The sequence below is a fragment of the Pantoea sp. S-LA4 genome, assembly GCF_054482835.1.
Genome location: NZ_JBTLRC010000003.1, coordinates 57,672 through 115,342, shown reverse-complemented (window position 1 = coordinate 115,342; position 57,671 = coordinate 57,672). Strand labels below are relative to the sequence as shown.

Genomic DNA, 57,671 nt, shown 5'->3' with positions numbered 1-57,671 from the left:
GCGGGAGTCGGTTCTGCGGCAGGCTCATCTGCTCCCGCTGCAGGTGCAGGTGTAGGCTCTGCTGCCGGCGTCTCCGTTGCAGGTTGAGGATCGGATTCCGCATCCGGTACAGGATCTGTGGCCGGCTCAACGGTCGGATCAGGTTGCGTCTGCGCCTGTGGAGAGAGCGCCCAGCTACCGTTACCCTCTGCGATTAAGTAATACTGGTAAGTCCCGACATCAACAACATGACCATTATTAGCCAGAGTAAAGTCCGCATCTCCTCCGCCGGTCTGAATGACCTGCAAAGCGGACGCTGACGCAGGGCTGGTACCGGTATCAGCAATATAGAGGTCGAAATTACCGTCAGCTTCACCGGTGACCGTCAGAAAATTGCCCTTTACGCTGGATAAATCACTGTTCATGTAAAAGGCGCCCGATCCATTCAGGCTATTGAGAGTCAGTGATGAGTATTGTGCTTGTGAGGCTTCGCCTGCAGCAGGATCAAAATAAATGCTGCCGCCGTTCATCGTCACAGCACCTAAGGCAAATGCGTAAGCGCTGGTGCCTGTTGTCCCGTCCGAAAGATGCAGATTCCCGGTACCCGACAACGTGAGATCGGCATCCCGCGTATCAGCACCGCCCACTAACGTTAACTGACCACCGTCATTGACGGCAATGTTACCCTGAAGCGTGGAGGTCGTGTCTGTTCTTGCAGCGTTCGGATTAACGGAGAGGGTGCCATTAATCGTGGCATTCGTTAAAGTGCCAGAGTTGATAATAGCGCTGGCGCCGTTTTGGATTAGCAGGTCAGTTGCTGTAGCGGCCTCAGTGCCGCCGAGAGTATACTGGCCTCCCTGGATCACGGTATTGCTGTCAATACCGCCGGCATTGCTCATCTGGCCGCTATTCAAAACAGTGTTAACAGCATTCCCTTTATTAATCAGTAAATTACCACTATTGAAAATACTGTCACTGATGGTGGATGTATCATCATTAAGCGTGACTGTCGCGCCACTCACCGTCCAGTTATTAGCCTGGCCATTATCATTAATGGCCGATGTCACGCCGTCTTCTAATATGGCATTGTTGGACAGGGCTTGCTGTCCATCCTCCGTGCTACCGGTCAGTGTGAAAGAGGCTCCGGCCTTAACAAGGGTGTTATTATCAATACCCCCGTTGTTTTGCATTTCGCCATAAACAGTCGTGTTGTTGGCCGTTCCATACTGTAATCCCGATTTATCGGTTTCCGTTTTGTTATGAAGGAAATACAGAATCTGTAATGTTCCGCCTTTATTAACGATTGAGTTATTGCTCGTTCCGTGATTATCAACCGTCTGCAGGCCGCCTTCATTGATCACCGTATTATTAGATATCGCGGTATCAATCCAGTCGTTATCCAGATTTGAGCCTGTCTGCAGTATGCCACCTGAATTGACAATCGTGTCCGTGTCGATACCAAAACGGTTTTCCAGGAATGCGCTGCCGCTCAGAACAGTACGATTCATGCTGCCGCCCGTCGCCGAATCCACTGTGCCGTTAAGCCCTGAGTTTATCGATAATATTCCTGCTGTTGCCGTTACGTCGTTCGTGGCGCCGTTGACCAGCAGTGCGCCGCCAGACATGGTAACAACATTAGATTCACCGCCATAAATAATATACTGCGTGCCACCAAGGAGAGTTGTATTATTAGCGACACCGAAAATATACTGGCTACCAGAATTAATGGTAGTATTATTCGCAATGCCGTTAACAACTTGCTGAGCGTTATCACTCCCTGCAATAACTTCATTATTTACCGTCGTCCCGGCATTAACTAACGGCGTATAGGCTGCTGTGGCCTGATTAGTTAACGCAACAATAATCGCTACAGCTAACAATAGCGGCTGGGTGTTAATCTCCATTAATTCACCTGTATTAAATGTCCATTCATAATAAACTCCCTTTGAAGCCAAAACCACAGCACCACCCGGTTTTCATACGGATAGCGGTGTGATCGCAATCATAAAACATTGCGTAATTATTGTCTGGTAAATTTATTAAAAACAAACAACCCGATTACTTCTGTTTAGCACGCTAAAATTTACCAAAGGCGTTTATAAAAGATAAAAATGAAGTTTATTGCTAACCCGGATTCCCATATTGGAAGACAAGATATTTTTGTGTTAACTATATTAACTAATATAATACTCAAGGAACCATTAATCCTGAATTGGCAACAACAATTAAAACTGCTGTTTCTATAAATGAGTATCAGGCGAATCAATTTTTTAAATGGCATTCAGGGCGGCAGTTATTAAAGGAATGCTGAACTAACGACGAGGTCTTCCTTAAGCGGCTTTCGTTCAGATAAAAAGGGCAGTTGTGTGACAGGTAGTGTGCGGGAATAGCGATTATTTAACATAATCTATGTTTTGCGCACTTTGTATCATGCTGATTTGATTTACTTTTTTGAGCGGCACCGGCTGCGGCGAAACCCACAGCCACTCTCGTAGCCTGATAAAGCGCCTGATTAACCCCATCCTCCGCTCTTTACACCATAATCACGCGCATCAAAAAAGCCTGCCGATCGTAAGGCTCTTTATGGCACACAGACATCATTCATATTTTTTGATAAAGCAAAGCAATAAACACGGATTTTCATTGCCAGACCTTCACTCTACTATGCATTCCATCGAGGCAAAACGCCTCAAAATCTAAATCTCAACTTCAGGAACTGACCATGAAAAACTTCAAAAAATTCGTTGTAGTCGCTGTGCTGGCCTTCATCTCTTCAGCAAGTTTCGCGCAGACCGTCACCGCGACCGCCTCCACACTGGATGGCGCAGAAGCACAGATTGCGGCCAGGGCTAAAATGGCCGGCGCGGATTACAGTATTACCGAGGCGTACAGCGGCAATCAGGTCCATATGACCGCACGACTGATTAAATGATCATGGTCGCAAAGGGATTTGCCAGAAAGGGCTGCCGTCAGGTGGCCTTTGCTGGATGACGGATTAACAGAATAAGCGAGGGCTTTACGCTTTCTCGCCTGCACAACACACAGATCCGCTGTGCGGATAAATCATTCTGCCGACCGACCGCTGGCGATTAAATGAGATAATTACCGTGAATATGCTGAAAACCTGCGTGGTGCTGATCGTTGTTGGCCTGTTTTTGTTGATTATGAAGAGATGCGACAGGCCTGCGAGATAATGGCGACTATATACCGACTGACGCAGGCAGACGGACGCGGCCAGTCAGCCTCTCCGCTCGCCCTGCCTTGTGCTGCTCTCAAAACAGCGGAACGGCACTCAGCCAGTCGTCTCTTTTCCTTCTAATGGCAGCGTAAACCAGAACCGGCTCCCGCCTTCCTGACGATTCTCTGCACGTAACTCACCGCCGTGACGCTTAATAATCTCATTACTGATGGTCAGCCCCATGCCCATCCCTTCCGATTTGGTGGTGTAAAACGAATCGAATATTTTTCCGATCACCGCATCGGACAGGCCCGCGCCGTTATCAGCAACTTCAATGCGAATCACCTGACTGGAAGGATGGTAAGAGGCGATGCGCAGATGGCGTACGCCGCTGTTATCTGCCATCGCTTCGATGGCGTTAATCACCAGGTTAAGCAATACCTGCTGTATCTGAACGCTCTCACAGAAAACGTTATCGTTTTCTGCCGCCAGATCCAGCTCCAGCGAGACAAAACGACGTTCCAGCTCCAGACGCGACAGCACAATAATATCCCGGGTAATCAGGTGCATTTTTGCCGGCGCAAACTCAGCAACCTGATTACGCGTCAGCGCCTGCAGTCCGCGAATAATATCGCCCGCCCGCCGGCCTTCCCGGATGATTTCATCCAGACTGCTGCTGGCATTTTCCAGATTTGCCGGGTCACGTCTGAGCCAGCGCTGGCTGGCGCCGGCATTCGCCACGATGGACATCAGCGGCTGATTAATTTCATGGGCGATGGACGAAGTGAGCTGGCCAACGGTGGTTGCCCGCGCGACGCGGGCTAATTCTGCCTGAGCAATACGCACCGCATCCTCCGACTGACGCTGTGCCGTGATATCCGTCAGCGTGCCAAAATATTCGGCCACTTCTGGCCAGTTTTCATTGGGCTCGCCAATGCCTTTGATGTACCGGCATTCTCCGTCATCCCGAATGATGCGAAACTCAGCCTGCATAACCGTTCCTTCCCGCACGCTGGTTTCAATCAGCGCCCTGAGGCAGAGAATATCATCCGGATGAACGCGACTCTGAAATTCAACCATCGAGGTAGTCGCCTGTGACTCTGGCAGCCCCATGATGCGTTTATATTCATCGGAGATGTACTGAATATCGGGCTCAAGATGCCAGTGCCAGGTGCCGGTATGACTGATCTTCTCACCCAGCATCAGCGAGGTCTGGCTGGCACGCAGCTGTTTTTCAATTTTGCGGCGCTGAATATTCTCATCCACCAGCTCGGCGTACAGGCGAGCCGTCTCAAGGGATACCGCCGCCTGCGCACCCAGCATTGATACGATCCGGGAGTGATCGGCGGTAAACACATCCGGCATCAGGCGGTTTTCCAGATAAAGCACGCCTACCATCTGCGCCTGTCTGAACATCGGGACACACATCACCGCTGCGCCCGAGGCAACCAGATAGTTATCCTGACTGAAGGGGCTGAACACCTCGGGCTTACCGGTCCGGATCTCCTGTCCGGTGCGGATCACCGCCGACAGCACCGACAGAGGTAGATCGGTGGCGACCGGTAATTCCCGGACAATCCTCACTTTTACGCCGTCCACGGTGGTCGAGGCTCTTGCCTGAATTTCCGGTACGTTGCCATCGATCAGGCGAATCAGCATACAGTGCTGGGCACCGGCACGTTCCACCAGCATCATCATCAGGATGTGAATCAGCCGGTCCAGATTAATCTCTTCGGTGAGCGCGCGCATCACCGTCACCATGCTCTGCAGATCGCTGATGACCGGACTCTGCTCAAACGAGACGGTACTCAGTGCGGTCTGCGTCGGATGGCTGGCAAGCGCCGGATGCTGCATCTCCAGCTGGCGAACCTTGGCCCCGGCACCCCAGCGGTCCCAGGCGGCGATAGCCCCTTTGATATAAGCATCGCCGGCAAACGTCATGTTACTGGCGTATGCCATGCGCGCAGCCAGTTCACAGGTCAGCCCATTAATGTGATGAAACTGCCCTTCGCGCGACAAATTAATCGCTTTTTCAAACTGCTCAAACGCCTGCGCCGTTTTTCCTTCCAGACGAAGCCACTCCGCCCGCAGCAGGGCTTCTTTATCTGCGAACGTTTTGCTGTTTTCATTTGACCAGGTCACAAGCCTGTTGAGGTGCTGCTCCAGCTGCAGGCGTAACGTATCCGTCATCGCCCCGGTTTTAAGCGGTACGGTCAGCGAAAGCGCACTATACAGATGATAATCGAGCATATGCACATGCCCCGGAATACGTTCGGTGAACGGTTCGGCCTGTTTAAACCAGGCGTCTGCCGCCGCATATTCATTAGCGAAGAAGTGGGCCATCGCTTTATAGAGCCGCGACCAGAACTGCATCAGGTAGATGGGTTCAACAGCCTGTTCGGGCCTGACCACTTCCAGCACCGGCGTCAGAAAGTCATCACCGGTGAAGAGAGGGCTGCGTGGCTTGCGCAGGAAAAGCACATAGTCCAGCTGCATGCCGAGAATCACTTCCACATCACGGTACTGCGCCTTTCTGACAAACTGCATGCCACGCGCAATCGAGGTGTGGACCCCATCAAGATGATCGCCACGGGCAAGGGTATTCATGATGATGTGTCGCAGCGCCAGACAAGCCGACGTCCGATCGCCCGTTTCAACCCCGACGTCGAACGTTGCCTTTGCCCGTTCAATTGCATAGGTCAGCGGCATCGTCCAGATGCTGACCTGATCAAGCGGCAGCAGCGTCCGGGCTTTAAAGCTGACAAAGTCATGCTTATAGACCAGTTCCCGCGCCAGCAGCGTGCTGGCAAAGCCGCGGCTGTACTCATCATATTGATCGCCGCACACCACGCCATACCAGGAGAGCGCAAGCGTGGAGGCACCACTGAGTCCGCGCGCCATCGTCAGGTGAAGCAGCTGGCACAGGATCATAAAGTGCAGCCGCGGGTTGATGAAGGCGGCAAAGGTACTGGCGCTGGCCAGCAGATTCATTACCGCTTCCGTATTTTTACAGTTTACCCGCGACAGCGAGCGAAAGCGGGTGTACGGATTTTTACCCACATCCTCCTTCAGCTTCGTCCGCGCCTCATCACACTCCGCCTGATCCGGATGGCGGTTGAGATGGATGCCAAACACGGCCAGCCAGGCCAGCGCCGTCTCCAGCGCCAGCTTACTGTCTGACTGACGCATATGGATTTCAGCAATCAGACAGGCGGCCCCGGCTTTATCCGCCGCTTCACCCGGTGAAGATTGTACGCGGGTACTCAATGCCAGCGCGGCAGGCAGATCACCGTTCAGAAATTCGCACTCGGCTTCTTCAAGCAGAAATTCACTGCTTTCCGCATACCCTGCGCCGTGGTGAAGCGATCGGGCGGTCTGCAGATAACGCAGCGCGGAAAGGTAATCGCCGCTATTTTTTGCGCGTCTGCTGGCGCTGAGTAATAGCTGACAGAACGGCCGGGTTTCTTGCCTGAGCAGCGTAAGATTTTTAACCGCCAGGATGTGATGAGCGGCCCGGAAAAGCACCGCATGGGTAATATCGTGCTCCGATTGCTGGCGGTAATAGCGTGCTGCAGCGTAATGGAAGGCATCCTTATCTTCATAGCGCAGCAGATTAAGCGCCGCCTCATGCATGCTGTCGTGCATAAAGGCATAGCCTATCTCATTACGGGTGATCAGTCTGGCCGTCACGGCGGGCAACAATGTCTGCTCTATCTCTGCAGCAGAGACCCCGATAATCCGGCTCATGACCTCAAGCTCACCGGTGCTGCCCAGCGAGGCGAGCTGACCCAGCATCCTGCGGGTGGCAAGCGGCAGCGAGGCGAGATGCTGCAACACGCTGGCCGCCACGTTCGCCGTATAGTGACAGTGTTTTATCGCCTCTGAATCGTAGGTCCATCTGAACGGCGCATGATGCGTAATGAATCCCTGCCGGACCGCCTGGCGGAAGAAGTCATGGGTCGCGAGCGGATTACCGCCGGTTTTTTCATGAATGACGCGCGCAAGCTCCGCCGTCGCCGAACTGCGGGTATGAAATCGCCCCGCCAGCCAGCTGGCAATACTCTTCTCCGAGAGCGGTTCTGGCGTCATCTCCATGATGCGTGTGGTCGCAGCGCGCAGCTGATTCAGATTGCCCGCAATGAGCGGACAGGGTAACGAGGTGATATCCCGGTGCGCAATAACCAGCAGCAGCGGGATATCTTCATTCAGACCCAGCAGATGCTGCAGCAGCAGCAGTGAAGCCGGATCGGCCCAGTGGCCGTCATCGATCAGCATTACCAGCGGCTGCCCCTGTGCCGCAAAGGCTTTAACCAGACTGCAGGCCACCAGATTAAACCGGTCTTTGGCATCAAGGGTATTCGAGTGCGGCAAAACAGCGGCTTTCTGATTAAGCAGGATACCCAGTTCAGGCACCAGGTTTACCGCCAGGCCGGTATAGGCTCCCAGCGATCGCGAAATATGCGCTTTCCAGCGGGACATCTCCTCGGCGGGCAGGCCCAGAACATGCAGCGTCAGCGTTCTGAATGCCTCGGTAAAAACGGCATAGGGTAAGATCGGCGAATGCTGATCGACTTTCACCACGCTGAGCATCGTTTTCTTGTTACGCAGCAGTTTAAGCGATGAAGCGATCAGCGAGGACTTCCCCGAACCGGCGGCGCCGCTGAGGGTGACCAGACAATGTTTCCCGCTCTGACTCACCGCCTCAAACGCTGACAGGATATCGATTGCCTGCGGATGATCGGTAGCGAGGGCTTCGGAGGAGAAGTTCGCGGAGGAAGAATCCTGCAGTCCCAGCGTAAAAGACTCGATTGATCCGTCCGGCATCAGGGTTGCAGCACAGCGGCGCAGATCGGCCAGTACCCCATCAGCGGTCTGATAACGATACTCTGGCGATTTGGCCAGCAGTTTCAGAATCAGCGCGGAGAGCATCGCCGGAACGTCTGAACGAATGGTATGAGGCGGCAAGGCTTCCGAGGCAATGTGATGATGCACCCATTCAGCATGGCCGCCTTCAGGGCTGCCATAGGGCAACCTGCCGGTCAGCAACTCATAAAGCACAATACCCAGACTGTAGAGATCACTGATACTACTGACCGGGTGGACAGAGCGGGATGTATGCTCCGGCGACATATAAGCCAGGGTTCCTGCGGCTACCGGCAGCTGAGCCGGTTCAGGCAGATCGCTCTGCACCGACGAGAGCCCGAAGCCTCCCAGCAAGACAGTACCCTCATCGCTAAAGAAGAAGTTGGCCGGCTTGATATCGCCATGTACCAGCCCCTGCTGATGTGCCTGGCTCAGGCTGCTGCAAAGCCGCGCGGCGCAATGAAGACATTCAGCCAGGGTGCCCGCCGGCTGACAGAGAACATCGGCCAGCGTGCGATAACCGAATCCGCGATAAATCAACGCATAGCGACCCTGATAAAGGGTGTGTCCCAGCGGTTTTAGCGCCCAGCTTTCCGCCAGTCTGTCACGCAGTTCATATTCATTTTTTAGCCGTTGCGTGACCTGAAAGAGGGACTCTTCACTGGCGGCGGTCGCCAGTACAAAAGTTTCACCGGTGGCGGCGTGGCGGCACCGGACCCACTCAATATTGCCCTCCTGCGCCAGCGGGCTGAAGACACTCTCGCCTGATAAGGTTAATTCATCGTTTTCTGCTGCGTTCAGTGCCTGTGGATTTGTACTCATTGGCGGGCAGCCCTTGAGGAGAATTCCTGTCGGATATGTTCAAACAACGTATCAATTTCGATAGGTTTTGGCAAAAAGGCAATCGCCCCCAGATTAATGGCATAGCGCAGCATATTCTCATCACCGTTGCCTGAAATGATAATCCCCGGTGGATTTTCAATGCGTTGAGTCAGGTTGATAAACAACTCGAACCCATTCATTCCCTTCAGCTGCACATCAATGATAAAAAGCGCGGCATTCGCCATCGCGGCGTCATCACTCAGCAGAGATTCGGCAGACTCGAAGGCCTCGGTCAGATAGCCCTCAGACCGGAGCAGATTGGTCAAACCACTACGTACAGAACGTTCATCATCAATGACGACAATGCACTGCGACAGCTGCATGCTGTTTTCCTTACATAAAGCTCAGGCCTGTTTCAGGCATTTCCATAACAGGATGATTCACCTGATAGCGGGGTGGTGTCGCCGGTTTTTGAGTGTCCGACCAGCCGTTGCCGTCAGGGACTCCGTCAACGTTGTGAGGCTGCCGAATCTCCCGCTGCGTAACGGGTCGTGCCCATTGTAGGAACCTTTTTTCCTTCAGACTATTATCCTTAGGTATAACCACGACCACGCAGATTTCACCGGCTGCCACTGGTTCTTCCTCTGTAAACGGGCTTTCTGTCCGCCAGCCTTGTTCCCCGGCTGACGCCCTTATCGTCCGCCTTCCGGCGGCTTTGCCGATCGCCCACTTGTCTGCTGCGATAACCGCTGGCTGAAGGCCCGCCTGGTGTATCACGGTGAAACAGGACAACATCAGTTTTTTTGATTTACTTCAGCATATTTCTGGCATTTTCATCGGCTCACGTCCGGCGTAATCTGCATCACATCGAGGCAGACTGCCTTAACAATTCAACTTAACGCTGGAAAACTCACCATGAAAAACATCAAAAAAATCGCTGCAGTTATCGTTCTTTCTCTGGTTTCAACCGTCAGTTTTGCCCAGACGGTAACGGCTACCGCTGCCACGCTGGACGCCGCCGAAGCGAAAATTGCAGCCAGCGCTAAACAGGCGGGAGCCGGTTACCGCATCACTGAAGCCTACAGCGGGAATCAGGTCCATATGACGGCGCGTCTGACCCGATAACGCCTGGTTCTTTCGTGAAAAGGGCGGCCAGCGGGCAGCCCTTTTCGCGTTCAGCGCGGCTGGGGTCATTCATTCATTAAAAGCGGGCATCAGCCGTTTGCCGATGACGCTTTCCACCGCGATAGCGGCCTGGAGAATATCCGCATCCTGTCCCGGCGCCCCGTAGAGCGTAATGCCAAAGGGTAAACCTTCCGCATCTGCGCCTGCGGGTATCGCCACCACCGGCGCGCCCGCTTTTCCGGTACATTTTGCCGCGGCTGACAGGGGCGACAGCAAAACATCGGCCTGTGCGGACGCCAGCGCAGCCAGAATCCCGTTCTCAAGACTTAGCGCTATGTCCTGCTGGCGATCGCCTGCATATTCTGCTGAATGGATATCCGGTGCCGCCTCAGTGGCCTCCAGCAGAGACTGACCATAGGGAATGTGCGCCGGATGGGCGCTGTTCCACGCAATGATGTCGCGTAAAGAGCCGATACCACAGGGTTTTAGCGCCGTCAGCAGGCGGTTGAGGCTGGCGCGAAACTCCGTGCGAAATACGCATGAGCGAACGTGGCTAAGCTGCTCTGCAGAAGGCAGATCGCAAGGGTCGATAATCCCGGCGCCCGCCTGAGCCAGTGATTGCAGCAGATTGTCAAATGCCGCGGTGTGCGCGGGCGTCAGTACACTGTCGGCAATGAAGCGGCGCGGAATACCGATCCGCAGCCCCGCCAGCCGGATATTGCGGCGGGATTCAGAAGGAAAAGTGGCAAGCGTCGCGCTGTCATTGCTGTCCGCGCCGGCGATAGCCTGATAGATCAACAGCGCATCATCGACAGTGCGCGCCAGGGGGCCCGGCGAATCCTGACTGGGAACCAGCGGGATAAAACCGTGACGACTGACGCGACCCACCGTAGGTTTAAAACCGACGATGGCACTGTGGACTGCCGGTGTCTGAAGAGAGTTTTGTGTTTCCGAACCGATGGCAAAACCGCAAAATCCGGCGGCGACAGCAGCGGCTGATCCCACGCTGGAGCCGCCTCCCCGGCCATACCGCAAGCCCAGCGGATGGCGGACAACGCCGCCCGCCCCGCTAAATTCGGCAGGCATTGTCTCTGCAACGAAGTCTGCAAACTCCGTCATATTGGTTTTCCCCAGCAGCACCGCGCCCGCTTCGCGCAGACGTGTGACTAACGTCGCCTCATAAGGTGGAACAAACTCAGCCAGCGCACTGGCACCCGCTGAAGCTACGCTGCCGTCCAGGGTGAAGGCGTTATCTTTGATCAGATAGGGTACGCCATGCAGCGGTCCCCTTATATGTCCGGCAGCACGTTCCGCATCGGCACGCCGCGCCTCTTCCCGCGCAAGGCGGGAAAGGCTTCTGACGCTGTTAATGCCCGCGTCGCCCTGATCGTATCGTTCGATACGATCCAGATACCACTCTGTGGCCTCCAGCGCGCTGATCTCGCCCGCCGCGATAGCTTCACCAATGGCCCGTGCTGAACCTGACGCCAGCAGCGCAACTTTCTCTTTCATGACAGCCTTCCTGAATTGACGCGCGGCAGCGCTTTAAACCGGGTAAAGGCACCGCAGTGCTTTTACCGGCATATTCTTATGAAACGTCTCGCAGATGGCGATCGGTCAGCGGCATCCTGTCATGATTGGCGTCAGCACTTTTCACAAATGGGTTCAGTTGAGCTCACGCGACGCAAACTTCTCCAGCGCCGGGCCATCAAGCCGGTAACGTACCCACTCGCTCAGCGGAAGCGCATCAATGCTGTGATAGAAATCTTTGGCGGATTTATCCCAGTCGAGCACATTCCACTCAATCCGGCTGCATTTCCGGCTGACAGCAAGCTGAGCAATATAGTGAAGTATGGCTTTGCCCGCTCCGCGTCCGCGATAGTCGGGCGTGAAATAGAGATCCTCCATATTCAGGCTACAGCGGCCGATCCAGGTCGAAAAGCTCATTGAAATAACGCAGTAACCCGCAACCACGCCCTCGATTTCACAGATGTAGGCTTCTGCGGTGCTGTCGGGGGCAAACAGGGTGCGTCTGATCTGATCAGCGTCCGGCACCGCCTGTAACGGCGCTTCGCTGTATACGGAGAGGCCATTGACCATGTTACAGATGGCATCCGTATCTTCCGGGCTGGCCTGTCGAATAATAACGCGCATAAATATTCTCTACTCAGTACCCTTTGATGCCCGTAAGGATAATCGCTATTCTTTAATGAATTAAGTGCAATAAAATCAATTACAGGTGAATCTGATGCATCATGTACTGCGACGTCTCGATCTGAATCTTCTGCCTGTTTTTGATGCCGTTTACCGGCACCGTTCGGTCAGGCTGGCGGCTGGTGAGCTGGCCATGAGCACCTCAGCGTTAAGTCATGCGTTAACGCGCCTGCGTGAATTTCTGAAAGATCCGCTGTTCTATCGCGAAGGACACCGGATGTGCCCCAGCGTCTTCGCGCATCAGCTGGCGCCTCATATTGCCGCATCCCTCGCCGTCCTCAATCAGCATCTCAGCCCGGTAAAGCCGTTTGAACCGCTGACCAGCACGCAATCTTTCCGGATTGCCGTTACGGATTACACCGCCTTCTGTATCTTTCCGGAACTGATTAAAGAGGTTGAAAAAAGCGCACCCGGCATAAATTTCGAACTCTGCCATCTGCCGCACAATCCTGCACTGAATGAATTACTGGCCGGTGAAGTGGACCTGGCGTTGAGTTTTAGCGAGCCGGATGATGTCAGACATCAGGATCTGGATGAGGTCGATTTGTTCAGCGATGAATTTGTGGTGATCAGTAACATCCGGCGTGTCAGCCTGACGCTGGAAGAGTATCTGGCGGCGGGTCATCTGGTGGTCACGCCGTGGAATGAAAAGAAAGGCCTGCTGGATACGCACCTTGCGCGACTGGGGCTGACGCGCCGGATCACCCTCAAAACGCCCTCAATGCTGAGCTCTCCGCATATTGTGGCGGAAAGTGAATTGCTGATGGCTATACCGTCTTATGTCGCCGGAAAAATTGCCCGATTAGCGAAGGTGAAAATATTCCCGCTGCCCTTTTTCGCCCCCGCTTTTACGGTGAAAATTTACTCCCACCAGCGTAGCGGCAAAAAATCTTCGGCCGACTGGCTGAAAAAGAATATTTTTCAGAGCATTCAGCGTCAGAATCTGACGCTTAATCACGCCCCTGCTCCTCAAATGCCGATCGGACTGCCTCAATAATCTGCCGGGCTTTTTCCTCCTCTTCAAACTGCGGGAACGCTTTTTTCAGCTTGCCGGACACCTGCCAGCCATTCTCCTTCAGCGACCGGATGATGCGGCTGGCATCCTGATCCGGCATCTCAATCACCTCTTTCAGACGCTGCTGCGCCCGCTGAAAAATCACCAGCACTCGCGCTTCGTCAGCCATTTCCGTTTGTACCGTATGCGCGATCACCCGGGCAGTGTAGAGCACCTGCTCTGTTAAGTCGGGATAGCGCCAGGCGAATCGCGCGTCGTCGTAGTCACTGAAGCTGAAGTTGCTCAGCGTACCGTCCGGATAGGTGATCAGCTCACCGAAACGATAGCTGCCGGCGTAACGCCGCATCAGGCGTTTTGAAAAAACGTCCAGCGTGCGATCGTAGCCTGCACGGAAATCCAGTGAACTGGTGATGGTGGCGGAAACCGGCAGAATGACGCCGTCCGGTACGGCCCGATCGCGAATCAGCGTATCGTTGATTAAAAACCGGTGGATGCGGCCATTGCCGTCGCGCATCGGGTGGATATAGACAAAACCAAAGGCGATAACGCCGGCACGCGCCAGCGGTTCAGCGCCGCGCGTGGCCTGTTCAAAAGCGTTCAGACCCTGCATAAAACGCGGAACGTCGGTGTAGTGCGGCGCAATGTAATGAACGATATCTTCCCGCATCGTTGCCTGTCCGACAAACACCGGCGAGCGGCGCAGTCCCAGCCCCAGCGCGTCGTGGCCCAGAATGCCTTTCTGTAAGGTGTGCAGGCTGGCCTCACTGAGCGGATCGTCAAGCTGGCCGCAATATTGCGCAATCACATGCGCAAAGCGCTGAATGCGATCGGCCTGGCTGGCCTCTTTCTCAATCAGAAAACTGGCGCGTGATTCCTTAAACGTTAGCCAGCTGGCGGTACGCATCAGGGTATCGGCGCCAAATGCGTTATCCAGTTCGGCAAGTGCCTGCCGGAGATCAAATGCCAGCGCCTGTTCTGTCACGGCGGTCCGTCGCACGATGGGGCAGAAATCGACGCTGCCCGGCAGATTGTCATTGATACGCCAGCGTTTCGATCGCTTTATGCCGGTGCGCGTCAGGTAGGCTTTAGCCGAAATCGCATCCACATAGCCGCCGTTGGTCACATCCGGCACCGCCAGCGTCTCGCCGGTCAGCCACTCATAGAAAAAACCGGCACGGCGGGCATATTGGCCGTAAGGTTCACGGCGGCACCAGTTTTCCAGCGGCTCAGGGCCGGTGGTGGCAAACAGACGGGCCAGAAACTCCAGATGGAGCTCTTCATATTTGAGGCCAAAAGCGAAGTGACCGGCAAAATCGTCTTCCGGGCGATAGCTGGGCGGATAGCGGTTCTCTATCTGGCCCTGACTCTCATGGCGGGATCGCACCGTGCCGATGGCCGATTCAACACGCAGCGGTTGCGCCAGCTCGATAGCATAACGTTCTGATAGCGCCTTAAAACCGACCAGCATGGTTAAATCCTTTATCTTACGACTGAAAATAATAATAAAAGAGAGATTTAACACGGAAACGATAACTTCGCCAGTCAGAGAGGTTAACGGCTGCCTGTAAAGGGTAATAAAAAGAGGTCTGGCGGTGAAAATGCTAATAAGGAAGGAGCCATCAGAACCGGGCAGTTTTCACAAAGCCCTGTTTCTGACTAAAAACGCTGCGGAAAAGTGGGAAGTATGAATAAAACATGATGACCAGGATGATGAAACCCTTCCCCGCAGATGACCTGCGGAAAAGGGCTGACTATTCAGCTTAAAACGTTTCCCAGCCCGCTTCACTGGCAGGCTGTAATCGGGCAGTGAAAGCCGGCGGACTGGCTTTCACCGGCTGTGGCCGTTCAGTAGCGTGCTGCCCATCCGCAGCGACGCGGAATACGGCCACGGTCTGCTCAAGCTGGATCGCCTGGTCTTCCAGCGAGCTGGCCGCTGCGGAGGACTCTTCAACCAGCGCGGCGTTCTGCTGAGTCGTGGTATCCATTTCAGACATCGCCTGGGAAATCTGGGAAATGCCCCGGTTCTGCTCATCGGAAGCGGCTGCTATTTCGCCCATGATCTCTTTTACCTGACTCACCGAACGTACGATTTCATCCATCGTGTTACCGGCACGGTTAACCAGCACGGAACCACTGGTCACGCGGTTCACAGAATCACCGATCAGCGTCTCAATCTCTTTGGCCGCCACCGCGCTGCGCTGAGCAAGATTACGCACTTCGCCAGCCACTACCGCGAAGCCACGTCCCTGTTCGCCTGCACGGGCGGCTTCCACCGCGGCGTTCAGCGCCAGGATATTGGTCTGAAACGAGATGCTGTTAATGACCGTAATAATCTCGCCTATTTTGCCTGAACTGCTGCTGATCCCATCCATCGTAGCGATAACATCACGAATAATCTCTCCTCCGCGGCCCGCATTCACCGAGGCTTCGGTGGCCAGCTGGCTGGCATGATGCGCGTTTTCAGCATTCTGTTTCACCGTGGAGGTCAGCTGTTCCATACTCGCCGCGGTTTCGACTACCGCCGCGGACTGCTGTTCGGTGCGTGAAGAGAGATCGGTATTGCCGGCCGAGATTTCCGAAGAGGCGCGGGCCACACTGCTGACGCCGCTTCTGACGCTGACAATGATGTTTTTCAGGCTCTGATTCATGCTATCTATGGCCTGCATCAGCTGCCCTATTTCATCACCCCGACGGGTCGCCAGCGAAACGGTCAGATCGCCCTGCGCAATGCGTAACGCAGCGGCCAGCATGGTTTTAAGAGGTTGAGTGATCGCGCGCGTGATCTTCCAGGCGATAAACAGGCTCAGAAGAACAGACAGCAGAGCCGCAAAGGCGATCCGCATCTCAGCAACTTTGATAAAACCGGCTGAGAGCAGAGACTGGTAGGCAAAAATATCCCCGACCGAAGCGTTCAGCTGTTCAGCCGCCTGGGTCAGGGCCAGCGACGCGGCTTGTTCTTTCTCAAAATCGGCAGCGTAAGCTGACAGCGCCTGAACGTAGTGCTGACTGTCGCTGATGACGGCGGCGATAGCGGTCTGTTGCTCAGTGCTTAAAATGGAGAGCAACTGCGCGGCCTGTTGATCAATGGCGCTGAACCGCGTGAGCAAATCCTGCTTTTGCGTTTCATCCGGCTGAGCAACAAAGCGATCAACATTAAAAGCCGCTTCTTTCACTGCGGACGCCAGCTGCAAAACGGGCAGTGCGGCTTCCGGCAGCGTGGCCAGAGGGCTCTGTTCCAGATTATGCGCCTGGGTAAACAGGTTAGCTGACAGCATCGCGTCACGGGCTTTTGCCCGCACACCGGAAACCTGAATAAAGGCCTGACGCGATGACTGATAATTATTTAATTTCTCGCCCATCGCGCTGATTTTCGCCTCACCGTCAGCATCCCATTTAAAAGCCGATAGCTTTTTGTAGTGAGCGAACAGTTCGTTAATCGCCTGGACATTCAGCTCTGCATATTTTTGTTCTTTGGTGTACTGATAGAGCGTGCGATTGAGTCGGGCATTACTCAGGGTATTCACCATCTCCACGGTGACAGAACGGCGCGCTGAGTTATCTTTGATGTTGTTAAAACAACCAAAGGCAAGCAGTGCAATCACCAGTGATGCGGCAATCACAACAGCAAAACCGGCCCCCAGCTTTTTGCCCATTTTTATATCAGAGATTTTATATGCGAGGCCCATAAGGTTTACCTTTCATAAGAGGATGTATTGAGAAAAAAGAAAAAAGGTGCAGCAATGGGTTAAAAGAAGCCCTGTTGCAGTTATCGGCCAGCGCGGCCTAACCTTTAAATTCATTTAACAGTAACGGCGCGGGCAAAAAGGAGGGAACGGTGCGGAACGGTTTCTGCTGCTGAACGGCACTGCCCCAAACGCAGGTCATAAAGGTGGATATTATCACCGGGGAAAAAGTCAGTCCTCTACCGAATGGTGGCGCGGCACGACATCGGACAGGGCGAGTCACCGGTTGATCTGATCAGCCAACCGCAACAAAAACGCGAGCGGAGTCGCAAAAGCACCGGTGCTGGACGCACAACAGATTGCGCATTTTTGATATTAATCATTAAGCACGCTAATTATTATGACTGATTCAGGCAGGATTTTCTGTCGGATACCCGTCCGGGCCTGCAGTGCGACACTGGCACACCGCTCATCGCCAGGCACTGACGTGGGACTGGCGAAGCGGACCGGAGCAGGCTGAACGGTAAACCGGCCATCTTCAGCAGGACGTTATTCTTCGATTACGGCAAGCGCCGCAGAACAAGGCTGGGCTGGAGACGCATTAATGACGTCACCGCCAGTTACAGGCAGACTGGGTATGAGGCTGATAGCTGCACGCCGCAACCGGACTGCTGGCGATGTCAGGGCTTACGTGCGATACAGAGCACCCCGATGATGATAACGGCTATGCCCGCCAGCCCGCGCCAGCTGAAAGACTCATGGAAAAAGGGCAGGCCAACGGCAGCCAGCCACACCAGTACATAACTCAGACTCAGCAGTGGATAAACCCGGTTAAGCGGAAAATGATGAAGCGCCTGAATCCAGCACAACATCGACAATCCGTAGGCGCCGAGTCCGGTCAGCAGCAGCAGCGCGGGAAGCAGAGCATAAGAGGACGCCACTTCGGCCAGCGCACTCAGCTCAGGTAGTTGCGACATCGCCCAGCGCATCATCAACTGTGCCATCGACACCAGTAACACGCTGCCCGCCACCCAGCCGTAGCCTTTCATCGCTGACTGCCCATCAGCATCACCCCAGCCACGACCAGCAGCGTGCCGCAGATCTGGCGCAGCGTTAAGCGCTCACGCCAGAGTATCCGCGCCGCCAGCGCCACAAAGATAAAATTGAGGCTCAGCATCGGATAGGCCTGGCTGACCGGCACCCGCTGCAGCACCACCAGCCAGAGCACCATCGCGATACCCAGCAACAGCACGCTGCCCGCGATCCAGCCAGAGGCCACCCGTCGGGAACCGCTTACGCGGGTTGCCTGTTTCTGGCACAGCTGGGCGCTGCAGCTGAGCAGGCTGACCAGCACGATCAGCACGATCATCACCGCGTCTGGCCATAATAGAGGCTGACCAGCCTGCCCTGGCGATAAACCGCGTCCGGCATCGGCACCTGCGCGCCGATATCGCTGTGTACCGAGTCGACCAGCAGCAACAGCGAGACGCTTCCCGTGCGGCGATGCGCCGCGAGCCAGCCACGGAATGCCGCCTGAGTGACGAAGCGGGATTGTGCGTCAGGATAGCTCAGGCCATATTCCAGCTCGCCTTTCTCATCATAAAATCCGATATCACTGCGGCGCAGGTGCCAGGCGACCGCCGAGGCGACGCCGGGATTATCCGCCAGAATATAGCGGCTGGTCGCCAGCCGATCGCTGATTGCTGCCACAAAATGCTGTGGCTGTTTGGCATCCCGTATCTTCTGCGGGATCACCTGCCCGACCACCAGCGCCACCATCAATGGACAGAGCGCTGCAGCCTGCCAGCGATGGCTGGCATAGCGGAGGCTGTAGAGGCCGATCAGCGACCAGCTGATGAACGCCAGCGCCGCCAGCGCCAGCTTGCTGTATTCACTGCGGGCAAACAGCGGATGGTGTGTCAGGCTCCACGGGGCCAGCACCAGCAGCAAAACAGCCAGCATCAGCGCGCCATACAGCACATTCAGCCAGCCATTGATTTTCAGCGCCCGTCCGGCCCGCTGCGCGGCGCTCAGACCGTAGTGCGCCATCAGCAGCGACAGCGGGACAAAACAGGGCAGGATGTAGGTCGGCAGCTTGCCTTTTGCCAGGCTAAAGAACAGCAGCGGCATCACCGTCCAGCTCAGCAGATAACGTGCGCCGGCCTGATGCTGACGTTCGCGCCAGCCCGTTATCAGCGCGCCCGGCAGCAGTCCCAGCCAGGGCAACGTCCCCAGCAGCAACACCGGCAGGTAATACCAGAACGGCGCTTTGTGTTGCGCATTGGGTTCGGCGAAACGCTGAATGTGCTCCACCCAGAAGAAGTAGTGCCAGAAATCGGGTGCCTGATGGGCAACGGCCAGCGCCCAGGGCGCGCTGATCGCCGCCGCTGCCAGCACCGCCAGCGGCCCATAAATCAGTAATTCTTTAAGTCGCTGGTGCCAGATCGCCCACGGCAGAATCGCCAGCACCGGTACCGCCAGCGCCAGAAACCCTTTGGTCATCAATCCCATGCCGCAGGCGAGGCCGAGCAGCAGATAACCGGCAAGGCGACCGGAGCGCGCAACAGATTGCGTTGCCAGCCAGTAGCTGCACATCGCTGCCGCCAGCCAGAGCATTAACATCGGATCGAGCACCGCATAAGTGCCGACACCGTAAACCAGCAGCGAACTGAGGAAGATGATCGCGCCCATTGCCGCCGTCCGCGCCGAGCAAAACAGCCGTTTACCCAGCCAGTAAATCAGCACCGCGGTCAGCGTAGTGGCGATCACCGAACCGGCCCGCACGCCAAAAAGAGTATGGCCAAACAGCCACTGGCACAGCGTGTTGATCCAGTAACCTGCCACCGGTTTTTCAAAATAGCGCAGGCCGAAAAAGTGCGGCACTACCCAGTTACCGCTTGCCAGCATCTCGCGGCTGATCTCGGCGTAGCGGGTCTCGTCCGGCTGCCAGAGATCGCGGAACATCGGCGGGATCAGGTAATAGAGAGCAAAAAGGCTGACAAAAATCAGCCATCGGGTGGTTATACGCATCGGGCTATTTCACCTCATCAATCCGTTTCTGACAGCCCAGCCACCCTTCCCGTCCGGCAATCTCGCCCCTGACCACTTTGCCTACCGGCAGGGTGGAGAGATCGGCGGGCAGCAGCGCGCTTAACGGACAAAATTCAATGCCGTTGCGCCGGGCACAGGTCAGCAGCGTGGCAAAGTCCTGATAGCCGACAATGCCTTCCACTTCGGCATGAATGGTGTAAACCGGCGTTCCGTCAGCGGCCAGCATCTGATCAAGGATATAGCCGTTGAACCCATTGGCGCTGACCTGCCGACCCACCACTTCATCCCAGGTCGGCAGCGTGACCGGTATCTGTACTGTGCCAGTCTGCCCGTCAGGCAGCAGCGGCAGGAAAGGTTCGCTGCCGCGGCAATCACTGTTGTAGTGAAAACCAAAGTTCTGCTTAGCGGCCATCACCCGGCCATCGGCACGCCAGCCTGCGACAGCCGAGCAGCTGATGGGATGACCGAGAATGTCGCTTAGCGTCTCGCTGCCGCGCGCAATCTGTTCGATCAGCTTCTCTTCCGGCCAGACGCCAGCCCAGGTTTGCCAGGCAAAATGGTCCCAGGCGTGCAGCCCCACCTCATGCTGGCGGGCGGTCTCCTGCATAATGCGACTCAGACCGCGACCAATCGGCTTCCCTGGCCAGGCGGTGCCGGCCAGCAGGATGTCCCAGCCGTAGAGCGAGGCGGCGCGCGAGCGCATCATCTTCCACAGAAAAGCCGGCTTGATCAGACGCCACAGATGGCGTCCCATGTTGTCTGGCCCGACGCTGAAGAAAAAACTGGCGCGTATGGCATGCTGCCTGAATAGCGTCAGCAGCGCAGGCACGCCCTGCTGCGTGCCGCGCCAGGTATCCACGTCAATCCGCAGCCCCACCTTTTTCATTGATGCTCAGCCTGCTGCTCAAGGGTACGCAGGAAGAAGTCGAGCGTATTATCGATGGTGGTATCCATGGTTACGGTCGGCGTCCAGCCCAGCAGCCGGCGCGCATTACGGATCGCCGGTTTGCGGTGTTCCACATCCTGATAGCCTTTGCCGTAATAGCTGCTGCTCTCCACCTCACGGAAACCGGCAAACGGTGGGAACTGATGACGCAATGGGTGACGTTCAAAGCTGGCCAGCAGCTGCTCTGCCAGCTCTTTGATACTGGCTTCGTTCTCCGGGTTGCCAATGTTGATGATCTGGCCGTCGCAGTTCTGCTGCTTGTTTTCAATAATCCGGAACAGCGCCTCTACCCCATCCTGAATGTCAGTAAAGCAGCGCTTCTGCCTGCCGCCATCAATCAGCTTGATTGGCGATCCCTCCACCAGATTAAGAATCAGCTGCGTGATGGCGCGCGAACTGCCGATGCGCGCCGCATTAAGGTTGTCCAGCCGCGGGCCCATCCAGTTGAATGGACGGAACAGGGTAAAACGCAGCCCCTCTTTTTCGCCATAGGCCCAGATCACCCGATCCAGCAGCTGTTTGGATACCGAATAGATCCAGCGCTGCTTATTGATCGGTCCGACCACCAGATTAGAACCGTCCTCATCGAAGCTGGCATCGGTACACATGCCGTACACTTCCGAGGTCGAAGGGAAAATGATGCGCTTCTGATACTTCACGCAGTCGCGAATGATTTTGAGGTTCTCCTCGAAATCGAGTTCAAATACCCGCAACGGATTACGGGTGTATTCGATCGGTGTCGCAATCGCCACCAGCGGCAGGATGACATCACATTTTTTAATGTGATACTCAATCCATTCGGAGTGGATAGCGATATCACCTTCAACGAAATGGAAGCGCGGCTGATCCAGAAAACGGCTGATGGCGTCGGAACTGATATCCAGACCATAAACCTCGAAATGGTCATCCTGTAACAGCCGCTCGGTGAGGTGGTTACCGATAAAGCCGTTTACGCCGAGGATCAGCACCCGGGTACGGCGCTGCAGGACGGACTGCGGTTGCGAGTAAAGCAGCGCGCCCGGCACCATGCCTAAACTCTGTGCCAGCTGGCTGCCGTTCATGTAAACACCGTGCTCAGACTGTCCGGTCTGAATCTCCAGCGCCCCGTCGCCACAGGCGATCAGGAAAGGCTGTTTCGACAGCACGGTACCGGGCTTCGCCGCGTGTTGCTGCGGATGAACCCGGCTCTTCCAGACGATAAATTTGACCGAGCCGGCAAAGGCAAAAGCACCCGGCCAGGGATCGGTGACCGCTCTGACCAGATTGTGAATCGCCTGCGCCGGCTGATGCCAGTCAATACGACCATCTTCAGCGGTGCGCCGCCCCACCCGGCTTGCCTGGCTTTCATCCTGCGGCCATTCGCTGATCTGACCGCGGCGCAGATTGGGCAGCAGATCGTTCAGCAGTTGCTCCGCCGCCGCCGACAGTTTGCGGTGCAGCGTCAGCGCCGTGTCCTGATCCTCAATCGCCACCCGCTGCTGCGCCAGGATATTGCCAGCATCGGCCCGTTTCACCATCCGGTGCAGCGTAACGCCGGTTTCGCGCTCACCATTAATTAACGCCCAGTTGAGCGGTGCCCGGCCACGGTATCGGGGCAGCAGCGATCCGTGCAGATTAAAGGCGCCATGCCGGGCGCACGCCAGGATCTCATCGCTCAGCAGATGCCGGTAGTAGAACGAAAAAATCATGTCGGGCGCCATGGTGCGGATCCGGTCGAGCCAGATCGGGTGATTCGCCTCGTCCGGGGCATAGACCGGGATACCATGCTCAGCCGCCAGCCGCGCCACCGAACCGAAAAAGTGATTTTCGGTCGCCTCATCGTTGTGGGTAAAAATGGCGGTGATTTCATAACCTGCGTTCAGCAACGCAGTGATGCCAACACAGCCCATGTCGTGATAGGCGAAAACGAGGGTCTTCATAATGAACTTTCCTGTACTGATGGCTGTACTGAAGGCTCTTCAGGAGCCTTAACAACGCGTTGAACGAAATAGCGCGGACGCGCACGAACATCGTTATAAATCCGCCCGATATACTCACCGAGCAGGCCCATACCCACGAACTGCGCACCGATAAACATGAACAGCACGGCGAATAACACGAACACGCCGTCACCTGCCCAGGCGGCACCGAAGAAGAGACGCAGCACGATTAACACCAGGGAGAAGCCGAAGCCGGTGAGCGCAATGACGCTACCGACGACGCTGAGCCAGCGCAGCGGTGTGGTGGTCAGGCAGGTCACCAGGTCATACATCAGGTTAATCAGCCGCATAAAGCTGTATTTCGAGTCACCGAAGGCCCGTTCGGCATGGATCACCGGCAGCTCGATGGTGTGGCGGGCAAAGGTATTCGCCAGAATGGGAATGAAGGTGCTGCGCTCGTGGCAGTTGAGCATCGCATCGACAATATGCCGACGGTAGGCGCGCAACATGCAGCCGTAATCGCCCATCGCTTTACCGGTGACCCGCTGAATCAGCCGGTTCAGCGTGCGGGACGCCTGACGACGGAACCAGCTATCCTGCCGCTGTTGCCGTACCGTGCCGACCACGTCATAGCCCTGACGCGCGGCCTCAACCAGTCGGGGGATCTCCTCCGGCGGGTTTTGCAGATCGGCATCGAGCGTCACAATTAAATCGCCACGAACGTGGCTGAAGCCGGCCATGATGGCGGAATGCTGACCATAGTTACGGTTAAGCAGCACTCCAATCACCGGGCTGCCCGCAACGGCGGCGGCCTGTTCGATTATCTCCGCTGAGCGATCGCTGCTGCCGTCATCGACTAACAGGAGTTCATACGCCACTCCCAGCGGATCACAGGCTGCACGGGTGCGGCGAATCAGTTCTGGCAGACTCTCCTGCTCGTTGTAGACCGGAATCACCACGGAGAGCAGTTTGATGGGTTTAACGTCGCGCATCTCAGGCCTCCGCAATCTCATGTAACGCCTGAATGACGCGATCCACATCCTGATCCGTCATCGACGGGAACAGCGGAATGGAACACATTTGCTGGCTGTTACGTTCGCTGGCGGGCAGTTGCAGCTGCGGGAAGCGCTCACGATAATATTTGTGGGTGTGAGCAGCGCGGAAATGCAGCCCGCTGCCAATCTCCCGCGCTTTCAGGGCCTGCATAAAGGCATCACGCGACAGACCGCAGCGCTGCTCATCAATGCGCAGAATAAACAGATGCCACGCGTGCTGATGGGGCCAGGCGGGCAGCGACAGCGGCGTGAACGGCAGTGACTGGAGCGCATCGAGATAACGCCGGGCTATCTCACTGCGTCGCGCAATAAAACCCGGCAGTTTTTTTAACTGCACCAGCGCAATCGCGGCGCTGATGTCAGGCAGGTTGTATTTAAAGCCCGGCATCATCACTTCAGCCTGTGGCTGGCGGCCGTGGGTCTGGCGATCAAAGGCATCCACCGCCAGCCCGTGAAACTTCAGGCTGCGAATGCGATCGGCCAGTGCCGCATCGTCCGTCACCACCAGTCCTCCTTCCGCACAGGTGATATTTTTGATGGCGTGGAAAGAAAAAATCGCGGTGCCTTCGCGCCCAACGTGCTGTCCCTGATAGGTTGTGCCGACCGCATGTGCCGCATCTTCAATCACCGCGATACCGTGCTGGCGAGCCAGCTGGTAAATCGGTGCCAGATCAACCGGTACACCGGCATAGTGCACCGGGATAATGGCGCGGGTACGTGGCGTGATGGCGCGGGCAATCTGCTCCGGCATCACCATCAGATGATCCGGGTCCACATCAATCATCACCGGGGTCGCGCCGAGCAGCGTGATCAAATTCAGGGTAGAAACCCAGGTCATGGAGGGCGTAATCACCTCGTCGCCGGGCTGGATGCCCAGCGCCATCAGCGTGACGTGCATTCCCGCCGTCGCCGAGCTGACTGCGATCGCCTGCTGATTGCCGGTCAGCTGGATAAATGCCTGCTCCAGTTCGGCGCATTTCGCGCCGGTGGTAATCCAGCCAGAGTCGAAAACCGCTTTTACGGCGGCCAGTTCCTCATCACCAAACGCCGGGCGGGAAAAAGGCAAAAAGGCCATAGTGAAACTCCTGCAGCTCTAAACAATAAACAGGCACACAAGGTTAATCGTGCGCAACCCCAGTAATCGCGAGGAAATAGCGAATCTCCCGCCGGCACCCTTTCCAAAGAGAGCGTATTGTTCTTCTTAAGAAATTTAAAACATCAGACGGGTGATACACGCTAACGCACAAAAGTTAACTGAACATTAAATGAAGCCGGTTAAATTAAATAAAATAAATAAAACTTCATTTAATCATTTTCAAAAAAGTTCACTTATTTAATATTAATAATCATGTCAATTACCACTCTCTTCACTTTATTGATAATACGTTTATAATCGATGAAGATCAGGAGGTTCTCATGGCTTTGTCATCAATCTGAAGCAATAGTCCAGGCTAAGATAAAAACATTATTTTTCATGATGATAAAAATAAATCAGGCTTGAGATCGGCATGGAATAGCTATGTGACGGGCACGAAATAATAATTTGAATATAAATATTATCAGCTTAAGGTTTTCTTAATATTAGTCAGGTCTGTTTATTCACGTCCTGACCGCGCATTGAGATCCCTTTTGTTGCTTTCAGGTCAGGACCCGGCAGGCCAGCAGTTTCAATTGGGAAGAAAATGCGGTTTTCGCTCAGGGACGGTTCCCGGCATCAAGGCTATTTTCACCGCCCCTGTTTACCGCGGATCGGGTTTATCCAGCGAAGAGTAAACCTGGTCAGGTTTTTAAATGAATAGATTCAGTCCGACAGACGTTAACACCTTATCTGCACGTAAAAGAGGGCCATCTGATGATCCGTACCGCCTGTCTGTTAAGCCTGAGCTGTTTCTTTAGCGCGTCGATTCATGCCGCGCCGATCACCTACGCCATCGCCACCGAAAAAACCGCCATCGGGCTCTCCTGGCGCGCCTTTGGCCACAGCTTTTCACAGGCGCATCTTGAGGGTGTAACCGGTACCGTGACGCTGAACCCCGATCAGGACAGGGATGATCATGTTGAGGTGAATATTCCCGTCAACACGCTGGTCGCCTCTAATGCGTTATTAACCTGGCAGCTAAAAAGTGACCAGTTTTTTGATGCGCAGCACTATCCCGGCATCCGCTTTGTCAGCAGCCGGGTTGCCACGCTGGGGGCGGGAGAATACCGCATCTTTGGCGTCCTGACGGTGAAAGATGTCAGCCGTCCGGTGGTGATGCTGGCGACACTGGAGGGAGGAGAGCCGCTCACGTCTTCATCGCAGTCGCTGACGCTGCATGCGACCACCGCCATATCCCGCACCGCCTTCCGGGTTGATCGGCTGGTCGGGATAGTCGATGACCGCGTTGCTATTGCCCTCACCATTACTGCTAAGACGAAACTCCCGCTGTAAGCGCCGTCCGGCCAGCTTCGGCTATTGTGGTCAGTTGCGCTGGCGGATTGCGACCGATCAGCACAAACTGATGTCCCTGATTTGGCGGCAGCGATTCAGGCGGGCGGCACGGGATATGCCAGAGAGTGAGCAGGTCTGTTCACGCGCGTGCGGCAGACGAAAAACGCACAGCGCGTGAGTGACCGGCAGGCTGAGCGTCCGGCCGGTCCGGATCATAGCGACACTTTTTCAACCGCACAGAAGCGGTGCTCTGCCAGCGAGATCACCGCCGCTTCCGCGATCGCCTGGGCTTTCAGACCATCTTCCAGTCCCGGCAGATCGCTAACCGTCTCACCGTTGAGTGAACGGACAAAGGCATCCAGCTGCGCGTAGTAGGTGGCCTGCACCCGGCTGAACCAGTCGGGCAACAGCCCGGGCTGCGCGATCTGCGCGTTCTGATAACAGGTCACGCCGCGCTGCTGCTGACTCTCAGACACCAGCATCCCGCCCGCGCCCATCACGCTGATGCGTTCATCATAGCCATAGCCGGTACGGCGAGCGTTATCCAGCTGCGCCAGGCCGCCGCGTTGCAGCCGCAGCAGCAGCGTGCTGGTGTCCACGTCGGCAAAATCGCGGATGGCGGGCAGTGCCAGCGCCGCACCCATAGCCGCCACTTCCGTCACCTCGTCATCGGTGAGCCAGCGTAGCAGGTCAAAAAAGTGGATTGCCTGATCGCGCATCTGTCCTCCTGAAGCCTGTAAATAGGCGAGCGGCGGCATCTCAGAAGAACGGCAGACCATCTGAATAAGCTCAGCTGCACCGATCCGGCCCTCCCGGAGCTGCTGCCTGAGCTGCTGATGGCTGACGTCAAAGCGGCGATTAAAGCCAACCGTCACCGGCACATTGAAGGGTAAAACCCGGTCCACCACCCGGCATGCGCGTTCCAGAGAGAGATCGATAGGTTTCTCACAGTAGATCGCTTTGCCGGCACGCGCCGCCGTCTCCAGCAGATCGGCGTGGGTAGGCGTGGCGCTGGCGATTAACACCATATCGATGCTGTCATCATTGAACAGCTGGCTGGCTGACGCGGCGCAGGCGGCAAAACGCGCAGCAAACGCGGCGGCGCGTGCGCTATCCGTATCAGCGACTGAGACCAGTTCTGTTGCAGGATGCGCCTGCAGAGTGGCGGCATGTACCTCACCGATAAAGCCACAGCCGATCAGAGCAACGCGTTGCTTTTTATTCATTTATTTGAACTCCATCATAATCCAGCGGAAAGCGGCCTTTGCAGGATAACCTTGCTGGTTACACTGACCCCATCGCGTTTTTGAGGTGTTTACCTCAGGGGAGAAAACCATGTCGCTGAAGGAGATCGCCCGGCGGGCGGGTGTCGGTCTGGCCACCGTGGATCGTGTGCTCAACGAGCGTGGCGGCGTGGCGCCAGCAACGGTACGTAGAGTCCTGCAGGCGGCGCGTGAAAGCGGCTTAAAACGCATTTTGCCGGAAGAGCACCGCCGGCCGTGGCAGATAGAAGTGTTAATGAGCTGCAATGATTCTTTTTTCTTCCGGCAGCTGGCGCAGGATTTTACTGAAGCCGCTATGCATCCAGGCTATCGGCGATTGACGCTGCATCGTACTTACGTGCCGGAAGCGCAGCACGAGCGCCTTGCAAAACGCATTCTGGCGGGCAGTGAAACGCGCGATGCTCTGATCGTATTTGCGCATTCACATCCGATAATTTACGACGCGCTGGCTCACTGTCAGGCACGCGGCGTACCGGTGATCACGCTGGTTACCGATCTTCCTGACGCCGCCCGGCTCTGCCATGTCGGTATCAATCAGAAAAAGGCCGGGCGAACTGCCGGTCAGCTGATGGGGAAGATGCTGCACCAGCCGGGCGAGGTGCTGATTGTCAGTGGTCGCCTGGATTACACGGCGCACCGGGAGCGAACCGAGGGGTTCAGGGAAATATTAACCGATCGTTTTCCTCACCTTCAGCTACGTGAAGTAGTGGCGGCGCAGGAAGACCGCGACCTTATCAGCAGGTTACTGGAGAAGCAGCTGACCCGGAGCGGAAATTTGCTGGGGATTTACAATACCGGTATGGGTAACACTGAAATTGGCCAGGCGCTGGCGCGTCATCGCCGACTCAATCAGTGCGTATGGATTGCCCATGAACTCTATTCCACTACGCGAACGCTGATGGCGCAGCAAAGTATCGCCCTGACGCTGGATCAAAATACCCGGCAACATGCCCAGCTGGCACTGCAGCTGTTGCTGAATTATCTGGAACAGGGAGAAAAACCGGAAACCTACGCGGCAGGTCAGGTTGAGTTCGTGATTTACACCTCAGAAAATAGTGCTTAGCTGCGAATTACGCTGCCGCATCATTGCCAGACGGCGTACGCGCAACAGGCACACCTCCCGCATGGATAAATGCTCAGGCGTATCAGCCTGAGCCATTCACTTATTCGCCTGCTCAGTTCAAAAATGTCGGCCAGCACAACCATCGCCTCTCTTTTAATATCAACCGTCCGTAAACTCCATTCCCTTTTACATGTTATTTCTGGACTAAGAGTTATCTTATTATTTATTAATTGTTGAGTTCAGGTGAATTAAAAATCGATTAAATTCCAGGCAGAGAGTAAATTATCTTTTAAAATACAGATAAATAGCGACGCAGATTGAAAGCCATATAAATATCAATGTTATTTGGCCCAAAAAAACCTGACCAATAAATAGTCAGCCAGCACGATTATAGCGATTTATATCAACTTTTTTATTACTTCAAATACCTGATAATGACGGCGCTGACAGCGTCGCTTTGTGCTTTTTGTCACGCCAGCACGCCCGAATCAGAGACAAAGGTACATTGACTCGTACAACCAGCACGGTGTGAACGGCATGATTTTAAATCATAAAACATTTCATGCGTTGCACATAAATTGCCATTTAACTTAACAAGGAGAAAAGCGATGTGAATCAGACTGGCGACCAGATGACGTCGATGGAAAAACAGGCAGAGTGGAATATCACGCCACCCGATGTTTCCGCTTCAGCTCTCGCTCTTCATGAGTGTGGATGAAACGTTGAGACCGGGCCCGCGCCTTGTTTTTCAAACGCCTGTAGCGGTCAGACGTCGTAATGACTGACGCCCCAATTGCAGTTGTTAGAAATATTTATGGCATTGATTTGACGAGGATATATGAACAAGATTGATTATTTAATGCAGCTTCGGAATTGTCCATGCAAGGACATTCTCGATATCGTGACCAGCTATATGCGTAACCGTGTTCCTCACGAAGATCTCTCTTCATTTGAAGGCGCTTATGATCACCGTAAAGCAGAACTGGTGATGAATGAAACTTATAGCGAAGTACCCAGTGAAGCATGGCGATATGTCAATTAACCCCGCCGCTTTCGCTCAGTTATCTATTACGGGTAACCTCCCGTGTTGTCTGAGTAGTGAATAAACAGGTGTCGGCCTGGGTAAAAAAACAGAGCACCACCGCCGGGGTGATGCTCTGTAAAATTCAGAAGTGATAAGAAAAACCGACCTGACCGCTATAGTCTGTTTTAAAGACACCGCCAAAACTATTATCCACTTTGGCATTCAGCGAAAGATTACGGCTGATCTCACCTTCTATGCCCACCGAAGAACGGTAGCGATTATCAGACCAGGCGCTATATTGACGATCTGACTGACGGTCAGAAAGCGTGGTCTTAGATCCGTTCTTCCCTGGCGAATATTGATATTCAATGCTCGCAAACAGATTAACGTTATCCAGTCCTGCACCCAGTCCGCGTTGTTTCACCATAATCCCTCCGGTTAAGAAATAGGGATTCGCCGAGCTTAAACTGACCGCAGCATCCTGCCCTTTCAGTGAATAACCGGAAAGCGTGCCGGCACTGACACCCACATAAGGTGAGATCGTCAATCGATCCTGCGCCAGCCCGAACTGATAACCACTCCGCAGGCTACCGACCAGCATCTGACTGTGACGATTTTGCGCGTTAATGCCCAGCGCCGGATCCAGCGTAATCTCCTGATTCAGATACATCAGGCGGCTCGCCGCATCGACGAACCATCCCTGTCCGGACTGCCAGCCATAATAAGCGCCAACGGTGGCCAGACGGTGGTTCTCTTTGCCTTTTCCTTCAACCTGTCCCTGGGTGTAGCTTGCGCTCAACCCAAAGAGCTGATTGTTGCTTTGCTTGTCCCAGCCGACGTTCAGGGTTTGCTGGCTGGCATCCAGACCCAGAAAACCGCCTTTTCTCTGCTCGATCGTGACCCAGGGCCCACTTCTCTCTGAAGCATCCCGCAGGCTGTCAGTACGCTGATGCAGCTGGCTTACCGCTTCGCTAAAGATATACTGCCGCGAAGCCATCATTGCGCGAGTGTTCTGAATCAGCGGCTGGTTATCATAGACAGTAAACCAGTCGTCCGGATTGAATACGGGCTCAGCTTCGGTTGCTGCCGCCGGTTCTTCGGCCGGTGTCTCTTTCTCAGCTTCCTCTTCAGCAGCAGCCTCTGCCGCTGCCGGAGTTTCTGGCTCCGCAGCTGGCGCGGTTTCTGCCGGAGCTGGCGTTTCCGGTGCCACTTCCGGAGCCGTTTCTGCCGGGGCTGGCGTTTCCGGTACTACTTCCGGAGCCGTTTCTGCCGGCGCTGGCGTTTCCGGTACTACTTCCGGAGCCGTTTCTGCTGGCGCTGGCGTTTCCGGCACTACTTCCGGAGCCGTTTCTGCTGGCGCTGGCGTTTCCGGCATCACTTCCGGCACCGTTTCTGCCGGCGCTGGCGTTTCCGGAGCCGTTTCCGCTGGTGCTGGCGTCTCCGGCACCACTTCCGGAGCCGTTTCCGCTGGTGCTGGTGTTTCCGGCACCACTTCCGGAGCCGTTTCTGCTGGCGCTGGCGTTTCCGGTACTACTTCCGGCACCGTTTCCGCTGGCGCTGGCGTTTCCGGTACTACTTCCGGCACCGTTTCCGCTGGCGCTGGCGTTTCCGGCACCACTTCCGGCACCGTTTCTGCTGGCGCTGGCGTTTCCGGCACCACTTCCGCAGGCTCTTGCTCCTGATTATGCTCAAGCACCCACAGAACGCGATCGTTCTCGTCCTTCACCTGATAGTTCGGGGTATAGACGCTAAAGCCGCTGTAGTTGCTGGCAAAGCTAAAGTAGTCATGTGACGTACCGGCGGGAGCGTCGATCATGACCAGATCCTGATTCAATGCGACCTGTTCATTACTCCCGACAATCAGTTTTACATCCAGCAGGTTATCGCTGCCGCTGGCGGCAGAGTTAATCGTCAGTCTATCGCTTTCCAGCGTGGACGGTTTTACGCCCAGCATCAGATTAAGTCCGGTGGCGTCCAGAGTATCGACATCCAGACTTTTTGCCTGCCAGCCAGTCTGTGGCACCGTTGACAGCGTGGCGCCGCGTGAGGCCTGCAGCAGACTCACATGACTGTTTCCGGTCATGTTCCAGGTTGACTGACTATCCAGCGTCATGCGCGTTGTGCCACTGGAACTGACGGCGCCCTGATAGTTCACCTTCCCGAGATAGAGCGACGCATCGTTGGCCAGCTGGACATCTCCCGTTACCTCACTGGCAGGAAGACGCGCCAGCGCGTCGGCATCCCGTACCGGCTGACTGCAGGAAACGTCATCTTTATAGATCACGGCGTAGCACCGCCAGCTCTTCTCCTCCGCCAGCGTACTGTCGTTATAACCCAACGAGAGGCGTGCGGATTCATCAGCCGTTATATCTGCGGTTACGCTGGCATATTCCCCCACCTGAAACAGAGCATTGCTGCCCACGTGGATTTTATCGGCCCTGAACAAGGAGGTCGTCCAGTCATCCTCAATGACCACGCTACCCGCATGGGCCACCGGCTGACCTGAGAGAACTGTTGTACCGCTGTTCGCATTTAACGTGCCATTCAGATTCATGCCACCCGTTAAGGCTGTTATCGCTGACCGGTTGCTCGGGCTGATATTGACGTCCATCGCGCCATTCACCAGGTTTTGTACTTTTTCGCCGATAAAGCCTCTGAAAACCTGCAGATTCAGCTGCGTTAAGCGATGGTTGATCGCCTCATCCGCATCCGTTCCCAAAAAAGTCCAGGTTGAGGTTGAGCTTTGATCTGTCGGGTAATACCAGTAAGAAGAGGTATTCAGCTGGAAATATTCCGTCTGCTTCGTATAAGGGTTGTTATAAACATAAATTGATCCTGGCGTGCCTGTCGGGTTACTGCCGCTAAAGGTATTAAAAGGCACATCTTTCGCGGTATAGCCGGTGATATTCAGGGTGGCCAGATCGCTGTTGTGATTGACCAGCAGAGCGCCACTGTCGGTATGATTGATTTTTTTGAAGGTCAGCGCATTACCGTTTAAATCCAGGCGACCGCCGCGATAGCCGAAATAAATATTATCAGCCGCAACCTGATTCTCATCGCTCAGCACCACGGTTGGCCGGCCACTGACCAGCGTGACGGATGAAAATGCGCTTTTATCCCCGTTCGCATCGGCGCGCTGATCGAGCACGACCGTACCATCACCCACATTGAGTGAACCCGGGTTGTTCCCTTCAGCATTGACGTGCAGCGTGCCCGCCCCGATCTTATGCAGCGCATCGTTCTCCACGCCGTTGACCTGCCACAGCACCTCTTTGCCCGCATCGACCTCAACACCGCCGCCAGCCCAGGTTGCGTTGGCCCCACTGGCCGATGCCACTGTGTAGTTATTCGAGAACTGGAGTTTTCCGGCCCCCATATTAATGGGTGCATTTAAGGTAATCAGACCACCTGCACCGTTAAATCGTAAATCTTTGGTGGCATCCAGCTCTTCGTTGGTGGCGCCTGACGGAGCAACGCCTGCGTAGGCGGTGTCCAGCCCGGACCAGGACCACGACAGCGTGTTTTGCCTGATCGCATCATTGTCCCAGCTAATCGCGCCACCACCGGCAATATCGACCACATCGGGTGAGGTATTCGCGGCTGCGATGGTCTGAATGTAGTTATCAGGAATATATTCCCAGATGCTGGTCTGCCCATAAATCTGGTCCGTTACATAGGCGCCGTGCAGAACACCAGCCACCTTCCAGACCTGCTCCAGTTCGTCATAGACCATGACAGGACTGCCGCTGTCACCGCCCATTGTTCCGATAGAAAGCGGAGAAGTCAGTGGGTTATCAGGCCCATAATTGGTTCCCTGCAGAGAGCCTGACGTCGCCTTCACCGTCGCCGCATTAATCGTTCCTCCGCTTACCCAGTTATAAGCACCGCTGAGGGTAATTTGCTCGGTCTGCGCCTCATTAACCTGGCTCTGCGTGCCGCCACCAATGCGCGTATACCAGGAGTAGCGCGATTTATCAGCCGCTATCATGTCTGATTTTTCGATCACGCTAGCGGGGGCCGACTCTGTGACCACTTTATTCAGGCGTGGCAGATGAAAATCAATATCTGACAGTGTTGATTCATTACGATTAATCAGCGTGTAATTGGCGGCATACTGCGCACCGTTACCAAATTTGAGCGTTTTATAGCCGGTGTTATGACGCACGCTGGCGACATAAGATGGCGCAACCAGTGTGCTGTAACCGTAAGTCGCCACCATGCCAAAATCCGGCATAGAAAAATCAAGATAACCTGACAGCGATCCATCTGTTTTATAGATGGCGATATTTTTAGCGCCAACAGAAAACTCCCCCAAGTTTTCAGCAAAATCGCGATAAGTTTGCACATCGACATCATGCCGCATAATTCCGGCATTTGAGCGCGTACAGATAGCTACAGTGCAGCAAAAAGCGACTCTTCCAATATATTTCAATGGATTCCCCTTGTGAAAAAATACACTTATTAATTTATTTTTTACTCGCAGGAATAATATCATTTCACATATCTGTTACCGAAACCCGCCGCCGCTTAAAGATTGATTGAGATCAATAAAACGCGGCCATTCAATGCAATTTAAACGCTAACTCGCTGAAATAAATCAATATATAAAAACACTGCCAAATAAGAATCAGCTTTATCAATATATTTAAGAAAACACCTAGTCCAGTCCAGAAATAGACTACCGCCCATTCATTAGTTATATTTACTGTTTTCGCAACCAGACAGGCGAATAAATAGCGATTAGAAAAAATCTATTTTTTAAGGCAAAGTTATGTATTGTTGAGTCAGCCTTTCCGCCGGAGAATAAACAAACATCAATCCAGATATTTTCTATTGACATTAATTTAAGTTGGTTAGCTGCGTATTGCCATGATGGCAATTTATTTTCACAGCATTCTGCTCTTTGCCTCATCGATTCTGAATAACATCCATCACATTGACGTAACATCATCAGCGCCAGTTTCAGCGCCTGACGTTGCCATTTTCCGCTCTGCGCGGATAACGGTTCTGCCCAGCGTGATGATAGATCAGCGCGGCGGTTAATGAAGGGATAACGAGGAGAGGTAACGGGGCGGTGAGCAGTATAAACGGCGCGGGTTACTCACCGCTCAATTTCCTGTGTAAGCGGTAAAACAAGCCGTTAGTCAGAAATGAGGTTGATCTGACCGGACGGCTTATGCGGGATTATTTCGCAGGCGTGGAAGCAGGATGCGCCTGGCGGTAGAGTGTCCACTGCTCGACTCGCTCACCGGAGGGTAACGTACAATATCCAACAACCCCGGCGTCGGTGTTCACCTGTGAAGGCGTACCTCCCACTTTTATGCACCAGTTTGTCGCCGGATTCGCCATGCCAATGCGTTCAGGCGCTGCGGGTTTTTGTGCGCAGGCCGTGAGCTGCAGCGCTGTCAGTACCCCGAAAATAGCCACACTCATTTTAATCAGCTGCATTAATCACCTCTTTTCCAGTTGTTCATGCGTTTGTTCTTTTCACTGACTCAGACGCAGGCCACTACTTTCGGAACGGTCTCTTGAGTCATCATCCCTGTTAGTGGAAAAGGTTAATCACACTCTTAGTTAATTAATGACCCTGTCATGGCCTTGTCATGTCAAAAAACGGATTGATTTTATCAGGCCAAGATTAAACAGGTGATTAATCACCCGCTGTTAACTGACTTTATCGACAATAATTTCACAGCTTCCGATTATAAATATAGTCAAAAAACTATGCGTGTAATTTTTTTAACAGGAATACCCAGTTTGTCAGAGTCGCATAACCTTAATTTCAAAGAGGAACCTCATCAGACAGGCTCATTTATGTAACGATTGATTAAAAGCGGAGACTTTCAGCTTCTTTACATAATTCAGCGCTGCCCGGCATAATCCTGTCGTTTTCATTAAAGATGAAGTCGTAAATTATATGATTTCATTTAACATGACCGCTATTAATGCATGAAGCTTATTCAATACGTTTAATCATTCCCTGATGGTGCCTGGATCAATTGAGCTGAATCTAAGTCATCAATAAAATCTTAAGGAAGAGTTACTGGTATGAATAATAAATTCAGAATGAGCAGGCTCGCAAAAATGCTGATGCTAGCCGGTGGTGTAGGCGTGATGCCGGGCATCGGCGATGCGGCAGTGACAGGAAGCCAGACGGGAGGCGATATTACCTTACCGGATGGTACGACACTGATTGCCGACCAGACATTGAATGGCGGACTCTACGGTATTCTGGTGCCAAACGGCACTGCCGGTACGGTAGAAACCGGTAGTGGCAGCACCGTCAGCGTTACCGATGTCGATCATTTTGCCCAGGGCATTTTTCTGAACGGTGCAAACAGCGATCTTCACGCCAACAAGTTGATTGTCACCGTATCGGGTAAAACCGCCAGCGCGATCGAACTTACCGGTAATCAGTCCAGTGCTGATTTGGGCACGGGAAGTTCGGTGACCGCCGTAGGAAGTGGCAGTGGATTCGCTGATGGCGTAACGGTGAAGAATGCCTCCACCCTGACAGCAGAAAAATTGCAAATATCGACGCAGGGCGATAACGGAATTGGCCTGCATGTTTCCGGCTATGGTACAGAGGCCGGTTTAGGTAATGACAGTGCCATTCAGACCAATGGCACCAGCAGCAATGCCGTGCAGATTGATGCCTTTACCGGTCAGACCACGGACAGCGTTCCCCTGGTAACAGCAAATCACCTCACGATTAAAACGCTGGGCGACAGCTCTCAGGGTATTAACATTCAGGCCGACAGCTCGGTCGATCTCGGCAGCAATTCAACCATCATCACCACCGGCGAGACTTCCGTTGGCATCTGGAGCCTGGGTACTTTAACCGCCGATCACCTCAATATCAGTACCTCGGGTACGGCGTCAGCTGGCCTGTCGGTCAGAGGAAACGGGCTTGCCGATGTTGGCGCGGGCAGTGTGATTTTCTCGGCGCAGACCGGTGCTATCGTGGCAATGGGCGATAGCGCCACGGTCAACTACCTTGGGACTGAAACAGAACGCAATACGCTGCAGTCGGCGGGTTCTTATGGCGCCTCTTCACAGTCAGCTGGCGCGACCGTCAACCTGCTGAATACCGATATTACCATTAACAGTGTCGATACCCTGGGTCTGGGCTTGTGGGCATTGGGCGGGCAGATCAACGGCGAAAACCTGACAATTACCGGTTTACCGGACAGTACCATCGGGGTTTACGCCATGGCTGAAGGCGAGGTTAACCTTCAGGGTGATCTGACCATTGATATGGGATCGCCTGAAGGGGTTGCGATGGCGACTCAGCATAATGAGGGCTATGCACCCAGCGTGATTAATGCTGACGGAACGATGGCGATTACCGGTAGCGTTAATTCGCTGGGAGGATTGATCGCTCTCAATTTCGCCTCAGGTTCACTCTGGTCAGGCAGCGCCAACAGCGACAACGTCAATGGCGGCCACCTTAATGTCAATCTGACTGATAGCGAATGGCGCGTTGCAGGCGACTCTGTGCTCGACAATCTGCAAATGAGCAATTCCCTGGTCGATCTGACCGCCGCCACCGACGACAGCAGCTACTCCACGCTGACGGTGGCTAACCTGAGCGGCAGCGGTAATTTTGCGTTACGGACTGATATTGTCGGTGACGGGGATGGCGTTAATAATATTGGCGATAAAGTCGTGGTTACTGAAAGCAGCGCGGGTGATTACACGCTGCTCATTCAGAACCGCGGCAGTGCCGTCACGACCGGTAATGAAGTGCTGACCGTCGTTGAAACGCCCGACGGCGTCGCGACTTTCAAAGGGGATTCAGATGTTGAACTGGGCGGTTATGTTTATACCGTCAATCAGCAGGATACTAACTGGGTGCTCTCCTCGCCAAAAGCGGAAGCCGAGACGCCGGCCGACGATGCTGAGGCCACGCCGGTCGATCCCGCGGATAATGGGGCAGTCACGCCGGTCGATCCCGCAGATAATGGAGCAGTCACGCCGGTCAATCCCGCAGATAATGGAGCAGTCACGCCGGTCGATCCCGTGGATAATGGAGCAGTCACGCCGGTCGATCCCGTGGATAATGGGGCAACCGCGCCGGTCACGCCTGGGGATAACGCAACGACAACGCCAGCCTCTCCGGCAGATAATACTGCAGCAGAACCGGACAAAACCGGAGATCAAAGCAGTGCTTCACCTGCTGCCCCGGCGGGTACAGCGCCTGCAGCCAGTGGTCCGTCAGTCATTAGCAGTACTGCAAATGCCGGTGCGAATTTCCTCAATATTGGTTATCTGATGAATTACGCCGAAACCCAAACGCTGATGCAGCGCATGGGTGACGTTCGTCAGGGTAAAACCGCCGGCAATGTCTGGCTGCGCGGCATTGATGGCCGTTTCAGCGGTTTTGCGAGTGGCAAATTAAGTAACTTCAGCCTGAACTATACCGGTTATCAGTTTGGCGTAGATAAACGCGTTTCGGACGAAATTCCGCTTTATCTCGGTCTGTTTATGGGTGTGACCGAAGGCTCTCCGCACTATCGAGACGGCGACGGTAATACCCGATCCAGTCATGTCGGTATGTACAGTACCTGGATGAATGATGAGGGCTACTATGTCGATGGAGTAGTGAAATTTAATCGTTTCAAAAATCAGTTTAGTGTCAAAGACACACAGAATAATCGGGTTTCAGGTACGGCAGCGTCATACGGTTTCAGCGTATCGCTGGAGGCCGGTAAAAAATTCAGTTTTTCAGAAGATGCTAACGGCTTTTATCTGGAACCGCAGCTGCAGATGACAGCAGGTTATCAGGATAGTAGCTCGCTTCGGGCATCCAATGGGCTGAATATCAGCCTGTCGAACTACAAGTCTGTACTCGGCCGGGCGAGTGTGCTGGCAGGCTATGAGATGCACCAAAGCGGCTACAAGCTCAACAGCTATATCAAAACCGGAATGATGCGCGAATTTTCGGGCGATACACATTATGCGCTGAATGGTTCACGAGAGAATCTTTCCTTTAAAGGAAATGGCTGGAATAACGGCATCGGCGTCAGCGCTCAGATCAGTAATCACACCCTGTTTATGGAGGCGGATCTCGTTGATGGTAACCGTTTCAATCAGCGCCAGATTAATGCGGGTTATCGCTTCAGCTTTTAATTAACAGACATTCTTAGCTCAGGACGCTAAATTCTTCACGACAGGAGTTGAAAATGAAAAAAACCTTGCTGGTGATCTTTACCTTAATAGGTTCATCGGCGGCTTTCGCCAGTCAGCAGGTCTCGGTGGCTGAGGCGAAAAAAATGCGCGATGACCGGCATGTTACGCTCACCGGCACCATTACCGGACGTGCCGATGACGATCACTACTGGCTTAAAGATTCGACTGGCCGCATTCGGATTGATATTGACGAGGATGATGATGACGATGATCACTATCTGGTGGGTAAAAAGGTCAGGATAAACGGCGAAATTGATCGCGACGATGGCCAGACTGAAATTGATGTCGATCGGGTCGTTATTATTCAATAACGCCTCCGTTCAGAATAAACAAAGCCAGCGATTATGCTGGCTTTGTTCGATCCATCATGAAGATTTAGATTTCCTGTTCCGAAGCCGCCTGTACAGGCTCTTATGCTGCAGCTGCGGCAACCCACGCCCTCATCAATGAACAGCGTTGATTGCTGACGAATCGGCCGTGTCGTAATGTACGGTTGCCGCTTCCGCTTAGACTGAGGTTATGGCACAGATAACTGAGTTGCATCGACACAGGATCGTAATGCCCTTTTGATCTGCGTGCCGGCATACGCCTCTTCAGGCTTAATCAACAGCGCTGGCAAACGACTTAACGGCATTAATCAGGATTATACTGCCAGGTCACAATCGCGGCGTAATCATCATCATTTGATACGGCAGCAGGCATACCTGGAGGATGAAAATGCTGGCTGGCCTTCCCTGCTGCTCAGGCCTCTGGTGCTGCGGATAGGGTGTCATCGCGCGGTTTTGCTGCCGCGACTCAGGATGATAAAGAGTAATGCGTTGTCGCTTTTTGCTGACAGGAAATGAATAGTCTGCGCCCGGATTCTGTTCGCGCAATCCTTTACTCATACTCAGCGTTGTTAAATTTGTAGAGTGTCTGACTTTCTGTCTCCGCCAGAGAGATCAGGTCAGGCAGTGTTCATTTGCAACGCTGAACAGCGTCAGCAAATGTGGTTCGACGTTAAACAGCGCTTTTTCTGCTTCCTCTTCGGGTACCCAGCGTGCCGTGACCGCGTTCTGACTATTTAATGCAATCTGATAGAAATACCGCTTTCCCGCCTGAAATGTGGTTGAGCTACCCGGCAGATTTTCAGAACGGCCAAAGCGATGCTGGTCAAGCTGACCTATCGAGATATCAAGCGATCCTGCACCAGGGCAAAGGATAAGCTTTACCGCACGATTATGCGGAAGTATGCTCGTATGGTATTGATTATTAAGAAATACATTGACCACCTTATTTGACGCAGGCGATGTATCGCCATCTACCCGATACACGATAAGCTGCGCATGCGTACCGGGAGCAGGAATAACCGGCAAGGGTGAAGCCACTGCATAGTGACTGTAGAGATAACTCATCAAAAAAACCACCATACCAATAATGAGTGCCAAAATGGCCCTGATGGGGATAGAGATAATGATGGTTTTTTTCTGAGATTCATTGTTCATAACTGGCTCACACAAAAAATAGATCAAATATATCAAACTGAGAAAAATTTACTTTTTTCGCATAGCGGGATTTTACAGGCTGACTCGCATCTCATCGCCCTGCCCTCTACTCATCGTTTATCACACCCTTATATAATTCAATTAATGAAATTGAGTTGAGAAAAGAGTGGAACTCATAATCACCCTTAATATCAAACTTTTTCATTACATTATACTTGTGAGCGTATACCGTTTTAGTTGAAAGCCCGAGGAACTTTGCCGTATGCCGGACATTGTTCCCTTTCTTCAAAAAACTCATCACCTGCAGCTGCACCAGGGAAATCCGGGAAAAATGGCATCTTGAGCAATCGGATGGCTGGTAGCCGTTTTTATTTTCGTCATGCGCAAGCAGCCAGGCTTTGGTTATCTTATCCCTGATGTTTTTTACTGATTCTGTCCATGCAATCACGGTTAATGACTGATAGCAGACCGGCAGTTCTTCAGGAATAATTTTGTCAGGCTGATCGGTAAAGACCAACAATATGCTGCCTTTTTTTCTGTATTGATAGGCTGGCTGACACATATAGAGTCGCCATTGCGAAACATTGATGATGATTATGTCCGCTTTTGTCAGATTCTCACTATCAAAACCGTTTAAAAACCCCACGTTGGCGCTGAAGAGAAATGCTTCTTTTATCAGCTCAGATATACCAAATTTAAAATAATAGTTATCATCCTTGCATATGATCTTAACATCCATGTTTTTCCCTTTAACATCCAGATTTCCGAGCATGAAACTTTCCTGCTAGGTAAATTTACCGTTAACCAGCTCCAGTTCACCTTTCTCTTTCAAATCCTTTAAGACCCGGCAGATGGAGCTCTTGGAAAGATGCGAGCTGTGCTCAATTAAGTAGAGTGCTGAAAATCGTCTTTTCAGGTGTGGCGGCAGTTTTTTCCAGCGACCGATTAATGACAGCACCTCATCGTAAGAGTTGCTTTTAGGCAACTGAATATAATTCATCAGGTCAGAATACTGACCGGAGAGAATAGACATTGCATCATTAAACAGATTCTTTTCAAAAATCAACATCCAGAACTTTTCATAGTCGATAAAGCTGACTTTCCCATAATCAACCCTTTCAAGATAGATCGGTGGTTCATCCAGTGCGGGTGTCACGCCGACCACGGCAGGTGCTGAAAGGATGTTAAGGACCTTATTTTCTCCTTTTAGTTTTAGCAAAAAATCGCCGTCCAGAATAAACATTACCCGGCGAACATTGTCTTTTGTCAAATGATAGCGGCGCTTTCCACGCGATATCTCATCGGGATTAGCAATTTGGGTGTAACCCGCTAATGCATCGATGATTCGCTCATGATTTTCAGTCACTCTATACATATCGATTAACTCAATCCAATTGATTCACAAGGCGATACTGGACAGCCCGTGATCACTATTTAAATTATAAAAAAACCAGTCTGCGCTGTTCTCTTTGCTTGTTCCTGGTGAAGCGATTTCTATAGCTATTTACCCCTCTAAAGCCTCAGTAAGGGATAAGAGTATTATCGGTTTCGCTATAATAAAATCAGCACAGTAAAATTCAATCCCACAAACCAGCGAAAAGGTAGGATTAAAATCCAGCAACAACGAAAACAACCACACCATACACTGCTAAAAACTTATTTATCAGATCATATATCCACCAAACAGAGACATCCTGATTGCGTTATAACTTTTTTCCTAAAAATTGGTTTTTACATATCCATATGATAACTAATGTTATCCACACCGGAATTGAAACAATGAATTTCACATTAACATGATCTAAAAAGCACAAATAAAATATGAAACTCAATTTTGGAATCAATGTTAATACTCGCTAAAAAAATTGACTCCTCACATCAGCTCAGTGCCAGTAAATTTAATCACGCCAGTGCCAAAACAGACAATTAAATATAAAAATGCTCAATAAATAGTTTTTTATTCTATTTTTTAGCCACTAAATAGGTTTTAGTTCCAGAAATAGAGTGAGAGGCTTATCTGCCCTCTTTCTGTAAGAGAGGCGGAATATAGCCAGCCAGGCGGACAGGCTCTGGTCGTCCGGCTACTGATACATTTATTCAGCTTGCCGAATGAGGCAGCGCTACATGATCCTCAGCTATTAATTTAATTCTTAAATAACACTAAAGATTAAAAAGCCAGGCAGTGATGGGAATTTTTAACTTCATACAAAAAAGAAATTATTGTCGCAGCATTACAATGCACGTTAAATATTTGTAATCGAACATCTGGAGTTTCATCTAATTTGCAAACGAAAAAACAAATTATGGATACTTTACTATTTAATTCGTTCGGATTAATCCATTTAATAGCGCAGCTCAGTTGATACAGCAGCAACAATTAATATTAGGGAGATAAATAAGTGAGAGAGTTAACATCTTTTGAAGTTCAGAACGTTTCTGGTGCTGGTTTTTTTGATTTTATTGGTGCCGTAGTGGTGGGTTCTGCTACTGGTCTGACTGCATTTGGCCTTAAATGGGGCATAAGCGGTGGCGGCACTGGTGGTGTCTTGGGCTTAGGTATTATCTCTGCTGGCGTTGGTTTTATCGTTGGTGGCGTTCTTGGCCTGGTTGATGGTGCACTGTACGGTGCAATGAATGGCTGGGATACAACTGCTGCCTGGTTCAACCAGGTTACAGAAAATCAGTTTGATCTCAACGTTAAACCTGTTTCTGTTTAAGGTAAATCATGCGCGAATTAAAAGAGAGTGAGATTCAAAATGTCAGCGGCGGCTCATTAACCTCGTTGATCCTCGACTTTTTTAAAAGCATAAACGCTTCCTCTCAGGAAGAGACCACCGAATGGACGCGTCCGGAAGAAGTTCCGGCGGCCAATCCAATTAGTGGCCAGGCCTTTGGCATGGGCATTGTAAGTGTTGTCGCAGCAGTCGCCTTTGGCCTGTTTGCTTTTTAAGTTACGGGCGGAGTGATCTCCTTCTGTAAATCCGATGTGAGTGATTGCAACCAATAGCAATCACTCATTGTTAATGCAGTTCATCTTTTTATTTTTTATACAAAGGAAAGTATATGAAAAAGGTTTCTATGATTTCTCTCGGTCTGCTGCTGGCAGCCGCTCAGGTTAATGCAGCTGAAGCATCTGATGGCACCATCAATTTCACCGGTCAGATCGAAAGCCAGACTTGTACTGTTAGCGTCAACGGCGGCACCAGCACCGGTACCGTAGTATTGCCAACCGTCTCTTCAAGCCTGCTGAAAACTTCAGGACAGACCGCTGGAAGCACCCGCTTCACTATCGATCTGAGCGATTGCTCTACTCAGACTGGTGACGTTTATGCTTATTTTGAACAAGGCTCTAACGTTAACGCCAATGGCCGTCTGAACAACACCGGTACTGCAGAAAACGTTGAACTGCAGCTGCTGGATAACGCAAGCAATGCTCTGAACGCGGGCAGCACCGCTCAGACAACTTCACCAGTGACTGCAACACTGGCAGCCGGTGCAGCAACGCTGACTTATGCCGCTGAGTACTTCGCTACCGCTGCTGCAACTTCAGGTACCGTTGCTTCATCTGTAACTTACTCAATCAATTACCTCTAATTGATTATGGTGGGGAGACACCGTCTTCCCACCTCTTTTCCTCTTTGTTAAATCCAGTAATATTATGAAAAAAAAAAGCGTTAACTTCATAGCATCATTGCTGCTTGCGTGCGTTTTTTCCACGCCAGCTCTTGCCAGTGTCACTATCATCGGCACCCGGGTTGTTTACCCTGCTTCAGAAAAAGAAGTAACGGTACGATTGGATAATCGCGGCGATCGGCCTGCTCTGGTCCAGTCATGGATTGATGCTGGTGATCCTAATCAGCCACTGGATAAGATCAACGTTCCCTTTGTTTTATTACCCCCGGTTTTTCGCATGGAAGCCAATAAAGGGCAAACCTTACGAATTGTTTATACCGGCAGTAACCTCCCCACAGATAAAGAATCAATATTCTGGCTAAACGTACTGGATATCCCACCGAAGGATAAAAGTCTCGCGAATAAAAACCAACTGCAAATGGCTATAAGGAGCCGCATCAAACTTTTCTATCGTCCCACTACGCTCAACTCCAAAGATGCAGCAGAGGCTGCGACTGCACTGGTTTGGCGTAAAGGTAATAAAAGCAATCAATTAACTGCAATTAATAACTCCCCCTATTACGTTAATGTGGCACTAATTACAGCAGAAGATACTGCTGGTCATAAAGTAGTAAGTGAAAAGGGAGACATGCTGGCCCCAGGCGGAAGTAAAGATTTCACCCTGAAAGGGGCTAACGTAAATCAAATAAAATCGTCATTCCATTACCAGTTTCTGGATGATTTTGGCGCAGCACGGGATGCAGAAGGCCTGATCAGCCAATAATTTTGGTAGTGATAATTAAGGGTAACTATGATGGCAAGGACAGTCTCTGTAAATAAACCAGCGGGCAGACATTTTTGTCGCTCTTTTTTAGCGCTTTTTCTTACCGCTGTAACAACCCCAGCACTGGCTGAGGATAATTATGACTTCGACGAATCCTTTGTAAAACATTTGCCAGGGGTGAAAGTTGATGTGTCTCGTTATGCAAATGGTAACCCAATTGACCCAGGTATTTACACATTAGATATTTTTCTTAATGGCCGTCAGGTCAGCCGCGACAACGTTCGTGTCGTACGTGAAGGAAACGAGACTAAAGCCTGCCTTTCCTACGAGCTTGTAAAAAACCTGTCAATTAAAGACAGCGTTTTTAATTCGCAACAAGCAGAAGAATTACGCGCCGGAAAACAGTGCCTGGCACTGGAAGACGTTATCGATAATAGTAATGCTGCAATAAATAGCGCAGATATGCAAATGGATATTTCCATTCCGCAAATCTATCTTCTGCGTTCTGCGCGCGGCTATGTTGCACCTGAGTTCTGGGATAAAGGTGAAACGGCGCTTACTCTTAATTATAACACTAACTATTATCGCTCTGTTTATAGCGGCGGTCGTGAATATGATTCTTTTTATGGCCGGGCGCTGGCGGGCTTCAACCTGGGTGGCTGGATGTTCCGTCACGATGGCGCACTCAGCTGGCGGCGTCAGCAGGGGCGCGAAGATCATCATTATGACGACATCAACACCTACGTACAGCGTGACATTCCACAACTGAAATCGCGTTTACTGTTAGGTGAAGGCAATACCAGTGGTGAAATCTTCGATACTCTTTCCTTTCGTGGCGCCCAGATTTCAACAGTTGAGCAGATGTGGCCCGATTCACAACGGGGTTATGCACCAGAAATCCGTGGTGTAGCCCGGACGAATGCTCAGGTCACAGTGAGCCAGAACGGCAACAAAATTTACGAAACGACCGTCTCACCTGGCGCGTTTAACATTACCGATCTCTATCCTACTGGTTACGGCGGTGATTTAGACGTCACAGTAAAAGAAGCTGACGGCAGTGAAACGCGTTTCTCGGTGCCTTACGCAGCCATGGCGCGATTGAAACGCCCAGGCATGACCTACTATTCCCTGACCGGCGGCGTATCGCGACGCGATAATATGGTTTACACCCCTTCGGTGTATCAGGGCACCATCCAGCATGGCTTCACTAATAGTCTGACCGGTTATTCCGGTATTCTGGGATCAGATAACTATACGTCCGTGTTACTGGGTGGTGCGTTTGGTTTTCCGATTGGCGCCATTTCTCTGGACATCACCGGTGCACAAACAAAATATGGTGATGAAAAGAAACAGGGTGTCAGTTACCGGGCGACCTACAGTAAGAAAGTCTCTCAAACGAATACTAACTTTACCCTGGCAGCCTACCGATTCTCCTCATCTGGCTATTACAGCTTTGATAACGCATTGCAAATTAACAACTATTATAAAAAGAATGGCAGAAATGGCACTGTCAATTATCTTTCACGTCCTAAGCAACGTTTTTCAATGACCGCCAGCCAAAATTTTGGAGATTCATTTGGGAGTCTCTATCTTACTGGTTTCGTTCAAAACTACTGGAATGATACCGGTACCAACACTCAATTTCAGCTGGGGTACAATAATACAATTGGGCGAGTATCCTATACAATTTCCGCGAACCGATTATTATATTCAACCGGCGGACACGATACACAATTATCACTCGACTTCTCAGTGCCTTTAGGCAGCGATAACAGGCACAATTTAACGGGAAGTGCGACCCATACTAAAGATGGGGTCAACGCCCAAACGGGAGTTAATGGCGTTTTAGGCGAGCAAAACCAATTTAACTATAACGTTGGTGTCGCGCGTGATATTGATAACAATAAATCGGGCTCGATTGGCGGACAATACCGTTCTCCTTACAGCACGTTGACAGCATCTTATACCAAGGGTGAAAACTACTATTCAGCATCAGGTGGCGCCAGCGGCACTATCGTAGCGTTACCGGACAGTCTGACGTTCAGCGCTTATCAGTCATCTACCTATGCCGTGGTAAGCGCAGAAGATGCCGGCGGTGCGCGGGTACTGGGTTATCCGAACATTGTGCTTAACAGCAGTGGAAGGGCCATTGTGCCAAATCTTAACCCTTACCGGATAAACGAACTGGCAATAGATCCGAAAGGTATTCCGCTTGATGTCGAACTGGAAGCAACTCAACAACGCATCATTCCTGTTGAGGGCGCGGTAGTCAGACTTGACTATAAAACAACGAAAGGTAAGCCACTGTTGATTCGCGCTAATCAGCCGAACGGTAACGCGCTGCCATTTGGAGCATCAGTTAATGATGAAAATGGCAATCTGATAACAACCGTTTCACAAGGCGGCCAAATTTACGTCAGGTTGAATAAAGATGTCAGCCGTCTGCATGTGTCATGGGGTAAAGCACCGACGGATAATTGTCTGGTGAACCTTGAATCAGGCGCAGTGCAGGCGAGTGAAAATAAATCGCTGGCAAGGCTAACCACGACATGTAACAGCGATCAGAATCAACCTGTTCGTTATGTTTCAACTAGCATAAACGACAATGACAGCCAGGGTTAATTGGGTGAACTATTATGATATTTTTTAATATTTTAAAAAAATTAACGAGCGTATTGGCTCTGGTTATGCTGGCAATCAATATTGTTGTCGTTACCGCAACCGGTGCCCGCGCTGCTGATGATATAAAATTAACCTGTAAAGCGCCGTTCACCACAGCCGCAATCGATTTGAGAACGCTGGGGATTACCCTCTCATCGGCTGTCCCCATCGGTACAGTCGTTTATGAAGGCAGTGCAACAGTTGATGTACAGTGCGGTATTAATATTCTCACGACATGGCCCGAGGAGGGGCTTAGCACAGAAGTTTATTTTAAACGGCTGTCAATCGCCGAGGGTTCGCTGGGTTATGGGTTAACGTTATACCTGGGTTATGGGGGTGAATATTCCAACGAAGCAGGGACTATCGCCACCGGACAGATGGTTGACAAGTATGCGGGTATCACAACCGGCGGAGTACTGAATAACTACACCGAGTTTACGCTGAATGTGCCTTATAAGATCGTGCGTACCTCCTCCTCACTGACCGCAGCACCACGTACGACGTTGAACTTATTTCAGATCGGATCGTTAGTAACGGGAAGTGATGAAGCTTTCATCGCCAGCAACCTCAGGAATAATGCGATTACGGTAAAAGATGAAACCTGTTCTGTGGCCGGAAATACTACCCAGCAGGTGCCACTGGGCAGTTATTCAGTCAGTAAAAGTGGCGGGTTAGGTGCTGGCATTGGACAGACCAGTAATCCGATTCCTTTTGATATTCAGCTGAACTGTGAATCACTGCTATCAGGCACCTTTGAAGTCATGATGCAGTTCGACGGCGATGCGGTCAGCGGTTTGTCAGATGCAGGTGTCGTTGCACTGAATACAACCTCAACCGCGACCGGCGTTGGCGTTCAGATACTGAATGAAAATCAGCAACCCGTTGCGCTGGCGTCACCCTTTAACGTTGCCTCCTATCCTTTGTCTGCTGCGTTAATTACTGTGCCTTTATATGCACGTTATTATCAGACTGCTGAGAAAGTGAGCCCGGGAACGGCGGATGCAGTAGCAACTTACACGTTGAGTTATCAGTAAAACACCGGCAAGGCTCTTCGGAGCCCTGCCATTTCAATCATCTCTAACTGATCAAAGGATTCGTCAGTGGATTTGCCCCAAAGAAAAAATACGCTACGGATTGGTGTATCTGATGAGAGCCCTTTCATTATTTACTCAGTCCAGTCAATTTTATCAACCGAATTCGTTCAGCACGAAATTAACGCTTATCCGGTTGATAAAGAGGATTTACTATTAAACCTTAAGGAGGATGCCCCAGACATACTCATTACAGACTTTAACTTTAGCTTTGAGCGTTATGATTTGAACGGCGTCAATAAAATTGAGGAGATTCATAAGAAGTTGCCTGACCTTAATATTATTATCTTCACCGCTCAGACCAGTCAGGCTATTCTGAATAAAGTATTGCAAATTCCTATCAAGGGCATTATCAGTAAACGTGACGATCGCAGGCAGCTGATTGAGGCTTTTCGATGGATATATTCAGCCAACAAAGGGGTTTATTATTCAGAAAAAATGAAACACCTGGCACTTGATACCCAAGCCAGCAAAACAAACAGTCTGTTGTCTCCCTCAGAGAATGAAATCATCCGTTTATTCGCGATGGGCTACAGCCTGATGGATATCGCCAAAATACGTAAGCGCAGCGTCAGCACCATCGCAACGCAAAAATATAACGCGATGCGCAAGCTACAGCTGCACTCAAATACAGATCTAATAAAGTATGTTTTTGCCCAGGAATTAATTTAACCCAGGCATTTAATTTTTTGAAACAGCGAAAAACATGAAAATCCATAAATTAAATAAACTCATGCTGATGTTTATGTGTATGCCTGTTTATGTGCATGCCACAAATCTGCAGCAGGCTGCACAGGCCGCATTAAATTATGACTCGGCTTTACAGGCGAGTAAGCAAACCAGCGAAGCAGATAAACAAAAATACTGGCAGGGAATGTCAGGAATGTTGCCGACTCTCACGCTTGAAGGAAGCTGGGATCGCCAGGAGCAACCGGATAAGAAATACCAGAGCGGCGTCACTTCGCATAACTATGATGTCCGAGTCAGGCAACCGTTGTTTGATATGAGTAAGTATGCGGGCTGGCGTAAAGGTATCGCGATTGCCAACACCGCCGAAGCACAGGCACGTCAGGCAGAGGAAAAACTGCTGGGTACCGTTGCCAATGCTTATTTTACCGTGCTCTATCAGCAGGAAGTCTTACAGGCCGCACAGGCCGCTAGCCATAACTTCAAACAGCAAATGGACAAGCTTCAGGCAGGTTTGAGTAACGGGCAAAATACGCGTACAGAAGTTGATGAGGCGAAAGCGAACTATGCCATCGCTCAGGCCAAAGAAATTGAAGCCAGCAATCAGTTACTGCTTGCCGGTGAAGCGGTTCGCCGATTATCCGGCGTCAATCCGGATACGCTGGAGCCGGTTAATTTTCAGTGCCTTAATTCAACGCCCTACTCCACGCTAACCGAAGCGATCAGCGCCAGTCAGCAGCGCAACACCGATATCAAAGTTGCGATGTTCCAGCACGACCAGGCCGATGCCGATGTGCTGGCTGCCGATGCTGCTCACATGCCTGTGGTGTCGCTTTATGCCAGTTATGGCAAAAACTGGAGCCGCAACGATAACGACCAGAACTTCCTTTACGATGCAATTTTCGGCACCAACTCGAAAAGTAATAACCTGCAATACGGCGTAAATGTCTCCGTTCCGCTCTTTGCCGGCGGCAGTCAGCTGTCACAATCATTTGAAGCGTCTTATCGCCGCGAGGCCTCCAGGTACAGCACCATCGAAGCGCAACGCAAAGCGGTTCAGGACACCCGTTCTGCCTGGCTGAGCCTCAAAAATGGCAAGGCGCTTATTGATGCGGAAAAAAATGCGGTTTCTTCGGCGCGCGAAAAAGTCGTCTCGGTTAAGTATGGGCGCGAAATGGGCTTTCGTACGGTCAATGATGAAATGGATGCCCAACAAAAATATTACAGCGCGCTGAAAGATCAGGCTGAAGCACGGCTGAATTATTTAACCGCCCTGCTTAATCTGGCACTCAGCACCGGATCGTTATCAATCGACATGCTGAATTTCTTTCAGTGCCGTTAACCCACTTACATATGATGAATAGTTAAATGGAACAGTCACTTTTTCGCCAGGAAGCACTTGATGCTGCTAATCGCGGCAGTCTGGGTACCGTCGCACTTTATTGTCCACCTTACCGATGGCTGGTTATTTCCATCGTCGTGGTGATTACTGCAGCGACCACACTTTTCTTTATTTTTGGCAGCTACACCAAATATGAATCGTCTACCGGCGAGTTATTACCGAAAAACGGCATGTTGATTATTCCGCCTCCGGTCAGCGCGACCGTTATCGATATCCCGGTAAAAGAAGGCCAGCGCGTAGAGAAAGGCGATGTGCTGATGGTGCTCTCATCTGAAGTCTCGACGCAATTTGGTCAGACGCGTCAGGTGGTCTCAGAAAACCTGGCCGCGCAGCGCGAACGTCTGCAGCAGGATCTGGAAACCCTTAGCAAACTGCATGACGTAGAGATGCAGGGGCTGAAAGAGACGATCAGCAGCCTGAAATTGCAGCAAGAGCAACTGCGGCTTCAGTTAGCGCATCGCAGAAAGCAGGTTGAGCTGGCGCGCTTGCAGCTGACCAAGCTGAAAGCGATGCATAACGAGGGATACGCCTCAAGCCGCCAGGTGGAAGAGCAGGAATCAACGCTGCTCGACGGCCAGGCACGCTATCAGGAATATCAGCGGCAACTGCTGGATATTGCGCAGAAAATCCTGCAGGCGCAGCAGCAACTGCATGAGAAGCCGCTCGACGACGAGAAAAAACGTAACGATATCGAGCGACAGCTGGCAGATAACCGTCAGTCACTGGTTGAAAACGAAGCTCGCCGTTCTTTTGAATTACGTGCCCCCAAAAGCGGTTACGTCGGCATGATTATGATCAAAAACGGTCAGATGCTGAATGCAGGTCAGTCAGCCATTGCCATCCTGCCCAGTGACAGTGAACTGGTAGCCCGCATCATGGTGAATACCCAATCTATTGGTTTTATCCAGGCAGGACAACGTGTCGTGCTGCGTTATAAAGCCTTCCCTTACCAGAAGTTCGGTCAGCAATACGGCAAAGTCATCGAAGTTTCACGTACGGCACTGACACCTCAGGAAGTCTCAACATTAACCGGTGGAGCAGCAATATCGGGTACTGGTGGCGCTGGATAAACAGACTATCAAAGCCTACATGCAAAATGAGCCGCTGAAACCCGGTATGGCGCTGGACGCCGATTTTATCGTCGATAAACGTCGTCTTTACGAGTGGGTCCTTGAGCCGTTATTCGCGCTCGGTCACAAAATTTCGCTCTGATTAAAAGGTCTGTGCTGTGTTGTTAAAAGATAAACTTAATTTCAGATGGTTTAACCGTCTGCCTGTCATCCGTCAGTCACAGGTGACCGAATGTGGACTCGCCTGCCTGGGCATGATTGCCAACTATCATGGGCATGAGATCGACATGATCACTCTGCGCAGGAAGTTTGCTACCTCGCTCAAAGGTGCCACTCTTGCCAATGTCATTTCGATGGCACAACAGCTGAATATGAGTTCGCGTGCGCTGCGCGTTGACCTGGAAGAGCTGTCTAAGTTGCGTATGCCCTGCATTCTGCACTGGGAGCTCAACCATTTTGTTGTGCTGAAAAAAGTGAGCGGCAATAAAATTACGCTTCACGATCCGGCGCGCGGCGTTCGGGAGCTGACATTCAAAGAAGCCTCTAAAGCCTTCACCGGCGTGGCACTGGAACTGATCCCCTCTTCAACCTTTGAAGTAAAAGAGGAAAAAGCCAGCATTTCAATGATGAAGCTGGTCGGCAGCGTGACGGGCGTGAAGTCCGCTTTCGTTCAGGTGCTTATCCTGTCAATCTCACTGGAGCTGTTTGGTGTGTTATCACCCTTTTTTATGCAATGGGTGATGGATATGGTGCTGGTCTCCGCCGACTATTCGCTGTTAACCCTGTTGGGGGTTGGCTTCATCATGATTGCGTTGTTCCAGACCATGATTTCCGCTCTGCGCTCATGGGTGATGGCCTGGTTCTCCAGTCAGCTCAGCGTACAGTGGACGATCAACGTCTGTCAGCACATGCTGAAGCTACCACTCGACTGGTTTGAATCGCGTCACGTCGGCGATATTCTGTCTCGTTACGGTTCGCTTAATACCATTCAAAGCACGCTGACTTCACGCTTTATCAGTACCGTGCTGGATGGGGTGATGTCGATCGTCACCGTAATGATGCTGTTTATCTACAACGCCAAACTCGCCTGGTTAGTCATTGCGCTGTTCATTGCTTATGGCATCTTGCGCTTCATGGCCTACGAGCCGGTGCGCCGTGCCAATGAAGAGCAGATCATCAGCTCAGCGCGCACGCAGTCCTCACTGCTGGAAACGCTACGCGGTATCCAGGCGGTGAAAACCAACAACAAGCAGGTTCCGCGTCTCGCCGCCTATATGAATTATCTGGTGGATAGCACCAATAAAGGGATAGTGATGCAGAAGCTCAATATCCTGTTTGGGTCCGCACAGGGAATACTGACGTCGGTGGGCCGCGTGGTGCTGGTGTGGCTGGCGGCATTACAGGTTCTGGATGGTAACTTTTCTGCCGGTATGCTTACGGCCTTCATCAGCTTCTCAGATCAGTTCATGAGCCGTGGTGCCGGTTTGATCAATGCGATCATTGATTTCCGTATGCTGCGTATGCATGGAGAACGTCTGTCAGACATCGTGTTGTCTGAAACTGAGCCGAATGACGAAGCCAGTCCTCATCAGATCGAGCACGATGACGAACCGCAGACATCGAACGATATCGCGCTGGAGCATATTTGCTTTCGCTATGCGCCAACCGAATCCTGGGTCATTGACGATGTCAGCCTCTCTATTAAAGCCGGTGAGAGTATCGCTATTGTCGGGCCGTCGGGTCAGGGTAAAACCACGCTGGCCAAAATTATTCTCGGTCTGTTACATCCCGAAAGCGGTGTGATCAGCGTAGGCGGTCTGGATATCAAGCAGACCGGCTTACAACATCACCGCAATCGCATTGGTTGTGTCATGCAGGATGATATTCTCTTTTCGGGTTCGATCAGTGAAAACATCAGCTTCTTTGATAATGAACCTGACCAGGCGAAAATCACCCGCGTGGCGCGGCTGGCACAAATTCATGGCGATATCATGAAAATGCCAATGAATTATCAAAGCCTGGTCGGCGATATGGGCTCCTTTCTTTCCGGTGGTCAGTTACAGCGTATTTTGCTGGCAAGAGCACTCTATCGCGATCCACAAATCCTGGTGCTGGATGAAGCCACAAGTCACCTCGATATTTATAATGAAACGCAGATCAATACTGCCATTAAGAAAATGAATATCACACGTATTATTATTGCGCATCGCCCGGAAACTATCCGCAGCGCAGACAGAATCGTTATGTTGAATAACGGTAAAATCAGCGAAATTACTGCCGAGCAGTTATTTTCCCGTGCAGACAATGGCCAAAAAATGGAAGGACCGAATGAATAATCACATGTGCAAATTTAGCGAAGGCACTATTACGCTACCTGAAGGATACAGTGAAAGAACGATCAACACGCTGATTGACAAACGATCTGGCCTGCCTCCCATTACCCTTTCCCGGGATGGGCTGGGCAATCACAACAGCATAGAAGAATATATTGAAAGCCAGCTCAGCATGTTAAGAAAGCAAATAAAAGAGTGGCATCAGGCGCCGTATGAACCGGTGGTGCTGGGTAATAATGTCACTAATGGGATATTAATCAGCTATGATTTTTTACGCCCTGATAACATTCGTCAATACCAGAGGCAGGCTATTTTCACCCTGGATATGGATGATCTGCTGATTTTTTCAATCTCGAAACCTGGGCCGTTAACTGACAAAGAGATAGCTGGTTTCTCCGGGACGCTGGCCAGTTTCAGGACCCATAATTAACCCTTGCCCGGCGAGCCGCCGGGCAATACCCGTTTCTTTGTTCATTTTTCAGTTGTTTCATGCTTGTCATGATTTTGCCGCTTTTTAGCGGCTTTTTTTTATCAGAAAAACAGACAAAGCCACTAAAGGATCTTCATGCTCAGTAACGCTGGCAGGTAAACAGGTAAGAGAGAGGCCCGCCAATCAGATAAGAACGTGCGTCGATTTTATCAACATCAAACTGCAGATAAGAAGGGTCCAGTGTCAGCTCCGCCAGCAACAGAGTGAACACCGCATCGGGTGTCGTATCTGTTGAAGCGCTTACGATGTCGTTAATCGCGTAGCGGTAAGTGTCGTAATCAACCTTCTCGCCGCGGGAAAGGACAATCCTGCGGTTAACAATCGTGGTTTTACTATCTGCAACGGCCTGACCGTTTAGTAAAAGATAGCCAGAATTTTTACTATCAAAGCGTAAGTCCTGGGTTAACTGAAACTCTATCCGGCTTCCTTCGTTTCGGCTCAGATCGTAATGGGTAAAGGTGGAGCAGCGAAAGGGGAATGGCTCAATCCGGGAGCTGAAATAATCGAATCCAACGGTCACCATCAGCAACAAAGCGGCCGGCGCCAGAATAAATGCAATGCTCCTTTTCAAATGTTCCTCCAGTCGAGATAATAAAAGTTGTCACATGAAATAATATCCCCGCGACCGTTAATCTTGCAGGAGGATAAAATCGTCCGGCCAAAATTACGGGTCGTAAAGGCCGTGTTATTATCAAAATAGAAGCGCCGACTGGCATCACAAGGCTGATTATTTTCTTTAATAATCTCCAGCAACTGTTTATCCATTGACTGCCGTTCAGTATCGTCCACCCCCTTTAATATCACCACGTCACACCCGCCAGGCAATTTTATTGTTGTCGAGACCAGTGATCGTTCAGACGAAACGATAAACCAGTAATAGCCACAGGCAGCGAGCAGAAGCAGCGAAAAAAAGACGAAAAAGAGTTCACGACGGGAAAAATGGCTGGGCTTACTGATGACATTTTGTGGGGATTCAGGTGTTATCGGACTGCTTTCAGTCGGTGCCACCGTTAATGCTTCGGCTGCAATATCGGGCTCAGGCTCCGCGACAGGCATGGCGGGTGACGGCTGCGTTTCAATCTTAATCTCTGTGTTTATGCGTATCCCAATCTTAGGAATGGTGATAATCAAATTTTCACAGCCATAGGCCGCAAGCGCACGCCGCAAAATACTGAGATACTGATTCAGGTTGCTATTCGAGCCGCGCAGGCCATATTTATCCCACACTTCTGTCAGCAGGTTATCCCGCGCCAGGATTTCCCCTTCTGAATTCAGCAGGCGTTCAAAAAGGCGGCCGGAAGAGATGCTCAGACTGATAGATTCCTCAGTAGGAAGATGAGTCAGCGTACAATCATCTGAATTATAAGTAATACTGTCATCGATTATATAAATCATTAAGAAATCACTGAATTTAAGCTAATTGCTCACAGTATAAGGCAGCTTATATAAAGAATCACTAAAGGTGACAGAATGGCGGGAAAGGCATTAACACAGCAGGACGGTTTGTTACGCGCCAGGCAAACTCTGCGTTGCCTGGCGATGGATTTAAACACCATTAATATCAACAGCTTAAATTTATATTATGGCTGATTTGCCGCGGCAAATTCAGTGTAGTTGTCGTGGGTAATGGTCTGGTAAGGGATCCAGTTCAGCTCTTCGACTTTTTGTTTATCCAGCAGCGCTTTTGCCACTTTTACCGCGCCGATCGCCTGCCCTTTTGCATCCTGAAAAATGGTCAGCGTCATTTTGCCGTTTTTAACAAACTGCTGACCATCCGGAGTTCCATCAATGCCCGCCACCAGAATATGACTGTTTTTCGCCTGATTCAGCGCCATAATTGCTCCAATCGCCATTTCATCGTTATTGGCGGCGATGGCATCGATGGGTCGCTGATTCAGCAACCAGCCCGAGACCACATCCACCGCTTCATTACGCTGCCAGCGCGCGGTCTGTTTTTCGATCACCGCCATCTGCTTATATTTTGCAATTACCGCTTCTACGGCACGCGTACGCTCACGCGCCTCTTCGTTCGATAAAGCCCCCATCAGAATGGCGACGTTGCCGCGATAGTTCATCTTTTTTGCCAGCGCTTCCATCTGCATCTCGCCGCCGAGCGCAGAATCTGAGCCCACATAGGCCATATTTGCCGGCAACCTGACTTCCGGTTTACGGTTAACAAACACCAGCGGGATCCCTGCTGACTGGGCGGCTTTGATCATCGGCTGCACACCCTGGGTATCCACCGGGTTGAGAATAATGGCATCCACACCCTGGTTGATAAAATCATCAACCTGCTGAACCTGAAGAGCAACATCGCCCTTAGCATCCACGAACTGCCCGTCCATCTTCAGTGTCTTGATTTCCCCGACCATCTGAGTTCGCAGGATCGAGACAAAATTAAGGTCAAAATTTGCCAGTGCGACGCCAATTTTTGGCGTTTTCGCACCGGCCGACACGCTGACCAGCATACCGAGAAACAACGCTAACAGTCTGGTTTTCATAGGGTAATCCTGTAGGGTTTTATTATTAATAGACCGTCGGGCAACAGGCAAATACCCGACGGGGAAGCGATTACAGGGTAAAATGTTCGCGGAACTGCCTCAGCGCCGTCTCGCTGTCGCCCTCGGCCCAGCCTTCCAGTGCAACAACGCCGGAATAGCCCACTTCAGCCAGCGTGCGTGCAATGGCGCGGTAGTTGATTTCCCCGGTGCCGGGCTGCTTCCGTCCCGGTACATCCGCCACCTGAATTTCACCGATTGCCGGACCACAGCGGCGGATCAGTTCAATCAGATTGCCCTCGCCAATCTGGGCATGATAGAGATCCAGATTCATCTTCAGCGCCGGACTGTTAACCGCCTCGACCAGCGCCAGGGTATCCGCCGCGCGGGCAAACGGCGTCCCCGGATGATCAACCGCCAGGTTGAGGTTCTCCAGGGTAAAGACGCGTCCGGCTCGCTCACCCAGAGCAGCAAGTCGGCCCAGCGTCTCTGACGCTTTGAGCCACATCGTTCCGGTCACCACCTCAACCGGTCTGACCGCCTGGCCGTTGGCATCAAGTCCGGTGCCGTGCAGATTCAGGCTCGGGCAGTTGAGCCGTTCCGCAATCGCCAGCGACGTTTCAGCACTTTGCAGCAGCGGTTCGATTTGGTCCTCATCCGTCAGGTTACCGCTCAGATAACCGGTCATCGAGGTGAAACGCGCACCGGTCGCTACC

45 protein-coding genes (2 of these 45 cut by a window edge) are annotated in these 57,671 nt (G+C 52.1%); 20 read left to right on the top strand and 25 right to left on the bottom strand.

The genetic code is table 11. The features are described from left to right. On the bottom strand, window positions 1-1,940 hold the 5' portion of the coding sequence (locus tag ACX3P5_RS20420; RefSeq protein ID WP_458969215.1) for an autotransporter outer membrane beta-barrel domain-containing protein. 1,072 nt of this gene lie to the left of the window's left edge; only the first 1,940 of its 3,012 coding nucleotides appear in the window; it begins with the start codon at window positions 1,938-1,940; its stop codon lies beyond the left edge, outside the window. A 761-nt stretch (window positions 1,941-2,701) separates the two neighbouring features. Between ACX3P5_RS20420 and ACX3P5_RS20415 the strand changes: the two genes are divergently transcribed. Continuing rightward, window positions 2,702-2,911, top strand: a complete 210-nt coding sequence (locus tag ACX3P5_RS20415; RefSeq protein WP_031377939.1) for a YdgH/BhsA/McbA family protein — start codon at window positions 2,702-2,704, stop codon at window positions 2,909-2,911. 360 nt (window positions 2,912-3,271) lie between these two features. On the opposite strand, the gene ACX3P5_RS20410 is transcribed toward ACX3P5_RS20415, so the two are convergent. Beyond that, window positions 3,272-8,842 carry an ATP-binding sensor histidine kinase gene (locus tag ACX3P5_RS20410; protein ID WP_458969214.1) on the bottom strand — a complete coding sequence of 1,857 codons (5,571 nt, stop codon included), beginning with the start codon at window positions 8,840-8,842 and terminating at the stop codon, window positions 3,272-3,274. Next, window positions 8,839-9,225, bottom strand: a complete 387-nt coding sequence (locus ACX3P5_RS20405) for a response regulator (protein WP_458969213.1) — start codon at window positions 9,223-9,225, stop codon at window positions 8,839-8,841. Before ACX3P5_RS20405 ends, ACX3P5_RS20410 begins: the two co-directional genes overlap by 4 nt. Window positions 9,226-9,757: 532 nt before the next feature. Here ACX3P5_RS20405 and ACX3P5_RS20400 point away from each other — a divergent pair. Then, window positions 9,758-9,967 carry a YdgH/BhsA/McbA-like domain containing protein gene (locus tag ACX3P5_RS20400; protein WP_233988911.1) on the top strand — a complete coding sequence of 70 codons (210 nt, stop codon included), beginning with the start codon at window positions 9,758-9,760 and terminating at the stop codon, window positions 9,965-9,967. 69 nt (window positions 9,968-10,036) lie between these two features. Here the strand turns inward: ACX3P5_RS20400 and ACX3P5_RS20395 are convergent, their stop codons facing one another. Both ACX3P5_RS20395 and ACX3P5_RS20390 read right to left on the bottom strand, forming a co-directional pair. Beyond that, window positions 10,037-11,479 carry an amidase family protein gene (locus ACX3P5_RS20395; protein ID WP_458969212.1) on the bottom strand — a complete coding sequence of 481 codons (1,443 nt, stop codon included), beginning with the start codon at window positions 11,477-11,479 and terminating at the stop codon, window positions 10,037-10,039. Window positions 11,480-11,632: 153 nt separating this feature from the next. After that, the gene (locus ACX3P5_RS20390; protein WP_233988913.1) at window positions 11,633-12,121 is read right to left on the bottom strand and encodes a GNAT family N-acetyltransferase; all 489 of its coding nucleotides are present in this window, start codon (window positions 12,119-12,121) and stop codon (window positions 11,633-11,635) included. A gap of 94 nt (window positions 12,122-12,215) precedes the next feature. On the opposite strand from ACX3P5_RS20390, the gene ACX3P5_RS20385 reads away from it, so the two are divergent. Beyond that, window positions 12,216-13,178 carry a LysR family transcriptional regulator gene (locus ACX3P5_RS20385; RefSeq protein WP_233988914.1) on the top strand — a complete coding sequence of 321 codons (963 nt, stop codon included), beginning with the start codon at window positions 12,216-12,218 and terminating at the stop codon, window positions 13,176-13,178. On the opposite strand, the gene ACX3P5_RS20380 is transcribed toward ACX3P5_RS20385, so the two are convergent. The 9 genes from ACX3P5_RS20380 to arnB form a co-directional block, all read right to left on the bottom strand. Further along, complete coding sequence (locus ACX3P5_RS20380; RefSeq protein WP_458969211.1) at window positions 13,132-14,664, bottom strand: Fic family protein; 1,533 nt, start codon at window positions 14,662-14,664, stop codon at window positions 13,132-13,134. The genes ACX3P5_RS20385 and ACX3P5_RS20380 overlap by 47 nt on opposite strands. Window positions 14,665-14,956: 292 nt before the next feature. Next, window positions 14,957-16,882, bottom strand: a complete 1,926-nt coding sequence (locus tag ACX3P5_RS20375; protein ID WP_293001476.1) for a methyl-accepting chemotaxis protein — start codon at window positions 16,880-16,882, stop codon at window positions 14,957-14,959. 677 nt (window positions 16,883-17,559) lie between these two features. Further along, entirely contained in the window at window positions 17,560-17,928 is a 369-nt protein-coding gene (gene arnF, locus ACX3P5_RS20370) for a 4-amino-4-deoxy-L-arabinose-phosphoundecaprenol flippase subunit ArnF (RefSeq protein WP_458969210.1), read from the bottom strand. Then, on the bottom strand, window positions 17,925-18,248 hold the full coding sequence (gene arnE, locus ACX3P5_RS20365) for a 4-amino-4-deoxy-L-arabinose-phosphoundecaprenol flippase subunit ArnE (protein ID WP_233988917.1): 324 nt from the start codon (window positions 18,246-18,248) through the stop codon (window positions 17,925-17,927). Before arnE ends, arnF begins: the two co-directional genes overlap by 4 nt. Then, complete coding sequence (gene arnT / locus ACX3P5_RS20360; RefSeq protein WP_458969209.1) at window positions 18,248-19,909, bottom strand: lipid IV(A) 4-amino-4-deoxy-L-arabinosyltransferase; 1,662 nt, start codon at window positions 19,907-19,909, stop codon at window positions 18,248-18,250. The genes arnE and arnT overlap by 1 nt, the downstream gene beginning before the upstream one ends. A 4-nt stretch (window positions 19,910-19,913) precedes the next feature. Continuing rightward, entirely contained in the window at window positions 19,914-20,816 is a 903-nt protein-coding gene (arnD, locus tag ACX3P5_RS20355; RefSeq protein ID WP_458969208.1) for a 4-deoxy-4-formamido-L-arabinose-phosphoundecaprenol deformylase, read from the bottom strand. Further along, the gene (gene arnA / locus ACX3P5_RS20350) at window positions 20,813-22,795 is read right to left on the bottom strand and encodes a bifunctional UDP-4-amino-4-deoxy-L-arabinose formyltransferase/UDP-glucuronic acid oxidase ArnA (RefSeq protein ID WP_233988920.1); all 1,983 of its coding nucleotides are present in this window, start codon (window positions 22,793-22,795) and stop codon (window positions 20,813-20,815) included. The genes arnD and arnA overlap by 4 nt, the downstream gene beginning before the upstream one ends. Then, window positions 22,792-23,787: an undecaprenyl-phosphate 4-deoxy-4-formamido-L-arabinose transferase gene (gene arnC / locus ACX3P5_RS20345; RefSeq protein ID WP_458969207.1), complete on the bottom strand. Its 996-nt coding sequence runs from the start codon at window positions 23,785-23,787 to the stop codon at window positions 22,792-22,794. The genes arnA and arnC overlap by 4 nt, the downstream gene beginning before the upstream one ends. Before the next feature lies 1 nt (window position 23,788). After that, entirely contained in the window at window positions 23,789-24,925 is a 1,137-nt protein-coding gene (arnB, locus tag ACX3P5_RS20340; RefSeq protein ID WP_458969206.1) for a UDP-4-amino-4-deoxy-L-arabinose aminotransferase, read from the bottom strand. 777 nt (window positions 24,926-25,702) lie between these two features. Between arnB and ACX3P5_RS20335 the strand changes: the two genes are divergently transcribed. Further along, window positions 25,703-26,281: a YceI family protein gene (locus ACX3P5_RS20335; RefSeq protein WP_458969205.1), complete on the top strand. Its 579-nt coding sequence runs from the start codon at window positions 25,703-25,705 to the stop codon at window positions 26,279-26,281. Window positions 26,282-26,493: 212 nt separating this feature from the next. On the opposite strand, the gene ACX3P5_RS20330 is transcribed toward ACX3P5_RS20335, so the two are convergent. After that, window positions 26,494-27,507, bottom strand: a complete 1,014-nt coding sequence (locus ACX3P5_RS20330) for a Gfo/Idh/MocA family oxidoreductase (protein WP_458969204.1) — start codon at window positions 27,505-27,507, stop codon at window positions 26,494-26,496. A 109-nt stretch (window positions 27,508-27,616) separates the two neighbouring features. Here ACX3P5_RS20330 and ACX3P5_RS20325 point away from each other — a divergent pair, with 109 nt between their 5' ends. Continuing rightward, window positions 27,617-28,627: a LacI family DNA-binding transcriptional regulator gene (locus tag ACX3P5_RS20325; RefSeq protein WP_233988807.1), complete on the top strand. Its 1,011-nt coding sequence runs from the start codon at window positions 27,617-27,619 to the stop codon at window positions 28,625-28,627. 838 nt (window positions 28,628-29,465) lie between these two features. Continuing rightward, on the top strand, window positions 29,466-29,669 hold the full coding sequence (locus ACX3P5_RS20320) for an Hha/YmoA family nucleoid-associated regulatory protein (RefSeq protein WP_233988808.1): 204 nt from the start codon (window positions 29,466-29,468) through the stop codon (window positions 29,667-29,669). 124 nt (window positions 29,670-29,793) lie between these two features. Here the strand turns inward: ACX3P5_RS20320 and ACX3P5_RS20315 are convergent, their stop codons facing one another. Both ACX3P5_RS20315 and ACX3P5_RS20310 read right to left on the bottom strand, forming a co-directional pair. After that, window positions 29,794-33,996 (bottom strand): S6 family peptidase, encoded by a 4,203-nt coding sequence (locus tag ACX3P5_RS20315; RefSeq protein ID WP_458969262.1) that lies wholly within the window; start codon window positions 33,994-33,996, stop codon window positions 29,794-29,796. An 839-nt stretch (window positions 33,997-34,835) separates the two neighbouring features. Beyond that, window positions 34,836-35,099 (bottom strand): putative hemolysin, encoded by a 264-nt coding sequence (locus ACX3P5_RS20310; protein WP_458969261.1) that lies wholly within the window; start codon window positions 35,097-35,099, stop codon window positions 34,836-34,838. A 636-nt stretch (window positions 35,100-35,735) separates the two neighbouring features. Between ACX3P5_RS20310 and ACX3P5_RS20305 the strand changes: the two genes are divergently transcribed. Together ACX3P5_RS20305 and ACX3P5_RS20300 are read left to right on the top strand one after the other, a co-directional pair. Next, the gene (locus ACX3P5_RS20305) at window positions 35,736-38,783 is read left to right on the top strand and encodes an autotransporter outer membrane beta-barrel domain-containing protein (protein WP_458969260.1); all 3,048 of its coding nucleotides are present in this window, start codon (window positions 35,736-35,738) and stop codon (window positions 38,781-38,783) included. Between the two features lie 53 nt (window positions 38,784-38,836). Continuing rightward, entirely contained in the window at window positions 38,837-39,154 is a 318-nt protein-coding gene (locus ACX3P5_RS20300) for a NirD/YgiW/YdeI family stress tolerance protein (RefSeq protein WP_233988812.1), read from the top strand. A gap of 345 nt (window positions 39,155-39,499) precedes the next feature. Here ACX3P5_RS20300 and ACX3P5_RS20295 read toward each other — a convergent pair whose 3' ends face one another. The 4 genes from ACX3P5_RS20295 to ACX3P5_RS20280 form a co-directional block, all read right to left on the bottom strand. Continuing rightward, a complete protein-coding gene (locus ACX3P5_RS20295) occupies window positions 39,500-39,730 on the bottom strand; it encodes a hypothetical protein (RefSeq protein ID WP_458969259.1) in 231 nt (76 codons plus the stop codon). Window positions 39,731-39,784: 54 nt separating this feature from the next. Beyond that, on the bottom strand, window positions 39,785-40,327 hold the full coding sequence (locus ACX3P5_RS20290) for a hypothetical protein (RefSeq protein ID WP_233988814.1): 543 nt from the start codon (window positions 40,325-40,327) through the stop codon (window positions 39,785-39,787). Between the two features lie 106 nt (window positions 40,328-40,433). Next, a complete protein-coding gene (locus ACX3P5_RS20285) occupies window positions 40,434-41,099 on the bottom strand; it encodes a LuxR C-terminal-related transcriptional regulator (RefSeq protein ID WP_458969258.1) in 666 nt (221 codons plus the stop codon). A 12-nt stretch (window positions 41,100-41,111) separates the two neighbouring features. Further along, window positions 41,112-41,702, bottom strand: a complete 591-nt coding sequence (locus tag ACX3P5_RS20280) for a helix-turn-helix domain-containing protein (protein WP_233988816.1) — start codon at window positions 41,700-41,702, stop codon at window positions 41,112-41,114. A gap of 1,024 nt (window positions 41,703-42,726) precedes the next feature. Here ACX3P5_RS20280 and ACX3P5_RS20275 point away from each other — a divergent pair. The 12 genes from ACX3P5_RS20275 to ACX3P5_RS20220 all read left to right on the top strand — a co-directional run bounded on the left by ACX3P5_RS20275 (window position 42,727) and on the right by ACX3P5_RS20220 (window position 54,397). Continuing rightward, window positions 42,727-43,044 carry a hypothetical protein gene (locus ACX3P5_RS20275; protein WP_233988817.1) on the top strand — a complete coding sequence of 106 codons (318 nt, stop codon included), beginning with the start codon at window positions 42,727-42,729 and terminating at the stop codon, window positions 43,042-43,044. Between the two features lie 8 nt (window positions 43,045-43,052). After that, window positions 43,053-43,277 carry a hypothetical protein gene (locus tag ACX3P5_RS20270; RefSeq protein WP_233988818.1) on the top strand — a complete coding sequence of 75 codons (225 nt, stop codon included), beginning with the start codon at window positions 43,053-43,055 and terminating at the stop codon, window positions 43,275-43,277. Between the two features lie 113 nt (window positions 43,278-43,390). Continuing rightward, window positions 43,391-43,921, top strand: coding sequence for a fimbrial protein (locus tag ACX3P5_RS20265; RefSeq protein WP_233988819.1), 531 nt, complete (start codon window positions 43,391-43,393; stop codon window positions 43,919-43,921). Between the two features lie 64 nt (window positions 43,922-43,985). Then, a complete protein-coding gene (locus tag ACX3P5_RS20260) occupies window positions 43,986-44,723 on the top strand; it encodes a fimbrial biogenesis chaperone (protein ID WP_233988820.1) in 738 nt (245 codons plus the stop codon). A gap of 27 nt (window positions 44,724-44,750) precedes the next feature. Beyond that, the gene (locus tag ACX3P5_RS20255; protein ID WP_233988821.1) at window positions 44,751-47,345 is read left to right on the top strand and encodes a fimbria/pilus outer membrane usher protein; all 2,595 of its coding nucleotides are present in this window, start codon (window positions 44,751-44,753) and stop codon (window positions 47,343-47,345) included. Between the two features lie 14 nt (window positions 47,346-47,359). After that, the gene (locus tag ACX3P5_RS20250) at window positions 47,360-48,418 is read left to right on the top strand and encodes a fimbrial protein (protein WP_458969257.1); all 1,059 of its coding nucleotides are present in this window, start codon (window positions 47,360-47,362) and stop codon (window positions 48,416-48,418) included. Window positions 48,419-48,484: 66 nt separating this feature from the next. Beyond that, window positions 48,485-49,147, top strand: coding sequence for a response regulator (locus ACX3P5_RS20245; protein WP_293001503.1), 663 nt, complete (start codon window positions 48,485-48,487; stop codon window positions 49,145-49,147). Between the two features lie 34 nt (window positions 49,148-49,181). Next, on the top strand, window positions 49,182-50,504 hold the full coding sequence (locus ACX3P5_RS20240; protein ID WP_316044367.1) for a TolC family outer membrane protein: 1,323 nt from the start codon (window positions 49,182-49,184) through the stop codon (window positions 50,502-50,504). Between the two features lie 26 nt (window positions 50,505-50,530). Beyond that, window positions 50,531-51,634 carry an HlyD family secretion protein gene (locus tag ACX3P5_RS20235; RefSeq protein ID WP_458969256.1) on the top strand — a complete coding sequence of 368 codons (1,104 nt, stop codon included), beginning with the start codon at window positions 50,531-50,533 and terminating at the stop codon, window positions 51,632-51,634. Next, the gene (locus tag ACX3P5_RS20230) at window positions 51,597-51,776 is read left to right on the top strand and encodes a hypothetical protein (protein WP_458969255.1); all 180 of its coding nucleotides are present in this window, start codon (window positions 51,597-51,599) and stop codon (window positions 51,774-51,776) included. Before ACX3P5_RS20235 ends, ACX3P5_RS20230 begins: the two co-directional genes overlap by 38 nt. 16 nt (window positions 51,777-51,792) lie before the next feature. Further along, window positions 51,793-53,970, top strand: coding sequence for a peptidase domain-containing ABC transporter (locus tag ACX3P5_RS20225; RefSeq protein ID WP_233988826.1), 2,178 nt, complete (start codon window positions 51,793-51,795; stop codon window positions 53,968-53,970). Next, window positions 53,963-54,397: a DcrB-related protein gene (locus ACX3P5_RS20220; RefSeq protein WP_233988827.1), complete on the top strand. Its 435-nt coding sequence runs from the start codon at window positions 53,963-53,965 to the stop codon at window positions 54,395-54,397. The genes ACX3P5_RS20225 and ACX3P5_RS20220 overlap by 8 nt, the downstream gene beginning before the upstream one ends. Window positions 54,398-54,536: 139 nt before the next feature. On the opposite strand, the gene ACX3P5_RS20215 is transcribed toward ACX3P5_RS20220, so the two are convergent. The 4 genes from ACX3P5_RS20215 to ACX3P5_RS20200 all read right to left on the bottom strand — a co-directional run. After that, a complete protein-coding gene (locus ACX3P5_RS20215; protein WP_233988828.1) occupies window positions 54,537-55,028 on the bottom strand; it encodes a FidL-like protein in 492 nt (163 codons plus the stop codon). Then, window positions 55,025-55,852, bottom strand: coding sequence for a winged helix-turn-helix domain-containing protein (locus ACX3P5_RS20210; RefSeq protein ID WP_458969254.1), 828 nt, complete (start codon window positions 55,850-55,852; stop codon window positions 55,025-55,027). The genes ACX3P5_RS20215 and ACX3P5_RS20210 overlap by 4 nt, the downstream gene beginning before the upstream one ends. 185 nt (window positions 55,853-56,037) lie before the next feature. Beyond that, complete coding sequence (locus ACX3P5_RS20205) at window positions 56,038-56,958, bottom strand: substrate-binding domain-containing protein (protein WP_233988830.1); 921 nt, start codon at window positions 56,956-56,958, stop codon at window positions 56,038-56,040. 70 nt (window positions 56,959-57,028) lie between these two features. Then, on the bottom strand, window positions 57,029-57,671 hold the 3' portion of the coding sequence (locus ACX3P5_RS20200) for a TIM barrel protein (RefSeq protein WP_458969253.1). It continues 137 nt past the right edge of the window; only the last 643 of its 780 coding nucleotides appear in the window; the start codon falls outside the window, past its right edge; the stop codon is at window positions 57,029-57,031.

Bases quoted from the DNA above. Each gene is read 5' to 3' on its own strand.
- ACX3P5_RS20295 (WP_458969259.1), bottom strand. From the start codon at position 39,730: ATGAGTAAAGGATTGCGCGAACAGAATCCGGGCGCAGACTATTCATTT.
- ACX3P5_RS20285 (WP_458969258.1), bottom strand. From the start codon at position 41,099: ATGCTCGGAAATCTGGATGTTAAAGGGAAAAACATGGATGTTAAGATC.
- ACX3P5_RS20415 (WP_031377939.1), top strand. From the start codon at position 2,702: ATGAAAAACTTCAAAAAATTCGTTGTAGTCGCTGTGCTGGCCTTCATC.
- ACX3P5_RS20280 (WP_233988816.1), bottom strand. From the start codon at position 41,702: ATGTATAGAGTGACTGAAAATCATGAGCGAATCATCGATGCATTAGCG.
- arnB (WP_458969206.1), bottom strand. From the start codon at position 24,925: ATGGCCTTTTTGCCTTTTTCCCGCCCGGCGTTTGGTGATGAGGAACTG.
- arnA (WP_233988920.1), bottom strand. From the start codon at position 22,795: ATGAAGACCCTCGTTTTCGCCTATCACGACATGGGCTGTGTTGGCATC.
- ACX3P5_RS20320 (WP_233988808.1), top strand. From the start codon at position 29,466: ATGAACAAGATTGATTATTTAATGCAGCTTCGGAATTGTCCATGCAAG.
- ACX3P5_RS20255 (WP_233988821.1), top strand. From the start codon at position 44,751: ATGATGGCAAGGACAGTCTCTGTAAATAAACCAGCGGGCAGACATTTT.
- ACX3P5_RS20405 (WP_458969213.1), bottom strand. From the start codon at position 9,225: ATGCAGCTGTCGCAGTGCATTGTCGTCATTGATGATGAACGTTCTGTA.
- ACX3P5_RS20310 (WP_458969261.1), bottom strand. From the start codon at position 35,099: ATGCAGCTGATTAAAATGAGTGTGGCTATTTTCGGGGTACTGACAGCG.
- ACX3P5_RS20265 (WP_233988819.1), top strand. From the start codon at position 43,391: ATGAAAAAGGTTTCTATGATTTCTCTCGGTCTGCTGCTGGCAGCCGCT.
- ACX3P5_RS20235 (WP_458969256.1), top strand. From the start codon at position 50,531: ATGGAACAGTCACTTTTTCGCCAGGAAGCACTTGATGCTGCTAATCGC.
- ACX3P5_RS20305 (WP_458969260.1), top strand. From the start codon at position 35,736: ATGCTGATGCTAGCCGGTGGTGTAGGCGTGATGCCGGGCATCGGCGAT.
- arnD (WP_458969208.1), bottom strand. From the start codon at position 20,816: ATGAAAAAGGTGGGGCTGCGGATTGACGTGGATACCTGGCGCGGCACG.
- ACX3P5_RS20270 (WP_233988818.1), top strand. From the start codon at position 43,053: ATGCGCGAATTAAAAGAGAGTGAGATTCAAAATGTCAGCGGCGGCTCA.
- ACX3P5_RS20220 (WP_233988827.1), top strand. From the start codon at position 53,963: ATGAATAATCACATGTGCAAATTTAGCGAAGGCACTATTACGCTACCT.
- ACX3P5_RS20290 (WP_233988814.1), bottom strand. From the start codon at position 40,327: ATGAACAATGAATCTCAGAAAAAAACCATCATTATCTCTATCCCCATC.
- ACX3P5_RS20300 (WP_233988812.1), top strand. From the start codon at position 38,837: ATGAAAAAAACCTTGCTGGTGATCTTTACCTTAATAGGTTCATCGGCG.
- arnC (WP_458969207.1), bottom strand. From the start codon at position 23,787: ATGCGCGACGTTAAACCCATCAAACTGCTCTCCGTGGTGATTCCGGTC.
- ACX3P5_RS20380 (WP_458969211.1), bottom strand. From the start codon at position 14,664: ATGCTGGTCGGTTTTAAGGCGCTATCAGAACGTTATGCTATCGAGCTG.
- ACX3P5_RS20375 (WP_293001476.1), bottom strand. From the start codon at position 16,882: ATGGGCCTCGCATATAAAATCTCTGATATAAAAATGGGCAAAAAGCTG.
- arnT (WP_458969209.1), bottom strand. From the start codon at position 19,909: ATGCGTATAACCACCCGATGGCTGATTTTTGTCAGCCTTTTTGCTCTC.
- arnF (WP_458969210.1), bottom strand. From the start codon at position 17,928: ATGAAAGGCTACGGCTGGGTGGCGGGCAGCGTGTTACTGGTGTCGATG.
- ACX3P5_RS20240 (WP_316044367.1), top strand. From the start codon at position 49,182: ATGAAAATCCATAAATTAAATAAACTCATGCTGATGTTTATGTGTATG.
- ACX3P5_RS20330 (WP_458969204.1), bottom strand. From the start codon at position 27,507: ATGAATAAAAAGCAACGCGTTGCTCTGATCGGCTGTGGCTTTATCGGT.
- ACX3P5_RS20250 (WP_458969257.1), top strand. From the start codon at position 47,360: ATGATATTTTTTAATATTTTAAAAAAATTAACGAGCGTATTGGCTCTG.
- ACX3P5_RS20325 (WP_233988807.1), top strand. From the start codon at position 27,617: ATGTCGCTGAAGGAGATCGCCCGGCGGGCGGGTGTCGGTCTGGCCACC.
- arnE (WP_233988917.1), bottom strand. From the start codon at position 18,248: ATGATCGTGCTGATCGTGCTGGTCAGCCTGCTCAGCTGCAGCGCCCAG.
- ACX3P5_RS20395 (WP_458969212.1), bottom strand. From the start codon at position 11,479: ATGAAAGAGAAAGTTGCGCTGCTGGCGTCAGGTTCAGCACGGGCCATT.
- ACX3P5_RS20335 (WP_458969205.1), top strand. From the start codon at position 25,703: ATGATCCGTACCGCCTGTCTGTTAAGCCTGAGCTGTTTCTTTAGCGCG.
- ACX3P5_RS20390 (WP_233988913.1), bottom strand. From the start codon at position 12,121: ATGCGCGTTATTATTCGACAGGCCAGCCCGGAAGATACGGATGCCATC.
- ACX3P5_RS20400 (WP_233988911.1), top strand. From the start codon at position 9,758: ATGAAAAACATCAAAAAAATCGCTGCAGTTATCGTTCTTTCTCTGGTT.
- ACX3P5_RS20205 (WP_233988830.1), bottom strand. From the start codon at position 56,958: ATGAAAACCAGACTGTTAGCGTTGTTTCTCGGTATGCTGGTCAGCGTG.
- ACX3P5_RS20410 (WP_458969214.1), bottom strand. From the start codon at position 8,842: ATGAGTACAAATCCACAGGCACTGAACGCAGCAGAAAACGATGAATTA.
- ACX3P5_RS20385 (WP_233988914.1), top strand. From the start codon at position 12,216: ATGCATCATGTACTGCGACGTCTCGATCTGAATCTTCTGCCTGTTTTT.
- ACX3P5_RS20210 (WP_458969254.1), bottom strand. From the start codon at position 55,852: ATGATTTATATAATCGATGACAGTATTACTTATAATTCAGATGATTGT.
- ACX3P5_RS20260 (WP_233988820.1), top strand. From the start codon at position 43,986: ATGAAAAAAAAAAGCGTTAACTTCATAGCATCATTGCTGCTTGCGTGC.